General features: G+C 34.8%; 46 protein-coding genes, 3 pseudogenes and 1 riboswitch (1 of these 50 only partly in view). Of the genes and pseudogenes, 39 read left to right on the forward strand and 10 right to left on the reverse strand.

Annotation, left to right across the window (positions count from 1 at the left end; all coding sequences use genetic code 11):
• On the reverse strand, positions 1-1292 hold the 5' portion of the coding sequence (locus CN288_RS14820) for an Nramp family divalent metal transporter (protein WP_026592011.1). It extends 7 nt beyond the left edge of the window; only the first 1292 of its 1299 coding nucleotides appear in the window; the start codon lies at positions 1290-1292; its stop codon lies off the left edge, out of view.
• A 536-nt stretch (positions 1293-1828) separates the two neighbouring features.
• Between CN288_RS14820 and trhO the strand changes: the two genes are divergently transcribed.
• Positions 1829-2803 carry an oxygen-dependent tRNA uridine(34) hydroxylase TrhO gene (gene trhO, locus CN288_RS14825; RefSeq protein WP_026592010.1) on the forward strand — a complete coding sequence of 325 codons (975 nt, stop codon included), beginning with the start codon at positions 1829-1831 and terminating at the stop codon, positions 2801-2803.
• A 62-nt stretch (positions 2804-2865) separates the two neighbouring features.
• Here the strand turns inward: trhO and CN288_RS14830 are convergent, their stop codons facing one another.
• Together CN288_RS14830 and CN288_RS14835 are read right to left on the reverse strand one after the other, a co-directional pair.
• Positions 2866-3321 carry a YfbM family protein gene (locus CN288_RS14830; RefSeq protein WP_255259985.1) on the reverse strand — a complete coding sequence of 152 codons (456 nt, stop codon included), beginning with the start codon at positions 3319-3321 and terminating at the stop codon, positions 2866-2868.
• A 324-nt stretch (positions 3322-3645) separates the two neighbouring features.
• Positions 3646-4191: a GNAT family N-acetyltransferase gene (locus CN288_RS14835; protein WP_026592008.1), complete on the reverse strand. Its 546-nt coding sequence runs from the start codon at positions 4189-4191 to the stop codon at positions 3646-3648.
• A gap of 165 nt (positions 4192-4356) precedes the next feature.
• On the opposite strand from CN288_RS14835, the gene panE reads away from it, so the two are divergent.
• On the forward strand, positions 4357-5271 hold the full coding sequence (gene panE / locus CN288_RS14840; RefSeq protein WP_026592007.1) for a 2-dehydropantoate 2-reductase: 915 nt from the start codon (positions 4357-4359) through the stop codon (positions 5269-5271).
• A gap of 25 nt (positions 5272-5296) precedes the next feature.
• Here panE and CN288_RS14845 read toward each other — a convergent pair whose 3' ends face one another.
• Together CN288_RS14845 and CN288_RS14850 are read right to left on the reverse strand one after the other, a co-directional pair.
• The gene (locus tag CN288_RS14845; protein ID WP_026592006.1) at positions 5297-5842 is read right to left on the reverse strand and encodes a cupin domain-containing protein; all 546 of its coding nucleotides are present in this window, start codon (positions 5840-5842) and stop codon (positions 5297-5299) included.
• A 442-nt stretch (positions 5843-6284) separates the two neighbouring features.
• Positions 6285-8717: a PAS domain S-box protein gene (locus CN288_RS14850; protein WP_098302550.1), complete on the reverse strand. Its 2433-nt coding sequence runs from the start codon at positions 8715-8717 to the stop codon at positions 6285-6287.
• Positions 8718-9086: 369 nt separating this feature from the next.
• Positions 9087-9233: riboswitch (cyclic di-AMP (ydaO/yuaA leader) on the forward strand.
• Positions 9234-9373: 140 nt separating this feature from the next.
• On the opposite strand from CN288_RS14850, the gene CN288_RS14855 reads away from it, so the two are divergent.
• From CN288_RS14855 to CN288_RS14905, 12 genes are all read left to right on the forward strand, one after another.
• A complete protein-coding gene (locus CN288_RS14855) occupies positions 9374-11200 on the forward strand; it encodes an APC family permease (protein ID WP_026592005.1) in 1827 nt (608 codons plus the stop codon).
• A gap of 56 nt (positions 11201-11256) precedes the next feature.
• Positions 11257-11463, forward strand: a complete 207-nt coding sequence (locus CN288_RS28810) for a hypothetical protein (RefSeq protein WP_176527679.1) — start codon at positions 11257-11259, stop codon at positions 11461-11463.
• Between the two features lie 209 nt (positions 11464-11672).
• Positions 11673-12611, forward strand: a complete 939-nt coding sequence (locus CN288_RS14860) for a sugar-binding transcriptional regulator (RefSeq protein ID WP_026592004.1) — start codon at positions 11673-11675, stop codon at positions 12609-12611.
• A 208-nt stretch (positions 12612-12819) separates the two neighbouring features.
• Entirely contained in the window at positions 12820-13491 is a 672-nt protein-coding gene (gene deoC / locus CN288_RS14865; protein WP_026592002.1) for a deoxyribose-phosphate aldolase, read from the forward strand.
• 111 nt (positions 13492-13602) lie between these two features.
• Positions 13603-14784 carry a NupC/NupG family nucleoside CNT transporter gene (locus tag CN288_RS14870; protein ID WP_026592001.1) on the forward strand — a complete coding sequence of 394 codons (1182 nt, stop codon included), beginning with the start codon at positions 13603-13605 and terminating at the stop codon, positions 14782-14784.
• Positions 14785-14820: 36 nt separating this feature from the next.
• Positions 14821-16122 (forward strand): pyrimidine-nucleoside phosphorylase, encoded by a 1302-nt coding sequence (locus CN288_RS14875; protein ID WP_026592000.1) that lies wholly within the window; start codon positions 14821-14823, stop codon positions 16120-16122.
• 40 nt (positions 16123-16162) lie between these two features.
• Positions 16163-16558, forward strand: coding sequence for a cytidine deaminase (locus tag CN288_RS14880; protein WP_026591999.1), 396 nt, complete (start codon positions 16163-16165; stop codon positions 16556-16558).
• A gap of 306 nt (positions 16559-16864) precedes the next feature.
• Positions 16865-19216, forward strand: a complete 2352-nt coding sequence (locus CN288_RS14885; protein WP_098302551.1) for a xanthine dehydrogenase family protein molybdopterin-binding subunit — start codon at positions 16865-16867, stop codon at positions 19214-19216.
• Positions 19203-20039: an FAD binding domain-containing protein gene (locus CN288_RS14890; protein ID WP_098302552.1), complete on the forward strand. Its 837-nt coding sequence runs from the start codon at positions 19203-19205 to the stop codon at positions 20037-20039. Before CN288_RS14885 ends, CN288_RS14890 begins: the two co-directional genes overlap by 14 nt.
• On the forward strand, positions 20039-20506 hold the full coding sequence (locus CN288_RS14895; RefSeq protein ID WP_098302553.1) for a (2Fe-2S)-binding protein: 468 nt from the start codon (positions 20039-20041) through the stop codon (positions 20504-20506). The genes CN288_RS14890 and CN288_RS14895 overlap by 1 nt, the downstream gene beginning before the upstream one ends.
• Positions 20506-21456, forward strand: a complete 951-nt coding sequence (locus CN288_RS14900) for an XdhC family protein (protein ID WP_098302554.1) — start codon at positions 20506-20508, stop codon at positions 21454-21456. The genes CN288_RS14895 and CN288_RS14900 overlap by 1 nt, the downstream gene beginning before the upstream one ends.
• Position 21457: 1 nt before the next feature.
• Positions 21458-22060, forward strand: a complete 603-nt coding sequence (locus CN288_RS14905) for a nucleotidyltransferase family protein (RefSeq protein ID WP_081811026.1) — start codon at positions 21458-21460, stop codon at positions 22058-22060.
• A 141-nt stretch (positions 22061-22201) separates the two neighbouring features.
• Here the strand turns inward: CN288_RS14905 and CN288_RS14910 are convergent, their stop codons facing one another.
• Entirely contained in the window at positions 22202-22432 is a 231-nt protein-coding gene (locus CN288_RS14910; protein WP_026591993.1) for a DUF896 domain-containing protein, read from the reverse strand.
• A gap of 525 nt (positions 22433-22957) precedes the next feature.
• On the opposite strand from CN288_RS14910, the gene CN288_RS14915 reads away from it, so the two are divergent.
• From CN288_RS14915 to topB, 7 genes are all read left to right on the forward strand, one after another.
• Positions 22958-23854, forward strand: a complete 897-nt coding sequence (locus CN288_RS14915) for a LysR family transcriptional regulator (protein WP_026591992.1) — start codon at positions 22958-22960, stop codon at positions 23852-23854.
• 59 nt (positions 23855-23913) lie between these two features.
• Complete coding sequence (locus CN288_RS14920; RefSeq protein ID WP_026591991.1) at positions 23914-24747, forward strand: YitT family protein; 834 nt, start codon at positions 23914-23916, stop codon at positions 24745-24747.
• 208 nt (positions 24748-24955) lie between these two features.
• Positions 24956-25267 (forward strand): metal-sensing transcriptional repressor, encoded by a 312-nt coding sequence (locus CN288_RS14925; protein ID WP_026591990.1) that lies wholly within the window; start codon positions 24956-24958, stop codon positions 25265-25267.
• A 12-nt stretch (positions 25268-25279) separates the two neighbouring features.
• A complete protein-coding gene (locus tag CN288_RS14930; RefSeq protein WP_026591989.1) occupies positions 25280-27676 on the forward strand; it encodes a heavy metal translocating P-type ATPase in 2397 nt (798 codons plus the stop codon).
• A 20-nt stretch (positions 27677-27696) separates the two neighbouring features.
• Positions 27697-27900, forward strand: coding sequence for a copper chaperone CopZ (gene copZ, locus CN288_RS14935; RefSeq protein ID WP_026591988.1), 204 nt, complete (start codon positions 27697-27699; stop codon positions 27898-27900).
• 270 nt (positions 27901-28170) lie between these two features.
• Positions 28171-29454 (forward strand): aminopeptidase P family protein, encoded by a 1284-nt coding sequence (locus CN288_RS14940; protein WP_098302555.1) that lies wholly within the window; start codon positions 28171-28173, stop codon positions 29452-29454.
• Between the two features lie 250 nt (positions 29455-29704).
• Positions 29705-31849: a DNA topoisomerase III gene (gene topB, locus CN288_RS14945; RefSeq protein ID WP_098302556.1), complete on the forward strand. Its 2145-nt coding sequence runs from the start codon at positions 29705-29707 to the stop codon at positions 31847-31849.
• A 393-nt stretch (positions 31850-32242) separates the two neighbouring features.
• On the opposite strand, the gene CN288_RS14955 is transcribed toward topB, so the two are convergent.
• A complete protein-coding gene (locus tag CN288_RS14955) occupies positions 32243-33436 on the reverse strand; it encodes a nucleoside transporter C-terminal domain-containing protein (protein ID WP_098302557.1) in 1194 nt (397 codons plus the stop codon).
• A 488-nt stretch (positions 33437-33924) separates the two neighbouring features.
• Between CN288_RS14955 and brnQ the strand changes: the two genes are divergently transcribed.
• Both brnQ and CN288_RS14965 read left to right on the forward strand, forming a co-directional pair.
• Positions 33925-35277, forward strand: coding sequence for a branched-chain amino acid transport system II carrier protein (gene brnQ / locus CN288_RS14960; RefSeq protein WP_026591983.1), 1353 nt, complete (start codon positions 33925-33927; stop codon positions 35275-35277).
• A gap of 47 nt (positions 35278-35324) precedes the next feature.
• Positions 35325-35646 (forward strand): annotated as a pseudogene (locus CN288_RS14965) (copper resistance protein); the annotation flags it as partial.
• Positions 35647-35743: 97 nt separating this feature from the next.
• On the opposite strand, the gene CN288_RS14970 reads toward CN288_RS14965, so the two are convergent.
• A complete protein-coding gene (locus tag CN288_RS14970; RefSeq protein WP_026591981.1) occupies positions 35744-36655 on the reverse strand; it encodes a DMT family transporter in 912 nt (303 codons plus the stop codon).
• Between the two features lie 97 nt (positions 36656-36752).
• Here CN288_RS14970 and CN288_RS14975 point away from each other — a divergent pair, with 97 nt between their 5' ends.
• The 3 genes and pseudogenes from CN288_RS14975 to CN288_RS14985 all read left to right on the forward strand — a co-directional run bounded on the left by CN288_RS14975 (position 36753) and on the right by CN288_RS14985 (position 38955).
• Complete coding sequence (locus CN288_RS14975) at positions 36753-37622, forward strand: LysR family transcriptional regulator (RefSeq protein WP_098302558.1); 870 nt, start codon at positions 36753-36755, stop codon at positions 37620-37622.
• 135 nt (positions 37623-37757) lie between these two features.
• A pseudogene (locus CN288_RS14980) lies at positions 37758-38189 on the forward strand (Rrf2 family transcriptional regulator).
• Between the two features lie 115 nt (positions 38190-38304).
• Positions 38305-38955, forward strand: coding sequence for a DsbA family oxidoreductase (locus CN288_RS14985; protein ID WP_026591979.1), 651 nt, complete (start codon positions 38305-38307; stop codon positions 38953-38955).
• Positions 38956-39183: 228 nt separating this feature from the next.
• On the opposite strand, the gene CN288_RS14990 is transcribed toward CN288_RS14985, so the two are convergent.
• Entirely contained in the window at positions 39184-40398 is a 1215-nt protein-coding gene (locus CN288_RS14990) for a MerR family transcriptional regulator (protein WP_098302559.1), read from the reverse strand.
• A 239-nt stretch (positions 40399-40637) separates the two neighbouring features.
• On the opposite strand from CN288_RS14990, the gene CN288_RS14995 reads away from it, so the two are divergent.
• The 12 genes and pseudogenes from CN288_RS14995 (at position 40638) to CN288_RS15045 (ending at position 55074) form a co-directional block, all read left to right on the forward strand.
• Positions 40638-42257 (forward strand): amidohydrolase, encoded by a 1620-nt coding sequence (locus CN288_RS14995; protein ID WP_098302560.1) that lies wholly within the window; start codon positions 40638-40640, stop codon positions 42255-42257.
• A gap of 98 nt (positions 42258-42355) precedes the next feature.
• Positions 42356-42632 (forward strand): annotated as a pseudogene (locus tag CN288_RS15000) (aldehyde dehydrogenase family protein); the annotation flags it as partial.
• Positions 42633-42654: 22 nt separating this feature from the next.
• Entirely contained in the window at positions 42655-44076 is a 1422-nt protein-coding gene (locus CN288_RS15005; RefSeq protein WP_098302561.1) for an MATE family efflux transporter, read from the forward strand.
• A 468-nt stretch (positions 44077-44544) separates the two neighbouring features.
• Positions 44545-46767, forward strand: a complete 2223-nt coding sequence (locus CN288_RS15010; RefSeq protein WP_098302562.1) for a helix-turn-helix domain-containing protein — start codon at positions 44545-44547, stop codon at positions 46765-46767.
• A gap of 91 nt (positions 46768-46858) precedes the next feature.
• Positions 46859-47716, forward strand: coding sequence for a 3-hydroxyacyl-CoA dehydrogenase family protein (locus CN288_RS15015; protein ID WP_098302563.1), 858 nt, complete (start codon positions 46859-46861; stop codon positions 47714-47716).
• A 19-nt stretch (positions 47717-47735) separates the two neighbouring features.
• Entirely contained in the window at positions 47736-48515 is a 780-nt protein-coding gene (locus tag CN288_RS15020; RefSeq protein WP_026591973.1) for an enoyl-CoA hydratase-related protein, read from the forward strand.
• 6 nt (positions 48516-48521) lie between these two features.
• Positions 48522-49703 (forward strand): acetyl-CoA C-acetyltransferase, encoded by a 1182-nt coding sequence (locus CN288_RS15025; protein ID WP_098302564.1) that lies wholly within the window; start codon positions 48522-48524, stop codon positions 49701-49703.
• A 16-nt stretch (positions 49704-49719) separates the two neighbouring features.
• Positions 49720-51294 carry an AMP-binding protein gene (locus CN288_RS15030; protein WP_098302565.1) on the forward strand — a complete coding sequence of 525 codons (1575 nt, stop codon included), beginning with the start codon at positions 49720-49722 and terminating at the stop codon, positions 51292-51294.
• 259 nt (positions 51295-51553) lie between these two features.
• Positions 51554-51682, forward strand: coding sequence for a hypothetical protein (locus CN288_RS29620; RefSeq protein WP_255259986.1), 129 nt, complete (start codon positions 51554-51556; stop codon positions 51680-51682).
• A 107-nt stretch (positions 51683-51789) separates the two neighbouring features.
• Positions 51790-53148 (forward strand): MFS transporter, encoded by a 1359-nt coding sequence (locus CN288_RS15035; RefSeq protein ID WP_026591970.1) that lies wholly within the window; start codon positions 51790-51792, stop codon positions 53146-53148.
• A gap of 491 nt (positions 53149-53639) precedes the next feature.
• On the forward strand, positions 53640-53768 hold the full coding sequence (locus CN288_RS29625; protein WP_026591969.1) for a hypothetical protein: 129 nt from the start codon (positions 53640-53642) through the stop codon (positions 53766-53768).
• Between the two features lie 271 nt (positions 53769-54039).
• On the forward strand, positions 54040-55074 hold the full coding sequence (locus CN288_RS15045; protein ID WP_026591968.1) for an AI-2E family transporter: 1035 nt from the start codon (positions 54040-54042) through the stop codon (positions 55072-55074).
• A 72-nt stretch (positions 55075-55146) separates the two neighbouring features.
• On the opposite strand, the gene CN288_RS15050 is transcribed toward CN288_RS15045, so the two are convergent.
• The gene (locus tag CN288_RS15050) at positions 55147-56091 is read right to left on the reverse strand and encodes an L-lactate dehydrogenase (RefSeq protein WP_026591967.1); all 945 of its coding nucleotides are present in this window, start codon (positions 56089-56091) and stop codon (positions 55147-55149) included.
• A 442-nt stretch (positions 56092-56533) separates the two neighbouring features.
• On the opposite strand from CN288_RS15050, the gene CN288_RS15055 reads away from it, so the two are divergent.
• Positions 56534-57460 carry a CobW family GTP-binding protein gene (locus CN288_RS15055; RefSeq protein ID WP_035414962.1) on the forward strand — a complete coding sequence of 309 codons (927 nt, stop codon included), beginning with the start codon at positions 56534-56536 and terminating at the stop codon, positions 57458-57460.
• The last annotated feature ends 211 nt before the right edge of the window (positions 57461-57671 follow it).

Below are 57671 nucleotides of genomic sequence, written 5' to 3' on the forward strand. Positions count from 1 at the left end.
CCAGTAAATGTCTGATACAGCAAGAAAATATTTAAAGCGATAACTAACGCAGCAATTAGCCAAGCAATTGCGTTTGTAATGCGATGGTTCACTAGCACACCCATAATCTTTTTGTTACTTGTAAACATAATAAGAGGTACTAATGCAAATGCGATTCCGAATGATAATACAACTTGACTCATGACAAGGGCATGAGTTGGATTCACTCCTAACGCAATAATAACAAGAGGTGGAATCATTGTAATAAATCGTCTTAAATATAAAGGAATATGCATGCGGATAAATCCTTGCATAATAATATCACCAGACATTGTACCAACAGAAGAACTAGATAAACCAGCAGCTAACAATCCAATCCCAAAAAGGCTAGCTGATACAGGGCCAACTAAATTGCTAAACTCATTAAAAGCGACATCTAAATCTTTAACATGTAATCCGTTTTTGAAGAACAAGGCAGCTGCTACAATTAGCATACTTGCATTAATCGCTCCAGCAATCACCATTGCAATAATGATATCAATGAATTCAAAGCGGAAAATCTTTTTGCGCTGTTCATCTGTTGTTCCGACTACGCGGCGTTGTGTTAAAGCAGAATGTAGATAAATCGCATGTGGCATTACTGTTGCGCCTAAAATTCCAGCTGCAAGTAAAATGCTATCTACACCTTGAAATTTAGGAATAAACAGTCCTGAAAGAAGAGGGCTTAGCTCTGGTTTCGCATAAAACACTTGTACACCAAATGCAATAACAACGATAAAGACCATTCCTGTAATAACAGCTTCTAATGGACGGAAGCCCCTGCGTTGAAACTCCAGTATAATGAATGATCCAACTGCAGTAATTAAAGCAGCGGGTAACATTGGAATACCAAACAGTAAATATAATCCTAACGCAGCACCGATAAATTCAGCTAAATCAGTAGCTATAATAACGAGTTCTCCTTGTATCCATAAACCAATTGAAACGGGTTTTGGAAAATGTTCACGAGCAACTTCAGGCAGGTTCTTTCCGGTAGCAATTCCGAGCTTTGCTGATAGAGACTGAATTAATACGGCCATTAAATTGGAAGCTAGAATCACCCAAAGTAATAAATAACCATATTGTGAACCTGCCGCAATATTTGTAGCGAAGTTTCCTGGATCAATATAAGCTACGGATGCGATGAATGCAGGGCCAAGAAAAGGCAATAATTTTTTTAATCCTTTTGTTTCGCCACTTAAAGCTAGGTGGGCAGATTGAATTGTTGTACTTTGAGGAGGGACATGTTCATCTTTTGTTATATCTTTATTCATAGTAGTTTTCCCCTTTAGTTTCTTAACTTGATGCAATTATTGTATTTATTCTTTTGTTCTATTTCAATACATTTAGATATTTTAGATGATGTTTTTATTTGAACATAACTGTTTCCTTAATGCAAATTATATGACTGTATACAATAAAATGTGTGATCGGAATAACTATGTAACAAAAATAAATAAAATAGCTCACATACAGTTATAACTTTAGGGATTGTAGGAGAATAAAGAGAGTTGACTTACAATATGGAGTGGAAAAAAGTGCTTTCAATTGTAAAATAGGATTCACAGCATATTAATTGCTGGAAACTAATTTGTATGTTATATAATATATTGGGATTACATTACAACCGTATTGGATTGTTATGTGATCTCGTTTTTCATTTGCGTTAACTTCAGGGAAAACATTGTAAATAGGAGAAAGTTATTTGAACAATAGGTAACAAATCTTTTCTTATTCTTATATGTTCCGATATGATCGTTAACTTATACATGATTTTAAAATATCGAATTAGATAGGTGGTAAAAATAAAATGTTAAATACAAAACCATACAGAGTACTGCTGTATTACATGTACACTACAATTGAGAACCCTGAAGAGTTTGCTGCTCAGCATTTAGAATTTTGTAATTCACTTGAGTTAAAAGGGAGAATTCTTGTAGCAGAAGAAGGGATTAACGGAACGGCCTCAGGTACTGTCGGGCAAACAGAGAAATATATGGAAGCAATGAAGAACGATCCACGATTTGCTGGAATCGTTTTTAAAGTGGATGAAGCGGATGAGCATGCGTTTAAAAAAATGCATGTGCGTCCTCGTCCAGAGCTTGTTACACTTCGTTTAGAAGATGATATCAATCCGAAAGAAACAACAGGAAAGTATTTAGAACCAAAAGAGTTTTATGAAGCAATGCGAGAAGAAAATACAGTTATCATTGATGCGAGAAATGATTATGAATTTGATCTAGGCCATTTTAGAGGCGCAATTAAACCTGATATTAAATCATTCCGCGAGCTACCAGATTGGATTGATGAAAATAAAGAAATGCTCGAAGGCAAAAAGATTTTAACGTATTGTACAGGTGGTATTCGTTGTGAAAAATTTTCAGGCTGGTTAGTTAGAGAAGGTTTTGAAGATGTAAGTCAGCTTCACGGCGGGATTGTAACGTACGGAAAAGACCCTGAAGTGCAAGGTGAACTATGGGATGGACAATGTTATGTATTCGATGAGCGTATTGGTGTACCAGTGAACCAAAAAGAACATGTTATTGTTGGAAAAGATCACTTTACAAAAGAACCATGTGAGCGTTATGTAAATTGTGCAAATCCAGAATGTAACAAACAAATCTTATGCTCAGAAGAAAATGAACAGAAATATTTACGTGCATGCTCACACGAGTGCCGTGTGCACCCACGTAACCGTTATGTGAAAGAACATGAATTAACAGAAGAGCAAGTAGCTACTGCATTAGAAAAAATTGAAGCAGAAAATCAAGTGAAATTAGGATAATAATTGACTTTAATAAAAAATGGATCCCATCGTAAAAGAGAGGATCCATTTTTTATTTGTATTTAGATAATGAAAAAGATTACACATTGTTTGTTTGAAACAGCTTGTTTATATAAAGCCTTAATTTCTAAAAAATAACTATAAGTATATTCGAATATCTCATCAGAATCATCATCTTCAACGAGTGGATAAAGTTGTTCATCCATTAATTCTTGAAAGTTGTACATGTTGTTGAAATCAGATTCGCTTAAATCTTTTATTGCAGAATAGGTCTCTTCGACTTCACTAGTTGTAAGATAAAAAGTACCGAGCAAATCGTTATCTATGATAGAATCATTAAGAGGTACGACATGTCCAAGTGGTGGCTCCCCTCCGCCAATCTCACCACATAAAGTAAAATGAAGTAACTGCCATGACTTATCGATATCTAAATCGGACTCTTTAAAATAAAGATCCAACTCTTTATTTTTGATTTTACTTAATTCCTCATCTGTAACTAATAGATACTGTCCAATCATCCCCATAATAGCCAGCTCCTCTATTGATTTTTAATTTAGTATATCATATTTTATGTAGGTGTTTTTTGGGGATAGAAGAGGAATTTAAGTCATTTATAAGATGTGAGAAAATATAGATTATTTCTGGTGAAGCAAAACAAGGGAAATGTTTAAAGAAAAGAGTAGGCCATAAAAATTTGTGGTCTACTCTTTTTATAAGGATCCATTTATTTATTAAAACTAAATGTTATAAGGATGTTTCCGTGTGTTTTCTTCCTGAAATTTTGATTTTTATGGCGGAAGTAAAGCTTTCGTATTATTGATATTTGCTAAAAAGAAGAGCAGCTATTTACTCTTGTTATAAGCAGATTTTGTTAAACCATAAACAACAGTATCTTCATACATTCCCCAGTATAAACAACTTTGTTTAAATGTTCCCTCATGCTTCAATCCTAATTTTTGCATGACTTTAGATGAGGCAGGATTTTTAGTGAAAGCATCAGCATAAATACGGTTTAGTTGCAATTCTTCAAATGCATATGTAACGATGACTTGGCCGGCTTCTGTGCAGTATCCTTTCCCCCAATATGATTTACCTATCCAGTATCCTAGCTCACCTTTATTATGTTTTTTATTAATAAAAAGGTATATGCAACCGATGAGCATATTTTGCTCATTAACCATTGCAAAGTGAAAACTGTCACCCTTATCCATAGCTGTATGAGTAGAGGTAATCCACTCTTCTGCCACGTCATCTGGATAAGGGTGAGGAATAATTGTAGTAGTCTTAGCAACCTCTTTATCTCCTGCTAATTCTTGAACTCTCGGAGCATCGTCTAATTCAAATGGGCGTATTGTTAATCTTTTAGATAAGAACATTGGATATTGCATTTTTTCTCATCCTTTCTAACCACACAATTCTTTACTATAATACATAATTTTAAAATAAAACTTTATTAAGAAGTTGAATCTTCTGTTAAATAAATAAGTCAGATGTATAATATAGTTATGCTACAAGGAAGTGAAATTTTCATAATTGGAAAAGGGGAGTTCTATATGCGTATTTTAGTATTAGGAGCTGGAGGAATTGGAGGATATTTTGGAGGCCGTTTAGTAGAAAAAGGGGAAGATGTTACGTTTCTCGTTCGTAGTGGACGAAAACAACAGCTTGAGAAAAATGGTCTTGTTATTCGTAGCATAAATGGAAATTTCTCCTTTATACCACAATTAATCACAAAAACTGAATCCGTAGATCCATTCGATTTAATTTTATTCTCAACAAAAACCTATCATTTAGAAGAAGCAATAAACGATTTGAAGCCATTTGTTGGTAAAAATACAATTATTATACCACTACTAAATGGTATAGCTCACTTATCTACATTGCAACAGGTATTTGGTGAGGATAAAGTTATTGGAGGTTTGTGTTTTATCGAAACAACATTAAACGGTGAGGGAGATGTTGTTCAAACTAGCTCTGCTAACCGACTTGTATTTGGGGAAATAAAACATTTACATACAGAGCGAATACAGGGGATTGCCAACACATTAAAGGGTACAAAAGCAAGTTTTGTTTTAAGTAATCATATCGTGCAAGATATGTGGCATAAATATTTATTTATTACTGTTATGTCAGGCGTGACTACGCTAATGCGCGCACCAATAGGTCCGATCCGTGAAAGTGATGGGGGACGGGACTTGATTCGGAATTTATTTAAAGAAGCAGCACAGATTATGAAAGCATCTGGGGCCCCCATTCAGGATAATATTGTTGACGAACATATGAAGACGATTGAGAAGATTTCATATGATATGAAATCTTCTATGCAGCGGGATATGGAAAAAGGTTCATCTATCGAGGGGGAGTACTTACAAGGATATTTGTTGAAATTAGCAAAACAATTTCATGTAGATGCTCCATTGTTAAAAATTATTTATCAAAATTTAAAAGTTTACGAAAAGATGTTGTAAGGGAACATTCAATATTTTATTTAATTTAAAACGAAGGTGGTGTCACTGAAAATAATACAATTGCCATTTCGTTGAAATTATTTTCCCATTTATGTTTTAAATTTGCTGGTATCTTTACACTATCACCAGCGTCTAATACATATTGTTCTTCATTTAGATATAACAAAATTTTTCCTTCTAAAATGACTGCAACTTCCTCACCTCTATGTTCCAGAGGATTTTCTGACGAAGAGGTATTGGGAGGAACATTCATAATCGCTGTTGCCAAATTACCAGTGCAATCAGGTGACAATAACTCATAAGATAAATTATCAACAATCATTTTCTTACGTTTATTGGATCTTACGATTAAATCATCTGTGTTTGTTTCTTCAATGAAAAAACTAAATGTTGGAACATCAAGGGATTTAGCTAAGACCTTTATGGTTTGTATTGAAGGATTTGCTAATCCACGTTCGATTTGGCTTAACATTGAAGGGGTAATTGCAGCTAATTTTGCTAACTCCTTACTGCTCAAGCCTTTAGCTTTTCTATACTTTTGTACTTTTTTTCCAATATCTATATTTTCCATGACTATACTCCTTAATATTTCGTTAAAATATATTTAAAATAATGAAATTTTTATTTAATGTTATCAATGTTTTTATGTCAAACTACCTTAAATTATAATTTAACATTCACATCGCTACAAGAAAATAAGGAGAATCAGATAAATGAAGGAGATTGAAAAGCTTCGCTCCATATGCAACCAAAGTATTTCCTGAAAGGCACCATCGAGGCTCCTTTAATGGAGTTTCTTCCGTGAAATAGTCTTTAGAGCAGGAATATCAACGAAATATATCAGGATCTATTAAAGTAAGGGAAGGAGTTGTGTATATTAAATCTATCCATAATATTTAAAAGCAAAAAAGTTTCTTTATTCTAAACTATAGAAAAGAAACTTTTTGCTTTTGAGATATGTTTATTTTAAATTTCATGGTGAAAGGGTGTACCTAAGAAGATGAATAAGAGCTTTAATTTTCGAGAGTAGATATAGGAAGATTAATATTAACTGTCGTTCCTTTGCCTACTTCACTTTCAATAAGTATCTTTCCTTGGTGCTTTTCGATAATTTTATAACAGATCATTAATCCTAAACCGATACCATTTTCTTTGATACTATAAAATGGTTCTCCTAGATAAGGTATACGATCTTTTTCAATTCCACACCCGTAATCAGTAAATCGAATGTTTACCTGGTTTTTATCTGGTACATCTTCGATTTGAATCAAGATTTCCCCTCCCATTGGAGTTGCTTCAATCGCATTTTTTAAGATATTTATAAAAGCTTGCTTTAATTGATTCCCTTCACAAAGGATGAATGAAGTATTAGATGTAAACTCAGTTGTAATTTGTATGTTGTTCATCATTGCTTGAGGCTGAAGTATCATTACAACTTGTTTCATTAATACATTAAGATCATTTGTTTTAATTTCTAACGCCTGAGGTTTTGCTAGCGCCATAAATTCATTGGTAATACTGTCTATTCGCTCAATCTCTGATAACACGATATCTATATAATGCTTATTGTTCTTATTTTCTGTTGATTTTAGTAAATGCATGAATCCTTTCATTGCTGTTAAAGGATTATTAATTTCATGGGCAATAGCAGTGGCTAATTGACCCACTACAGCAAGTTTCTCCGATTTTCGTAATAACTCCTCAGTTTTTAACCGCTCAGTGATATCTCGAGAGATACTCAAGAAAACGTTTTTGCCATTCAAGTTAAAAACACGGACACCAAACTCAGTTGTTATTGTTTTTCCTGTTGGAAAAACAAATTCATCTTGCAAAGTGAAAGAAGTTTGCCCATCTCTAATTTTCTCTATCACTCTATTGACCATTGGAGAATCTGGCGGAACGGTACTAGGAAATGGCATCGAGAGAAGTTCTTCTCTACTATATCCAAATCTTTTGCACCCAACAGGATTTACCTCAATAAATCGAACTGGAAATTGATCCTCATTTAGCTCTACTACGTATACCGCATCCGTTGCTTGTTCGATAAGTGCACGGTATTTCATCTCACTGCCTTTTAATTGTTGATGTAGATGCTGTAGTTTTCTTTCTGCTTGTTTTCTTTCAGAAATGTCCCTACAAATTCCTGATAAAGCAATTACATTGCCCTGTAAATCTAAAATGGGTGAAACTGTCAAGCTTACATCAATGAGAGTTTTGTCCTTGCGTTGTCGCACTGTTTCTAATTTAGTAATAACAGGATCTTTTGCGGTAATGTTTTTAATAGTTTCTAAAGTTTGATCCATTAAAAAATCTGGTACGCAAGGTAATTTTTTTCCCAAGATTTCTTTTTCTGACCATCCAAATATCTTTTCGTAAGCTTTATTGGCTTGTATCATGTGTCCGTCTAAATCAAATATGGTGATAGCATCTACGTTATGATTAATAAATGATTCCAACCGTTCTTTCGTTACCTTTAGTTCATTTTCTGCATTTTTTCTTTTCGTTATATCAACAGTAGAACCAACCACTTCAATCACTGTTCCCTTTCTTTTAACTGGCCTAAGAGAGAATAGAATAATAGTTTCATCATTTGGCCAAGGTAATTCGAAAGTGACTTCATTACCATCCCATGCCTGTTGATAATATTTTAGTAGTCGAGGTACTAAATGGAATGGAACAATGGAAGAATCTATGGTAGGTAAACTTTTCCCTACCACTTGTTCAGAGTGAAAACCATGTTGATAAAATAACTGTCCATCACATAAAGTATGAATAAAATTCCCATCCACTTTTTTAAATTTAAAAATACCTCCTTGCAGTTCATGTACGGTATCCCTTAATTCTTGCTTTGATTCTTGTAATGTTTCATTCGCTTTAGTTAAATTTTGTGTTAAATAATATAATTTTTGATAGGACTCCATAAGAAAAATACTGATCAATAGTCCAGAAGATATAAATAATGTACCTTGAATGTCAAAAAGTATAAGTGGTATAGAAGGAAAAAAGTATCCAAATACCAAATGGATCATAGCTATGTAAACAGCTAGATAGAGAAAGACTCTCTTAAAGGGATGAAGCTTCTTGAGATATGTTTCAAAAATAGTATATATAGTAGCTATTCCTAAAGAAACAATCAAAGATGGTCCCCAATTACCACCAAGATAGAAAATACGCATAATTATAATAAATGTTATTGTAATCCAACCAGCCGTACGACCAAAATAAATGTACGAAATTATAAGAGGAGCCATTCGGAGATCATAAAACAATCCCATGTGCTTAAAATTAAAGACCATCAAAATAGTAGCTATGATACCGGCAACTATTCCTCCATATAGCTGATTTAATTTAGAATGAATATTCAAAATCAACACTCGAATAAATATAGCTGAGCTAACTAAGAAAGCAAAAATAGATAGATTAATGAAGAATCCTTTGAAGATCATGTAATATTCCTCCTCTCATTGAACGTATTCGACAAAAAGCAAGGAAATCCTACAAATAAAACGGGTTTTCAGATTGAATGTTTTGAATATTGTTATTTGAAAAGGTGAAGTCAATTTATTAATAGATAGCACATATAAATCATTTGGTAATGGTGCAAAAACTCTTGTTAGTTATCTCTTAAACTTGAACATATTGTGTAGACTTTATGTTTTTATGAAATGATTTTGCATCAGGACCATTATGTTTATTGATGAAGTAAAATCCTACAAAATCATTACAACTGTTCTATTTCTAAAAATTTAAGCCCTTATTTAAAAATTTGTATTTACTTTTTCTAAATAAGGGAGTATTATAATCGACAGTTTCAAATTTCTAAATCGCTGAAACCGCATGGTACGGGGGACCCGTTTTTATGGATTAGTGCATAATCCAAGGGGTGAATCCTTGAAAAAGGTAGGGCTACTCACAGGCCCGAATCCGACAGCTAACCTCGTAAGCGTTATATGAGAAGGAAGGTGGAGCTTGTGCGACAAAAAAATTGATGTCTACAAGTTTATTCGTCATGGACTTGTAGGCATTTTTTATTTTCTTAAAAGTCCGTTTTTTACTGAACTAACAGAGAGAAATGCATAAAATTATTGGAGAGTGAAGATCAGTGGTTTCTTCCATAAAAAGATTTTTAATTGGTCGACCGTTAAAATCAACTGAATTAGGAGAGCAAAAGCTTAATAAAACGAAAGCATTAGCGATTCTTTCTTCTGATGCTTTGTCATCAGTGGCATATGGTCCAGAGCAAATATTAATTGCTCTATCTGCAGTTGGTGCGTTAGCATTTTGGTATTCTATTCCAATCGCAATAGGAGTCTTAGTTTTGTTAACAGCTCTAATTTTGTCTTATAGACAAATTATTTTTGCGTATCCTCATGGGGGAGGAGCGTATGTAGTATCAAAAGAAAATTTAGGGGTGAATCCAGGGTTAATAGCTGGAGGTTCCTTATTAGTAGACTATATTTTAACGGTGGCAGTAAGTGTATCTGCAGGTACAGATGCGATTACATCTGCTTTTCCTAGTCTACATGCTCATAATGTGGTTATTGCAATCATATTTGTCATATTTATTACAATCTTGAACTTAAGAGGCGTAACGGAGTCAGCTTCTGTTTTAGCTTATCCCGTTTATTTATTTGTTTTAGCGCTATTTATATTAATCGGTGTAGGTATATACAACATTGTAACAGGTGAAGTCTCACCTAATTTGCATACACCAATCGGTACACCAGTAGCAGGGATTAGTTTGTTTTTACTTTTAAAAGCATTTGCATCAGGTAGTTCTGCTTTGACAGGTGTTGAAGCTATTTCCAATGCTATTCCGAACTTTAAAGATCCAGCTCCTAAAAATGCTGCGAAAACGTTACTTGCGATGGGCCTATTACTTGCAGTGTTATTCTCAGGAATTGTATTTTTAGCTTACTATTATGGTATTACTCCAAGTAAAGAGGTAACAGTTGTTTCACAAATTGCCGAAGAAACATTTGGACGGAACTTCATGTATTTCTTTATTCAAGGAACAACAGCGTTGATATTAATCCTTGCTGCTAATACTGGTTATTCTGCTTTTCCTTTACTAGCAGTTAATCTTGCAAAAGATAAGTTTATACCTAGAATGTTTACAGTTAGGGGAGACCGATTAGGATATTCAAATGGAATTATCATACTTGGAATTGCTTCAATTCTCTTAATTAGTGCTTTCCAAGGGCAAACAGAACATCTTATTCCACTTTATGCAGTAGGTGTGTTTATTCCATTTACGTTGTCTCAGTCAGGGATGGTGGTAAAATGGATTCGAGAAAAGCCTGAAGGATGGATCTTAAAATTAACGATTAATTTAACTGGTGCTATTATTAGTTTTATAGTTATGAGTATGTTCTTTTTAACTAAGTTTGCACAAGTTTGGACAGTTTTAATTTTCTTACCTGTCATTATTATTGTTTTTCATCGAATTAGAAAGCATTATGAAGCGGTAGGAGATCAATTAAGTCTTAAAACCTGTGAACCAATTGTGCCGATTGAAGGGAATGTAATCATTGTTCCTGTTGCTGGTATGACTCATGTAGTAGAGAACTCATTAAATTATGCTAAATCCCTTTCACCAGATCAGGTCATAGCTGTTTACGTTTCTTTTGAAAGAGAAGATGAGAAGAAGTTTGAAGAAAAATGGAAGAAATGGCAGCCTGAAGTTAGACTGGTGACACTACACTCTCATTACAGAAGTATTATTCAGCCGCTAACCAAATTTATTGACACAGTTCAATATAAAGCTAGCGAATCAAATTATCGGGTTACTGTAGTAATACCGCAATTTATTCCTAAAAAAGGTTGGCACAATATTCTTCATAACCAGTCGAGCTTATTGATTCGTGCATTCTTGCTTTATAAGAGAAATGTAGTTATTACGACTGTACCGTATCATTTGAAAAAATAAAGATTGGAAAATAAGTAATTTCTTAGGTAGCTTTACTGAGGTAGAGCTACCTTTTCTTGTTTGCCATCATTTTAAAGTCGATTACGAAAGTAGAGGGAATTATGGATCTTCGAGTTTTTATCATTTTAACTGAGAAGACCTCTTCTCTAAACGAAGTGAAGGTGAGGGTAGTTTATAAAGAGGATCTGAATACAGCAAGAGATAGCTGGCAGGATGTCAAGAATTATACAGAAAAATTACATGAGGATGCAAAAGTAAAATAAATAGAGAGTAAAGAAAACGTATATGTTGTAGTAAGGAGAAAAAAGAGAGACTTATTCGTGGGAATTTTCACGCTATAAATCGGTCATTTTGAAGTGATTTATCTTTGGGAAGTTGGCAGATGGTCGAATTTTCTAGAATAAAGCGGTATAATGCTTGTAAGTACGATGTATATGAGTATAGAAAATGTAAGGAAGGACATATCGTTAGTATGGATAAAGAAAAACAACAACTAAGCGTTGAAGTTGCAAGATTATACTACCAATCTGATTATAGCCAACAAGAAATTGCAAATAAATTGAATATCTCCAGACCAACCATTTCAAGACTGTTAAAATATGCGAAAGAAAAAGGGTTTGTTCAAATTCATATAGCGGATCCATTTGCTGATTTAGATAATGTAGGTAACCTACTTAAAGAAAAATATAATTTATTAGAAGTGCACATCGTATTTTCCCCTGTACCAGAGTACACGGCGATTACGGAGTATATAAGTAAGTATGCTGCTGAATACATGGAGAAGACTGTTACAAATGGTGATATCGTCGGTGTGAGCTGGGGAACCACTATGTATGAAATCGCAAGGAAAATTGTGCCGCAACATGTAAAAGGGGTAGAGGTTGTTCAATTAAAAGGAGGTATTAGTCACTCAAGTGTTAATACGTATGCAAATGAAACGATTGCTTTATTTGCAGATGCCTTTCAAACAACACCTCGAAATTTGCCGCTTCCAGTTATATTTGATAACGCAGTTACAAAGGAATTAGTGGAACAGGATCGACATATTCACCATATTATTGAAATGGGAAAACAAGCGGATATTGCGATTTTTACAGTCGGAACTGTTAGAGATGAAGCTTTATTGTTTCGGTTAGGCTATTTAGATAAACAAGAAATGAGCCTATTGAAAGAACAAGCTGTTGGAGACATTTGTTCACGTTTCTTTGATGGAGATGGTAAAATTTGTAGCGAGGAAATTAATCAACGCACAATTGGAATTGATTTAGAAGAATTACGTCTAAAGAAACGTTCTGTTCTTGTTGCTGGAGGTTCTAGAAAAGTAAAGGCAATTGATGGTGCGTTAAGCGGAGGGTATGCGAATGTGTTGATTATCGATCAGCATACCGCGAAAGAGCTTTTAAATTATTAAAAAGGTTAAAATGGAAGTTTCACTTTATGAATGAATAAATTTTGTGCTTTATGAGGGAGCTGTTAATATCGCAGCTCTCTTTTTGTGTCAATTTCAAAAACTTATTGCACTATCTCGAAAAAAATTGAACAAAATTTCAAAAGTGTGTTTACATTTGTTCAAGGTGGAGTTAGAATGAAGTTGTTAAAAGATATGAGGAGTGAAGAAAATGAACATTGCAAAGTTAATTGATCATACAGTTTTGAAACCGGATACTAAAAAAGAAGACGTTATGAAAGTTTTAGAAGAAGCAAAAAAATACAATTTCGCTTCTGTTTGTATTAATCCAACATGGGTGAAATTAGCAGCTGAAGAATTAGCAGGACACGACGTGGATGTTTGCACAGTAATTGGTTTTCCTTTAGGTGCAAATACAACTGAAACAAAAGTATTTGAAACAAAAGATGTAATTGCAAAAGGTGCGACTGAAGTTGATATGGTAATCAACGTTGGCGCTTTAAAAGATGGCGATAATGAATTCGTTGAAAAAGATATTTACGAAGTTGTACAAGCTGCAAAAGGAAAAGCACTTGTAAAAGTTATTATTGAAACTTGTTTATTAACAGATGAAGAAAAAGTACGTGCCTGCGAATTGTCAGTAAAAGCTGGTGCTGATTTTGTAAAAACTTCAACTGGATTCTCAACTGGTGGAGCGACTGCTGAAGATATCGCATTAATGCGTAAAACAGTTGGAGCAAATGTTGGTGTGAAAGCATCTGGTGGTGTTCGTACAAGAGAAGATGCTGAGAAAATGATTGAAGCTGGGGCTTCTAGAATCGGTGCAAGTGCAAGTGTTGCAATTGTATTAAATGACACAGAAGGCGCTTCAGATAACTACTAATTTATAAAGATTTAGAAGTAATAGATACACATATTGCAAGGAGCAGGGTGTATCTATTGCTTTAACAATTGAAAAATATGTAACCGGATACGGAAAAGGAGGGAGAATGTTATGAAATATGTAATCGGTATCATAGGCTTGATCATTGTGTTAGGCATCGCCTGGCTTGCTAGTAATAATAGAAGAAAAGTGAAATATCGCCCTATTATCACAATGATTGTGCTTCAGTTTATTTTAGGTTTCTTACTATTAAATACGAGCATCGGGAACATATTGATTGCTGGGATTGCAGATGGTTTTGGACAATTGTTAAAGTATGCTGGTGATGGTGTTAATTTCGTGTTTGGTGGGTTAGTAAATCAAAAAGAATTTTCATTCTTTTTAGGAGTATTAATGCCAATTGTTTTTATATCAGCTTTAATTGGTATCCTGCAGCACTTTAAGATATTGCCGATCATTGTAAAAGGGATTGGTTTAGCTTTAAGCAAAATAAATGGAATGGGGAAACTTGAATCGTATAATGCTGTAGCTTCAGCGATTCTAGGACAATCAGAAGTATTTATTTCGGTTAAGAAACAATTAGGTTTATTATCGGAAAGAAGATTATATACATTATGCGCATCTGCAATGTCAACAGTTTCTATGTCGATTGTCGGATCATACATGGTTTTATTGAAACCACAGTATGTTGTAACCGCTTTAGTACTTAACTTGTTTGGTGGATTTATTATTGCTTCTATCATTAACCCTTACGAGGTTACTGAAGAAGAAGATATGTTAGAAGTACAAGAGGAAGAGAAAAAGACCTTTTTTGAAGTATTAGGGGAGTATATAATTGATGGATTTAAAGTTGCTATTACAGTGGCAGCTATGCTAATTGGTTTCGTTGCTTTAATCGCTTTCATCAATGCTATTTTTAAAGGAGCGATAGGTATTTCATTCCAAGAAATTCTTGGCTATGTATTTGCACCGTTTGCATTTATTATGGGAGTTCCTTGGCATGAAGCTGTTAACGCAGGTAATATTATGGCGACAAAACTTGTATCAAATGAATTTGTGGCAATGACAGATTTAGCACAAGGTAACTTTAATTTCTCTGGAAGAACAACAGCTATTATATCCGTGTTCCTTGTTTCATTTGCGAACTTCTCTTCAATTGGAATTATTGCAGGGGCTGTTAAGAGCTTAAATGAAAAACAAGGGAATGTAGTAGCAAAATTTGGTTTGAAATTACTTTTCGGTGCAACGTTAGTAAGTTTCTTATCAGCAACGATAGTTGGTTTAATATACTAAAAGTTTCATAGAAAATAAAAAGGATTGGTGATTAAAATGAGAATGGTAGATATTATTGCGAAAAAACGTGATGGTAAAGAATTAACAACAGAGGAGATCGGGTTCTTTATTAAAGGATATACAGATGGATCAATACCTGATTATCAAGTGAGTGCATTGGCAATGGCTATCTTTTTCAAAGACATGTCTGACCGTGAACGTGCTGATTTAACGATGGCTATGGTGAATTCTGGAGAAACAATTGATTTATCGGAAATTGAAGGGGTTAAAGTAGATAAACATTCAACTGGTGGTGTTGGTGATACAACAACATTAGTTTTAGGACCATTAGTAGCTGCTTTAGATGTACCGGTTGCAAAAATGTCTGGTCGAGGTTTAGGACATACAGGTGGTACGATTGATAAATTAGAAGCAGTAGAGGGCTTCCATGTTGAAATTACGAAGGAGCAGTTCATTGATTTAGTGAACCGTGATAAGGTTGCAGTTATTGGGCAAACAGGAAATTTAACACCTGCCGATAAAAAAATATACGCATTACGTGATGTTACTGGAACAGTGAATTCAATTCCGTTAATCGCAAGTTCAATTATGAGTAAAAAGATTGCAGCTGGTGCTGATGCGATTGTTCTTGATGTTAAGACAGGTGCTGGTGCATTCATGAAAACAGAAGAGGATGCGAAAGAATTAGCACATGCGATGGTACGAATCGGAAATAATGTTGGACGTCAAACAATGGCTGTTATTTCAGATATGTCACAACCTCTTGGTTTTGCAATTGGTAATGCTCTTGAAGTAAAAGAAGCAATTGACACATTAAAAGGGGAAGGTCCAGAAGATTTAACGGAATTAGTCCTTGTATTAGGTAGTCAAATGGTGGTACTTGGTAAAAAGGCTGATACATTAGAAGAAGCACGTGAAATGTTGAAAGAAGTTATGAAGAATGGAAAAGCGATTGAGAAATTCAAAGAGTTTTTAAGTAACCAAGGCGGAGATAGCTCGATTGTAGATTACCCAGAAAAATTACCACAAGCGAAATATGTAATTGATGTGCCAGCTAAAACTTCAGGTGTTGTCTCTAACATTGTGGCAGATGAAATCGGTATTGCTGCCATGCTTTTAGGAGCAGGCCGCGCAACTAAAGAGGACGAAATTGATTTAGCAGTTGGTTTAATGCTACGTAAAAAAGTGGGCGAAGTTGTAAAAGAAGGGGAATCACTTGTTACAATTTATGCAAATCGTGAAAATGTGGACGATGTAAAAGCTAAAATTTATGAAAACATTTCTGTATCAGAAAAGGCTGAAACTCCAAAATTAATTCATACAATTATTACTGATTAATGATTAGTAACATGGAATTTACTTTGAGGAGGAAATAGTTATGGATAAAAAAAGATACATTGCAGAAGCATCAAAAATGTTGTCAAAAGCATATATTCCGTATTCTAAATTCCCTGTGGGAGCAGCGTTAGTTACGAAAGAAGGTAAAATTTATACTGGTTGCAACATTGAAAACGCTTCTTATGGTTTATGTAACTGTGCGGAAAGAACCGCTATATTCAAAGCAGTATCAGAAGGAGAACGCGATTTTAGCTATTTAGTAATCACAGGTGAAACAGATGGACCTATTTCACCATGCGGAGCTTGTAGACAAGTCATTGCAGAGTTTTGTGATCCTAAAATGCCAGTTTTATTAACAAATCAAAAAGGTGATGAAAAAGAAGTAACGGTGGAACAATTGCTTCCAGGTGCTTTTTCGATAGAGGATTTAATCTAATTTCAAATGAATAAGAGAAAGAAGTTGTCCTAAAATTCATATGTTGGGAGAGCTTCTTTTTTTGTGTGAAGAATAGGTTTTTAATTAAGCGTTGAGATTCTGTTTAGGAAAGACATTTTTCTATTTAAATGAGAATTTGCTGGGGTTGGATCGACCGTTTTGCAGGAGTACTCTTTCTGTCTGCTTCTTAGCTATTTCAACCTCGTAAACTGTCCACAAGGTTAGGCGAATCTATAAAGAGTTTCGTACTAAACGAAGGGAGCTACGAATAGGCTGGTAGAAGAGTAGAAAGAAGGGAGGTCTAAAATGAAACCGTATCACATCATTGGAAAAAGTATTAAACGAAAAGAAGGTGCCGACAAAGTAACGGGAAGAGCAAAATATGTAGATGACGAGATTGAGATAGGTACTTTATATGCAAAACTCTTAACAAGTGTATATGCACATGCTGTTATTGAGAGTATTGATATAAGGAGAGCAAAGGAAATCCCGGGTGTTCATGCTGTGATAACAGGAGCAGATTATCCTATTCTTGTCGGTTCTAGTATTGTAGATCGTCCCCTGTTAGCCTATGAAAAAGTTCGGTATTTTGGTGAGCCTATAGCACTTGTTGTAGCGGATAGCGAGGCGATTGCTAAACATGCCTCAGCGCAAATACGTGTTACATATAAGAAACTTCCTGTGGTTCATGCCCCGCTACAAGCCTATTTAGAAAGAGATATACTCGTACATGAAAACGTAGAACAATATGAATTAGAAGAAGAAGTATATCCAGAAGCACATACAAACATTGCAAATCGGACGAAAATTCGTAAGGGAGATATTCGAGAAGGGTTTGCAAATAGCGAAGTTGTTGTAGAGGAAACGTTTTCTTTTCGGCAATCTGATCATACTGCAATGGAGACGCGATGTGCGAAAGCAGAAATTAAGCCAAATGGAGAGGTTATTATTCATTCTACTTCGCAAGCACCTTTTGAAATTAAAAGATTACTTAGTAAAGCGTTTCAAATTGATGAGAAAAAAATAATTGTACATGTGCCTTTAGTTGGAGGGGCGTATGGTGGGAAAACAACGGTACAACTTGAGTATTTAGTATATCTTGCTTCTAAAGCAGTGGATGGGAGGCGTGTTACTCTTCGGAATAGTAGAGAAGAAGATTTTGTAACGTCGCCTGTTCACATTGGTTTACAAGCAAAAGTAAAGCTTGGATGTACAAAGAATGGGAAATTACAAGCAGCAGAGATTTTATATTTATTTGATGGCGGTGCGTATGCTGATCGGGCAGTGACTATGAGTAAAGCGGCCGGATTAGATTGTACAGGTCCATACTCAATTCAGCATGTATCTTGTGATTCGCTTTGTATGTACACGAATCATACATATGCGACATCGTTTCGTGGGTTTAGTCATGCTGAGTATACATTTGTAATTGAAAGAATGATAGATATATTGGCAAATAAAATAGATATGTGTCCGCTCGAGTTTCGTATGAAAAATGCAATTAAGCAAGGAGATACAACACCAACACAAGTAACGGTCACTAAAAGTAATACAGGGGATATTCAGGCGTGTATACAAAAGTTAAAGTCGCTTATTAATTGGGAAGAAGGGAATCGAATTATTTTATCAAATGGAAGGATACGAGCAAAAGGAATTAGTTGCTTTTGGAAAAATTCGACGACACCTAATAATGCTGGAGCGGGTGCGACTATAACTTTTAATGGTGATGGAAGTGTAAATGTTAATTGTGGTGCAGTTGAAATTGGGCAAGGAACGAAAACAACTTTAACACAAATGGTTGCAGAAAAAATGAATATGAAAGTTAAAGATGTATCTATTATGATGGAAGTCAACACACAAATAGCGCCAAAACATTGGAAAACAGCTGCTAGTCGAACGACACATCTCGTTGGAAATGCAGTTGTAAAAGCGACTGAAGATGCAATGAAGCAGTTACTAGATACAGCAGCTAATATACTTGGAATACCAGTGCATGAGTTAGCAATTAAGAATAAAGTTGTATATGTAAAAACAAACCCAGATATGTATGTATCATTTTCAAAGATTGTTTTTGGATATGTTGATTCGAGTGGAAATGTGTATGGTTCGCCGATAATTGGCAGAGGTGCTTATGTATTTGAAGGGATTACGAAGATTGATTATGAGACAGGAAAAGGACAAGGTGGACCTGAATGGGGAGTGGGCGCACAGGCAATCGAGGTAGAATTTGATCCACAAGTATATACATATAAATTAATAAAAGCAGTAACGGTTGCAGATGCAGGAAGGATTTTAAATAGAAAGGGAGCAGAAACACAAATTATAGGGGCTATGAGTATGGGATTAAGTTTTGCGACGAGAGAAACATTTCACTATGACTTGTATGGGAGAGTTCTTAATAATCAGTTTCGTTCTTATAAAGTGATGCATTATGGGCAACACCCAAAATACATTGCTGAATTTGTGGAAGTACCGCATGATCAAGCTGCATTTGGATCAAGAGGGCTTGGTGAGCATGGAATTATCGGTATGCCCGCTGCTTTAGCGAATGCGTTATCTATTGCAGCTAGTATTTCACTTCGTCAATTACCTATTAATCCTGAATTGATTTGGAAAGTAAAACAAACAAAGGAGAATGGTGTATATGATACCATTTGACTTTGAATATTATCGTCCAAATTCTATTGAAGAAGCAATCCGATTATTTCATCAGCTGGATAAAGAGGGAAAAAGGCCCATTTATTATGGAGGAGGCACTGAAATTATTACAATGGGGCGTCTGCAACAAATTGTCACGAAAGCGGTCATTGATTTAAAAGATATTCCCGAATGTAACATTTGTGAATGGAATGGCCAAAAGCTTATTCTAGGAGCTACATTAACATTAACAAAAGTTCAAGAGGAAAAAGTATTCCCTCTTCTTGGAGAAACTGCCGGAAGAGCTGCAGACCACACAGCAAGAAATAAAATTACGCTTGGTGGCAACATTGCAGGGAAAATTATATATAGAGAAGCGGTACTCCCATTTTTACTAGCGGATAGTACATTTGTTGTTGCAGGAAAAGAAGGTGTGAAATATATAAGGGCACAGGAGGCCTTTATTGAGAAGTTACAATTGCAAAAAGGAGAGTTTCTTGTACAAATTATTACTGATCAAAAATATATAGAATCTCCTTATTACAGTGTAAAAAAAAGACAATTAGAGAAAATTGATTACCCACTTGTAACGGTTGCTGCGTTAAAAAGTGATGAAAATATTCGAATCGCATTTAGTGGATTGTGCGCATTTCCATTTCGGTCGCTCGCGGTAGAATCGGTGCTAAATGATGGAAGTATACCAGTTAAGAAGAGAATTGAGCGCGTCCTTTTTCATATTCCTGCACCTATATTAGATGATATACGAGGTTCGCGTGCTTATCGTATATTTATTTTGCAACATGTGCTTTATGATGTGCTGATGAAGCTTGAAGGGGTGAAGTAATGGGAAAGGGACAATTTATTCTTCATGTGAATGAGGAAGATAGAGAAGTGATTGTCAGAATGGCAGATACGTTATTATATACATTACGACATAACCTCGGTCTAACTGGAGCTAAACCGGGATGTGAAAACGGTGATTGTGGTGCTTGTACAGTTCTTGTTGAGGGGCTACCAATTAAGTCTTGTATTATGTTAGCCGTAGAAGCTATTGGTAAGCGGATTACAACGATTGAAGGCTTACGGGAAACACCTATTCAGCAAGCTTTTGAAGACAAATGGGCTTTTCAGTGTGGATATTGTACGCCTGGATTTATTATAAATTGTCATGCGCTCGTTACAAAAAAAATGGACATGGATGATTCAGTTATTGAAGAATGGTTAAGTTCTAATATTTGCCGGTGCACAAGTTATCAAGAAATTGAAGAAGCTGTGAAATCTGTCTTACAAAAGAAACGGGAGAATCAATAATGACTTCTATTTATACTGTACTAGAAGCCCTACTATCATGTGAACAACGGTGTGCTGTAGCAACTATTATTCATGTGGAAGGTTCTGCATATTGTAAAGAGGGAACTATCATGCTTTTTTGTGAAGATGGAACAAAAGTCGGAATATTAAGTGCAGGTTGTTTAGAAGAAGAGGTTTCTATTTATGCAGCCGAAGTAATGGAGAATCAAACATGGTCTATTCATCAATTTAATACGAGGGCAGAAGATGATTTATCTTTGGGAATGGGATGTAATGGCATCATTCATATATTAGTTGAGTATATAGATGAAGAGTACAAAGTTTTTTTGCAAACACTATATGAATACCTTAAGAAGGGTATTTCAGTTCGAATGATAAAAAATATTTCTTTAATACAAACTTTATTTATTAGTGAGAATGGTGACACGTTTGGGAATGAGGAAGTTTTGTTTCCAATTCATTCCTTACATGGTTTACACGGTAAATGGTTTTATCAACACTTTACACCAAAGCCAAGGCTTTGTATTTTTGGAGCAGGCGAGGATGCAAAACCGCTTGTTCGGTTTGCAAAAGAAGTAAACTTTTTTGTAACAGTCTGTGATTGGAGAGAATCGCTATGTAATGCTGCACGTTTTCCGAGTGCAGATGTTTGTATAAGTGGATTTCCAAAAGAGGTTGTACCACAACTTCTATTAAGCAAAGAAGATTTTGTTGTGATTATGACTCACCATTTTCAGCGTGATCAACAATTGATCGAACTTTTATTGGAACAATGTGTTCGCTATATCGGTATTCTAGGTCCACGTCATCGCACTGCTCGTCTGTTAGAAGGAAAGGCGATACCTAAAAACGTTCATTCTCCGGTAGGGCTTGCGATTGGTGGAAAAGGACCAACTGAAATTGCGATTAGTATTATAGCTGAAATTGTTCAAGAATTAAGGGGGAAGTAAAATTAAGATTGCTGGTATATATTTAGCTGCTGGAAACAGTCGGAGGATGGGACCCGGAATACACAAGTTACACCTTCCATTACAAGGGGAACCACTTGGGAGCCTAGCGTTACAAGCAGCAATTTCTTCAAGGCTCTCACATATTATTGTTGTTACGAATGAGCCTGCTTGGATGTTAAAAAGAATGCACCGTGAAAATGTGCACATTCTTTCTTGTCCAAATGCTTGTAGAGGACAGTCGTACTCTCTTCAATGCGGTATTGAGAAGGCGAAACGAATGAATGTTGATGGAGTGATGGTCCTTCTGGCTGATCAACCATTTGTGACAGCTGAATTTATTAATAAGATAATAGGTTGCTATGAGCAAAATAAAAACATTCATTTTGTAGCAGCGAGTTATAGGGGAATAAGGCAACCGCCTGTTTTATTTACAAAGAAAGTATTTCCACTTTTTCAAACGTTGAAAGGGGATGAAGGAGCACGCGCGATTTTTATGAAGCCTACGATAAATGGAATTTCATTGTTGTCGGAAAGTGAGAGAATGTTTTTTGATGTAGATACATGGGGGAATTATCAACAGGTGAGACAAGAATATGAGGAATGATATGGTGTTTAAATCACAATGTAGTACGTATGAAACTATGTCTATACTATAAAAAGAGCCAAAATTTCTCAATTTAGAAATTGGGCTCTTTTTATGTTGATACGATTTTGTAAAATTGGTCGTTTGCATCGATCTTAGATCTCATTTTTTAACGTTCATACGATTTTGTGCATGCTGTAAAGCAAGTGGAGTAACATTTTCTCCGTTAGGATCTACAATCGTTGTATTTAATAAAATGGAATCTAAACTCCCGCGAAATTCCTTCATGTAGCTTTGTCTTAACATTTGCTGTTCTTGTTTTTCAATTTCTTGAAGTCCTGAAATTCTTTCTTTTTTTGCCAATTCATTAATACGAAATAATATATGTTTCATTTTCTTCACCTCTGTTATTTAACTATAAATTAGTAACTTACTAATTTATAGTTATTTTAATATTTCTTTTTGATTATGTCAATAGTTGTAAATGAAAAAGACATTCTTTTCTCCAAGAAGAGTGTCTAACTGTGCTACATTAGATTCATCCATCATTTTTATAAATGATTTCTATTAAAATAATTCATTTTATTTATTTGTATTCTAAATATATAATAGCGATTAGGTGAGTGCAAAGAAGCGGCTTTTTCATGAGTATAGGAATTAATGCTTTTTTAGAGCATTGATTAAGTTGAAAATATAATGAGGTTGTTACTAAAACCAACTAATTTCATGAGAATTATTATTTTTATTGGTGTTTTGGTGAATACTGGACTACATTTCCGCTTTAGAAGAAAACTATGTAATTTACATATTATCTTTTTTATTATTATGGAAATATGAATATAACAAGAAAAATATCAGGGATTTATAGTTTAGCTTTATATAACACAAAAGAATGATCGTACAACAGGAGGAGTAAGTATGGAGCTGCGCCATTTGAAAACTTTTATTATTGTAGCGGAAAGCGGTGGCTTTACACGGGCTGGTGAACAACTGGGATATACGCAATCGACAATCACCAATCATATTAGATCATTAGAAGAAGAGATAGGAAATCCATTATTTGATCGTCTTGGCAAAAAGGTAATTTTAACTGAGGTAGGAGAGCATATGCTTTCTTATGCACATAAAATATTAGAATTATCGAATGAAGCATTGGAATCATCTCAAATGAACGGTAAATCGTCAGGAACAATACGTATTGGAGCAAATGAATCTTTAATGATTTATCGATTACCTGCTGTTTTATATGAATTTAAAAGGAAGTATCCACAAGTTCATATCATTTTACAACCATCAGAGAGTCAAGAGTTGCATAATGAATTAAAATCAGGGAAATTTGATTTCGCATTATTTACACATCCGGAACAACTTGGGGCAGACATCGTTACTCATTCTCTTGTTCAAGAGAAGATTGTACTTATTGCTCCGCCGAGACATCCCTTAACGAAAAAAATGAACGTTGATCCTGCTGATTTAGAAGGGGAAATGTTGTTACTTACAGAGCCAGGGAGTTATCGAGATTTGTTAGAAAGACGAATTAAAGAAGATGGTATTAATTGTTCTCATATTCATTTTTGGAGTATTGAAGCGATTAAGCAAACTGTTATGTGTGGGCTAGGGATATCTTATTTACCGTTTATAACGGTAAAAGAAGAAATCGAGCAGGGTAAGCTAAGTGTATTACCATGGAAGTATAGTGAAGATTTCGTTACTACTGAATTGGCATATCATAAAAGTAAATGGTTAACTCCTGCAATGAAGAAATTAATTGAAATGATAGAAAAGCATGCAGAGAAATGGAAAAAATTCTCTTGATTCTCTGAGATGAAATTAGGCTGAAAAACATATGTATTGGATAGGTAGGGGGAAAAGTAATGAACGAAAGAGTAAAAGAAATAGCGCTTGTCGTAATTGGATCATTATTGTTTGCGATTGGAATTAACTTTTTTGCTATTCCAAATCGATTATCTGAAGGTGGAATTATCGGACTGACAGTTATTACATATTATCTGTTCGATTGGTCACCAGGTACTGTAAACCTTATAATAAATGCAGTATTACTTGCAATTGGGTATAAATTTTTTGATAAGAAAACAATGGTATATACAATACTTGGTATTGTATCTTCATCTTTCTTTTTATATATCACAGAAGATATTGCGACTCCAGTAAATCATGATACATTATTAGCGGCTCTCTTCGCTGGTGTTTTTGTTGGAATCGGTTTAGGGTTTATGTTCCGTGCAGGTGGTACATCAGGTGGATCTGCAATCATAGCACAACTAGCAAACCAATATTTAGGCTGGAGCGTTGCGAAAGGTGTATTAATTATTGATATCGTAGTTATTGCGGGTTCAGTATTTATTATCGGACAGGAAAAGGCTATGTATACGCTGGTAGCGGTATTTATAGGTGCAAAGGTTATTGATTTTATTGTAGAAGGATTGAATACAAAGACTGCTGTAACAATTATTTCAAACTATCCAGACATGATCAAAGAATCAATTATGAAGAATATGACACGAGGTGTCACAGTATTAGATGGAAAGGGCGGTTACACAGGAAATAACAAAGAAGTATTATATATTGTCATTAATAAACAAGAACTTATGCAATTAAAGAAAGTCGTGAGCCAAAAAGATGAAAATGCGTTCGTTGTTATTCATGATGTACGTGATGTATTAGGTGGTGGCTTTAAAGCGAGTTAAAAATATACAAAAAGCGTTACAATAATTGTGTTTGTTATAGGATAGAAATACTTAAGAGCCTACTGATAACAGTAGGCTTCTTTTTGTAGGTTGAAGGGGTATATGTTTGAAAAAATTCAAAAATAGGATTATATCCAGTTGCATTTTATACCCCTTACCCGTATAATGTATTTGAAGAACGATGATTACTATAACTGAGGTGGTATGGATGGGGCATTGTGAAGGTAATGAAACAAATTCAAAAATGGTTCCTCGAACAGAAGAGGAAATTCAAAATGTTATAAAACGTTTAAAGCGTATTGAAGGTCAAGTACGTGGTGTTCAAAAAATGGTTGAAGATAATCGTTATTGCGTTGATATTTTAATCCAAATTTCAGCGATTAATGCAGCTTTAAATAAGGTGGGTTTTTCATTATTAGAACGTCATACAAAACATTGTGTAGCAAAGGCAATTCATGAAGGGAATGGAGATGAATCTATTCAAGAATTAATGAGTGTCATTAAACAGTTTTCAAAATAGGAGGGGTATACAATGGATAAACAAAAACATGTTACGCTTGGAGTTACAGGAATGACATGTGCAGCTTGTGCAACCCGGATTGAAAAAGTACTAAATAAAATGGAGGGGGTAGAAGCTAACGTAAATTTAGCTATGGAAAAAGCAAGTATTAAATATGATTCATCAAAACAAGAAATCTCAAATATAAAAAATAAAATTGAAAAACTAGGCTATAACGTAGCAGAGGAAAAAGTTACTTTAGATATTGAAGGAATGACATGTGCAGCTTGTGCAACCCGAATTGAAAAAGTGCTAAACAAAATGGAAGGAGTTTCGAATGCAACTGTTAATTTAGCTACAAACAGTGCGGTTGTAGAATATAATGAAGGTTTAATTTCTACAGAAAATATTTTAGAAAAAATAAAGAAGACAGGGTATAAGGGGCAAATACGTAGTGAAGATGTAGATCATTCAGAGAGAAAAGAGGAGGTAATTAAGGAGAAGAAGCGTCAACTTATTATTTCTATTATTTTGTCTTTACCTTTACTCTATACAATGCTTGGGCATATGCCATTTGATACAGGTCTACCAATGCCGCATATTTTAATGAATCCATGGTTTCAACTTCTACTAGCAACACCGGTTCAATTTTATATTGGTGGCCATTTCTATGTAGGTGCTTATCGTGCTCTTAGAAACAAAAGTGCGAATATGGATGTACTAGTTGCCTTAGGAACATCAGCAGCTTACTTTTATAGCTTATATGAAGCATTGAAAACATTGAGTAATTCTGCATATGTTCCTGACCTTTATTTTGAAACAAGTGCAGTTTTAATTACATTAATTCTAGTTGGGAAATATTTTGAAACATTAGCCAAAGGGCGTACAACAGAAGCAATTTCTAAATTATTGAGTTTACAGGCTAAAGATGCACTTGTTGTACGTGATGGTCAAGAAATACGAATACCACTTGAAGAAGTAGTTATTGGAGATACGATTATTGTAAAACCAGGTGAAAAAATACCCGTAGATGGTATTGTAATCTCGGGGATATCTTCTGTTGATGAGTCTATGATTACTGGAGAATCTATTCCAGTTGATAAAAAAGAGGGAGACGCTGTTATCGGCGCGACTATTAATGCAAATGGTGTTCTGACTATTAGGGCTGACAAGGTTGGGAAAGATACAGCTTTAGCAGGCATTATTAAAATTGTTGAAGAAGCTCAAGGCTCTAAAGCACCTATTCAGAGATTAGCAGACATCATTTCAGGTATTTTTGTTCCAATTGTTGTAGTTATTGCTTTAATTGCTTTTATTGTATGGTATTTCTTTATCACACCAGGGGATTTACCAAAAGCATTGGAAGTTGGAATTGCGATCCTTGTCATCGCTTGTCCGTGTGCGTTAGGTCTGGCTACACCAACTTCTATTATGGTTGGCACAGGAAAGGGAGCAGAGAAAGGAATTCTATTTAAAGGAGGTGAATTCTTAGAAGGAACGCATAAAATCAATGCGGTATTACTTGATAAAACGGGAACAGTAACAAAAGGGAAACCAGAAGTTACTGATGTACTAGAATTTAAAAAAGGCATGCTGGATTATGCTATTTCAGCTGAAAGTGCTTCTGAACATCCATTAGCACATGCTATTGTTGAATATGGAAAGAAAAATGAAATTAGATTGAAAGATTTAAAACAGTTTTCAGCAATTCCAGGTCATGGTATTGAGGCAAATATTGAAGACAAAAAGGTTCTTGTTGGAACACGTAAATTAATGAATGAACAATTAGTGGAAATATCAAAGCATGAAGAAGTCATGAAAGAATTAGAGTATCAAGGTAAAACAGCAATGCTTGTCGCAATTGATGGGAAACTTGCTGGAATTATCGCTGTAGCTGATACAGTAAAAGAAAGCTCAAAGTATGCGATTCAAACATTAAAAGAAATAGGAATTGAAGTATACATGGTGACGGGGGATAATAAACGTACAGCTGAAGCGATTGCGAAGCTAGTTGATGTTGATCATGTATACGCAGAGGTATTACCAGAAGATAAAGCTAAAATTGTAGATGATTTACAAAAGCAAGGAAAAAGAGTGGCAATGGTGGGAGACGGTATTAATGATGCACCAGCTCTTGCGAAAGCTGATATCGGTATGGCCATTGGAACTGGTGCAGATGTAGCGATTGAAGCAGCAGATGTTACTCTAGTTGGTGGGGATTTATCTCATATATCAAAAGCAATTGAGTTAAGTCGTAAGACAATGAAAAATATTCGTCAAAATTTATTTTGGGCTTTATTTTATAATGCAATTGGAATTCCTGTAGCTGCGGCTGGATTGTTAGAACCTTGGGTAGCAGGGGCAGCGATGGCATTTAGCTCAGTATCTGTTGTGACTAATGCGCTTCGCTTGAAACGCGTTAAAATATAAATTAAATGGAGGAATTTATTATGACAATCACATTAAACGTACAAGGAATGACATGTAATCACTGTAAAATGTCAGTAACAAATGCACTTACGGAGTTAGAAGGAGTACAAAATGTTGAAGTGGATTTACAAGAGGGAACTGTAAATGTAGAGTATAATGATACAAAAGTAGATGTAGAAAAAATGAAAGAAGTTATTGAAGATCAAGGATATGATGTGGAGTAAAAGGTAATTTCAATCGTTTTTTACAAAAAGGTCACTTTATGAAAAAGTGGCCTTTTAATTTGTGATTGGTATTGTATTATTATTTCATTTAAGAAGTGCAATATATTTTTAAGTATTAGGCTATGAAAAACAGTCTTGTGTCATCATTTATCTCGACCTGTTCGAGTCTATCGATAGGTATTGAATTGACGGAAAATTATAACGATAATACAATTAAATAAACTGGATAGGCAGTTTTAAGGAGATTCATAGAACTTAAGGGGGATTGTTATGAAGCAATCATTTTTTATTGAAAATCGAAAAAGGTTAGCAGAAACATTGCCGGATGAATCTGTTACGATTCTATTTGCCGGACAGGCGCCTCATAAGTCGGCTGATTACCTTTATACATTTGTGCCAAACAGAAACTTCTATTATATGACCGGTATTGATGGGGCGAACGTTATTTTTGTGTTGAAAAAAGTAGGCGAAACAGTAGAAGAAATGCTTTTTATTGAGAAGGCAGATCCAGTTCTTGAAAAATGGGTAGGCAAAACAATTTCAAAAGAAGAAGCAGAAGCTATTTCAGGTATAAAAACGATTGTGTACTTAGACAGTTTTGAATCATCAATTGCGCGAACGTTTTTTACAGAACATGTGAAACACGTATATTTAGATTTAGAATGTCGTGAGTGGGCAGGGACAGAGACACGGACATTAGCATTCGCTAAACATGTAAGGGAACGTTATCCACACCTTTCAATCGGGAACGTTTATCCGAATATATCTGAATTGCGCGTATTTAAAACTGAGGAAGAGATTGAAAAGATAAAAGAAGCAATTATGGTTACAAAAGAAGGTATTTACAATGTACTTAAGCATGCGAAAGAGGACCAGATGGAATATGAATTAGAAGCTCATTTTGATTTTACACTAAAATCAGCTGGTATTAAGAATCATGCATTCAATACGATTTTAGCAGGTGGGAAAAATGCAACAGTGCTGCATTATGAGGACAATGATTCCAAAATTAATAAAGGCGATCTTGTACTGCTTGACCTTGGAGCTCAGAAAGATTACTACAATGCTGATATCAGTTATACGTTCCCTGCAAGTGGAACATTTTCAGATCGCCAAAAACAGATTTATAATATTGTGTTAAAAGCACTGAGGGAAACAATTGAGATCGTGAGGCCGGGATTAAAATTTGCTGCACTAAATGAACATACAAAAAAGGTGCTCGCCGAAGAGTGCAAGAAAATTGGTTTAATCCAAGAAGACTCCGAACTCTCCAACTATTATTATCATGGGGTGAGCCATTTCCTTGGTTTAGATACTCATGATGTAGGTTCGTACAAAGACCGAGTGCTCGAAGCTGGTATGGTCATTACAGTGGAACCCGGCTTGTATATTGAGGAAGAAACGATTGGAGTTCGTATTGAAGATGATATTTTAGTTACTGAAAATGGATATGAAAACTTGTCAAAAGATATAATAAGAACTGTTGAAGAGATTGAGGATTTCATGAGAGTACACAATCCAAATGTGAAGGATAGACAGATTGTTGCAAAATAAGAAGAACGAAGGCGCCTAATTTGTGGCGCCTTTTTCATGTTGTTTTAGAATTTTTAGTAATATGTTATATAATGAGTTCCTATTGTGAAGGTACTAAAATTAAGCGTATAATATTAGAAGTCTATAGTAGAGTATACAAAGTTGTAGGTTATACTTATATGTGAAAATTTGTGAAGGTTTTAAAGAGTTTATATGAAAATTGAAGAGATATTATTGAAGCAATACTGGAATTTAGATAGGGAGTTATAAAATGAAATTAATTATTGCCGAGAAACCAGATCAAGGTTTGGCCCTTGTTTCCCAATTTAAATATCGCCGAAAAGATGGTTATTTAGAAGTGGAAGCAAATGAGTTATTTCCAAATGGAGCTTACTGTACATGGGCAATTGGTCATTTGACGCAGTTATGTAATCCGGAACATTATCACGCTGAGTGGAAAAAATGGTCACTTGATACATTACCAATGATTCCGGAACGCTTTCAATTTGAAGTTACAAAATCAAAGTATAAGCAATTTAATGTTGTAAAACAGTTGTTACATAATCCGCAAGTGACAGAAATTATTCATGCAGGCGATGCAGGGCGCGAGGGGGAATTAATTGTACGAAATATTATCAATCTTTGTAACGTGCAAAAACCGATGAAGCGTTTATGGATTTCCTCCTTAACGAAGCAAGCGATTTACCAGGGATTTAAAAATTTACTTGATGAAGCAGATACAATCAATACGTACTATGAAGCATACACACGATCATGTGCCGACTGGGTGGTTGGGATGAATGCATCGCGTGTCTTTAGTATTTTGTTAAAGAAAAAAGGAATGAATGATGTGTTTTCGGCTGGTCGTGTACAGACGCCGACATTAGCTTTAATTGTGAAACGTGAAAAAGAAATAGAGAACTTTAAATCAGAGCCGTTTTGGGAAGTGTTTGCAACTTTTAATATAGAGGGAAAGAAATATGAAGGAAAATGGGAGCAAGATAATGAGTCCCGTTTAAAAGATCCTGATATGGCGAATAAAATCGCAGCATTTTGCCAAAATAAACCGGCCGAAGTAAAGGAAATGAAAACAGAGCGGAAAGAGTTTCAGCCCCCATTTCTATTTAACTTATCATCACTGCAAGCAACAGCGAATAAAGCATTTAAATTTTCGCCGAAAAAGACGCTTGATATAACGCAAGCTTTATACCAAAAAGGAATTGTGTCTTATCCACGTTCTGATTCTAACTATGTAACGCAAGGTGAAGCAGCGACGTTTCCTGATATCTTACAAAAGTTAAGCCAGTTTGATGAATATAAAGAGTTACTACCAGCGCCGATTGAATCCATTATGAATAATAAGCGATATGTGAATGAGAAGAAGGTTACAGATCACTATGCAATTATTCCAACAGAACAAGTGACAAATCCAAGTAAACTATCTGGCGATGAAAAGAAAATTTACGATATGATTATAAGGCGTCTCATTGCGGCTCATTATGAGGTTGCGATCTTTGACTATACAACGATTACAACACTTGTTGATGGCCGTGCTGAATTTATTTCAAAAGGGAAACAGCAAATTCAAGAAGGCTGGCGCAAAGTTATTTTCCAAGATGATAAGGATGATGAAACCATTCTTCCAATCGTAGCAGAAGGTGAGCAAGGAAAAGTTGTAAAGGTGAAGGTGAAAGAAGGAAAAACGCAGCCGCCAAAGCGTTACACAGAAGGACAACTCATTACATTAATGAAGACGGCTGGAAAGTACTTAGATAATGAAGAGCTTGAGAAAGTATTAAAGAAGACGGAAGGTTTAGGTACAGAAGCAACTCGTGCTGGCATCATCACAATGCTGAAAGATCGTAAGTATATTGATGTTAAGAAAAACCAAGTATACGCAATGGATAAAGGGAAAGTATTAATTACCGCAATTGGGGATAAAATTTTAGCTTCTCCAGAAATGACGGCAAAGTGGGAACAGCGTCTAGCTGAAATTGGAGAAGGTACAGCTTCACCAGCAACCTTTATGGAACAAACGAAAAAATTATCGGCGAAAATTATTGAAGATGCGATTGAAATGTCTGAGAAATGGGATTTTACTGGATTGAATGTAGAGTCAATTGAACGAAAAGGATCGAAATTTACAATAGGTAAAAAAGTAGGAAGATGTAAAAAATGCGATGGGGATGTAATTGATAAATCGACTTTTTACGGTTGTTCAAATTATAATACAACTCAATGTGATTTCACTATCTCCAAAAAAATATTAGGAAAAACAATTTCACAAAAAAATATGACGAAGCTATTAAAAGGTGAACAGACAGATTTAATTAAAGGGTTTAAGAAAAACGATAAAGCATTCGATGCGAAGCTAGAGTGGAAAGATAATAAAATTAACTTTGTGTTTGAAAAGTGAAAAAAGGTGTTACGATAATATCGTAACACCTTTTTTTCTAAGTATTTGTGTGTAAAGGGTCTAGTAGATATTCCCTCGTTTCTTGCATAGTTTACATAATTTTCATCCCGCTATTCGCGGGTAGTAAGACCCTTACCTCAAAACTGAGCGAAAGCATTGTCCAGTTCCAGTGGCTTCGCTTCTTCCTGCGAGGTAAAAAACACCTCTACGTCAGAAGCTCCATCCTCCTCACATTCTGGACGAGCCACTTCCACTTTTCTTTAAGAAGTTAGGTGGGAATCAACAGCCTGTAAAAGTCCGATTGGTGAGGGCTAATAATCAGTGGGGATGAAGATCCACATTAATTAAAATTTCATTTTATATGTAAAGGTGTCATGTATCTTCTGTATTCATTTACCATACAAAAAGCCCCACAAGCATAGCGCTTAATAAGGAAACAGCCATTCCACTAACAAGAAGCTTCCAAACATTCTTACCGATAATTACTGATTTTTCTGCACCAAATAATGAATTGTAAGTCCCATAAATCATACCAACTGTACTAAAGTTAGCAAAAGAGGCTAGAAATGTTGTTGCAACTGCAATAGTATGCGGATGTAAAGAGTGTAAGCGTGATTTTAAATCCATCATCGCAACAAATTCATTAGTTGTAATTTTTATCCCCATTAATTCAGCGACATACATAGCATCAGTTCCTGATAAACCGAGTAAAAATGCGAAGGGACTAAAGATAATAGAGAAGATTTTTTGAATTGTTAAACCTGTTACAAAAAAACTTAAAATACCATTCAAACATGCTGTTAATGCTACATATCCAATAACCATGGCTAGAATAACAATAACCATATTCATCCCCACTAACATACTGTTTGAAATGGTAGAGAAAAAATCTTTTTTTTCTTCTTTTGATGGTGAATAAACAATATCTTCTTCTTTAGTGATTGCTATAGGATTTAAAACATTTGCTAAAATTAATGCATTTATACAGTTTAAAGGAATTGCACTGAAAATATATGTTGCTGGCACCATTGATAGATAGGCACCAAGAATAGATCCGCTGACGCTACTCATACTCATAATTCCAAAAGTCAACAAACGATTTTCTTTTAAAACAGATAATTGGTCACGAACTACAGCAAGAGCTTCCGTGTTTCCTAAAAACATCATTTGAATGGAAAAAAAACTTTCTAACTTTGGTAAACGAGAAATTTTTGAAATGATTGCACCTACTTTATCAATAATCCAAGTTAAGATTCCAAAGTAAGAAAGAATATCGAAAAAAGTGATAACAAAAATGATAGGAAGTAATGCGCTAAAGAAGAAGTCAACTGTTTGATTTTCCATAGCTGATGGAAACGCAAATCGAATACCTTCATTCGCACATGAAATGAGCCAAGTGAAAAATGATGCAATTTTATTAATTATGATACTTCCCAATTTGGTGCCTAACATAAACCATGTAATAAAAAGTTCAAGGATTATCAGAATAATGATTGGTTTCCACTTTATGTTTCTTTTATTAGGTGAACATAAGAAAACTATTAATAATACAATGAAAATCCCTATAATATTTAATATCAAATTCATGTCAACAACTCCTTGAGGTTTATTATTTGTATATAAAAAAGCTCTTATTCTCCACACTTAGGCTAATGGAGGAGAAATTATGAAAAACAAGAGGGAAATGTAAAAAATATGAAGGGGATCTATTTTAGGAAAAGTCATTATTTTTTAGGTGTTTTTAATTCGTGGAAAATATTATTAAATTAGAAATAATTATGAAAGAAGCTGAAAGTGTGAATGAAATTTTATCACATGAAGAAAGATGAGATAGATATGCACTTACAAGTAAAGTAGTTTAGTATAACTTTGTAATGCGAATGAAATTTGTAGTATTTCTCCAATTTTTTATACTGAAAGCGAATTTAATTAAAAAATTCAAAAAATAGTATTGAAATATATTATTCTTAAGACTATAATAAGTGATAATAAAATATATACTAGTTAAATATTCAGAATCTTCAATTAGTTAAAAATGGAAATGAAATAATTGATTTTGTAATGGAGGTTGTATCATGTCGAATAAAGTACCTTTTTCGTTCATAGTAGTTATCGGATTAATGTTATTTGCTCTTTTTTTTGGAGCAGGAAATTTAATTTTCCCTGTAATGTTAGGTCAATCAGCTGGAACAAATATTTGGTCAGCGAATGCGGGATTTTTAGTAACTGGGGTTGGACTACCATTACTTGGTGTATTAGCATTTGGAATTTCAGGAAAAGAGGATTTACAATCACTGGCAAGTCGTGTTCACCCTGTTTTTGGAATTGTATTTACAACAGTTCTATATTTAGCAATTGGTCCATTATTTGCAATACCGAGAACGGGTAATGTTTCCTTTGAAATTGGTCTTAAGCCTTTTGTACCAGAAAGTTTAAGTTCTATGGCTTTAGTTATTTTTACAATAATATTTTTTAGTATTACTTGTTTTTTTTCGCTCAATCCTGCGAAAATTGTCGATATTGTTGGAAAAATCTTGACGCCAATTAAGTTAACGTTCATTGGAATTTTAGTAATTGTTGCTTTCATTCATCCGATAGGGGATATGCAAGCACCTGTTGAAGCATATACATCTAATGCATTCTTCAAAGGGTTTCAAGAAGGATATTTAACAATGGATACACTTGCATCTTTCGTATTTGGTATTATTATCATTAACGCTATTAAAGAAAAAGGGGCAAAAACGAAAAAGCAAATTATGGTTGTTTGTGCAAAAGCAACGATGATTGCAGCGACAGTATTAGCAATTCTTTATACGGCGCTTTCTTATATGGGAGCTTCAAGCGTAGCAAAACTGGGGCACTTAGAAAATGGTGGGGCAGTTTTAGCGAAAGTGTCAAACTACTACTTTGGTTCATATGGTGGAATTCTATTAGGATTAATGATTACAGTAGCTTGTTTAACGACTAGTGTAGGACTTGTTTCAGCATGTTCTTCATTTTTCCATAAACTATTTCCAAAGGTATCTTACAAAAAAATTGTTGTTATTTTATCTGTTTTTAGTGCAATTGTTGCAAATGTAGGATTAACACAACTGATTGCAGTTTCTGTTCCGGTATTAACAGCGATTTATCCATTAGCGATTGTACTAATCTTTTTAACATTCTTCCATTCATTATTTAAAGGGAGAACGGAAGTGTATCAAGTAAGCTTACTAGTAACGTTTATTATAAGTTTATTTGATGGATTAAATGCAGCTGGAGTGAATATCCAAGTAGTGAATCATGTATTTACTAAATTTCTTCCAATGCAAGAAGTAGGCCTAGGATGGATATTCCCAGCTATTATTGGTGGATTTATTGGATACGGTATTAGTCATTTAAGAGTGAAAAATGAAATTCATTCTAGCGTAGCAAAAGCTAATAAGTAGTGATATGCATGAAAAAAGTTGTAGAATTCGTTTAGGAAGAGTAATGAAAGGTATTACGCATTGGCGTAATACCTTTTTGGTTTGGATTACTTATTATGAAAGCAATGAATAGTCATGTATATGGTCTAAAGTATAAAAGAGATTGCTGTAACTATGGAATTTAAACATTTATTTGCAGCTTCGCTATGGATTGGAGGATTTTCTGCAAGTATACCTCTTTTATCTAAAGATCATAAGAATGGGAAATGGACGTTATATTCGGATGCCATTAAAAGATTTTCACCATGGGCAATATGTGCGGTTATTATTATTGTCGTAACCGGTTTATTTAATAGTAGATTCTTTATTCCGACAATCGATTCTTTCTATTATAGTATCGCTCGGTACATGTATATTTGTATTACGTCTTAAAAAGTAATAAAGAAAGAGCTTACCATCTTATAGGTCTTTTCTTCTTTATATTTGATTAACATCTTTTAGGCTCAGCCGCTTCTTTTGTTAGGAGTGATTTTGGTTTTATATTTACAAAGCAAATGCTTATGACAATAAACAATAGTCCGATAAATAAGCTAATTGTAATCGCTTCGTGTAGGAAAATAGAACTTACAATAATTGCGATGAGCGGAATAAGAAATGTGTAGGCTCCAACTTTACTCGCTTCGCCAGCTCCGACAAGTGTAAAGTAAGAAAGCCACCCCAGTGCAATTACAAAGATTGAAATGAATAGTAGTACGATTGCAAATGGTACGCTCCAAGCGATACTAGACCAACTTTCAAATTCTGAACCGAGCCCAATTAAGCAGAAGCCACCGATAATGAGTTGAAGGGTTACCATCCAAATAGCGTTTACACGGTTCCCGGTTCTTTTTATAAAAACGGTCCCTAGCGCCCAGCCTATTGCACATCCTAAAGCAAGAAAAATACCGATGATAGAAATATGTCCAGTTAAGCCACTAGAACTAATAACAGCAACGCCTGTAAATCCAAGAATAAGACCAAAGATTTTTAAGCCATACATTACTTCTTCAAGCCAAATCCAAGAGAAAATTCCAAGTAAGACAGGCTGGAGAAATACAATAGCGGAAAAAAGTCCTGCAGGCATATATTGAAGTCCTACAGTTTGTAGACCGTAAAATAAAATAATATTGAGTAAAGCTGAAATAAAGTACAAATGCCAAGTTTCTTTTAAATGTAATTGTTTGTACTTAGGCAATGCGAAAATAAGTAGAATGAATCCTCCAATTACTGTTCTAAGTCCTGCAAATAATACGGGTGGTGTATAATGCAGGGCGAATTTAGATAAGGGCCAATTAATCCCCCACATAAGAACGAGAAATGAAAGGAGCATGACCGTTTTTGTTCGTGAAAGCTGTGTCATGATAATACCCCCTTGTTGTATTTCATTTCATTATGATATGATATTGAACACGATAAATAAAATGAATCTTTTTTATAAGGAGTATAAGTAATTTGTTATGACCATCACACAACTTCAAGTTTTTGTAAAGGTAGTTGAACTAGGAAGTTTCACGAAGGCAGCTCGAGTTTTGAATATGACACAACCAGCTGTGAGCCATGCTATTTCTAGTGTTGAATCAGAACTCGGTGTAACGCTTATTATACGTGATAAAAGAAAAGGTCTAATTCTGACTGATGTAGGAACTCGGATTCTTGTTCATTTTCGTGAAATTTTAAGTGGCGTTGAAAAAATAGAACAAGAGGTTGCGATGGAGAAAGGGCATGAAGTTGGGACAATTCGAATCGGAAGCTTTCCAAGTGCATCAGCATATTTCTTGCCTAAAATGATTAATATCTTTCGCGAAAAATATCCGAATTTAGAGCTGGTTCTCTATGAAGGAACTCTTAAAGAAGTGGAAGAGTGGCTATTATCACGTGTAATTGATGTAGGAATTGTTATTTTGCCCAATAAAGAAATGGAGATTGTACCGTTAACAAAAGGAGAAATGGTTGTTGTCTTGCGGGATGATCATCCTCTTTGTGAGAAAGAAGCTATTACAATAAATGATTTAGAAGATGAACCAATTATTTTATTTAAGGGAGGATACGAACCACCAATTATTGATATGTTTAAACAAGCAGGTGTACCACTTCGAGTTGAGTATGCGGTGTCTACCGTTACAACATCTTTAAATATGATTCAAGAGGGGTTAGGTTTAGCGATATTAGCTGAATTATCATTAATGAATTTACCTCCAAATGTCAAAACGAAAGCATTAGCACCTCAAGTATGGAGGGAAATTGCTTTGGCTGTTCCTTCATTAAGGGAATCCTCACTAGCTGTTCAACTATTTATTGAAGAGTTCCAGGGGCTATTCGCAGAATGATAAAGAGCGTCTCATATATGATAATGAGACGCCTGTTTGTTTTTCACTATAATAACGCCCCAAAAAAAGTCTATAAAAAGGATTGACGTACCTCTTTGTTGTAACTATAATGATTACATTCGGGTGGTGATCATAATGAAAATTAGTAGCCGCTTTTCTATAGCTGTTCATATTTTATCTATTTTGGAAAACAATTCATCCCCCATTTGTACTTCTGAATGTATGGCTGAGAGTATAAATACAAATCCGGTTGTAATTCGAAGAATAATACCTGACTTAAAACGGGCTGAGTTTGTTTATGTAAATCGAGGGCCAGGTGGGGCTGGACTATTAAAGGATTTAACTGAGGTTACATTATTAGATGTGTACCATGCAGTAAATGTAGTTGCGGAAGATAAGTTATTTCATATTCATGAACAACCAAATCCAGATTGTCCAATTGGAGCAAATATTCAAGCTGTTTTAGAGGTTATTTTAGTTTAGGCACAATCTGCAATGGAAGAGGTCTTGAAAAGTATTACTATGGGGCAGTTATTTCAATCTTTACAAGAAAAAATAAATGCTTGAAATAAGAATTGAGGAATGCAGAGCTCTATAAAAAGGAGAATGCATATTTTTTTCTTCTAAATGTAACCAACTCCGTTACATTTAGAAATAATAAAAGAAGGTAAGGTGTAATCATATGTCTGTAAAAATGAAAGTATACTCTGATTTTATTTGTCCATTTTGTTTTTTGGCAAAAGGTCCATTGGATGAGGTAGCTAAGGAGAAAGATGTAGAAATCGAATGGATGCCATTTGAATTACGTCCAAGCCCGTATTCAAAAATCGATCCATGGCAAGAACCAGATAAATTAAGTTCTTGGGATTCTTTTATTCTTCCTACTGCGAAAAAATTAGGAATTGAAATGCGTTTACCTCGTGTTTCTCCGCACCCATATACACATTTAGCTTTTGAAGGATGTCAATTTGCGAAGGAGCATGGATTTGGAAACGAGTATCATCACCGAGTATTTACTGCGTTTTTCCAAGAAGAACAAAACATTGAAGATATTGATGTATTAACAAAGCTAGCGGTAGAAGTAGGGCTTCCTGAAGCGGAATTTAAAGATGCTTTAGTAACTCGTAAATATAAAGAGAAACATCAAAAAGCAATCCAACATGCATATGATGAGGCGAATATTATGGCTGTTCCAACAGTAATGATTGGAGACGAAGTCATTCAAGGGCTTGCTAGTAAAGAAATGTTAGAAAGAGTAATTGATAAAGAAATACAAAAGGAAAAAACAAATTCATTTGATGGCATGCAATGTACGACTGATGGATATTGCTAAGTCTGATATTTAATTAAAGAGTCAAATCGGTTTGTTTAAATAAACTATAAAACTTATATACCTAGAGGCTTTAATATGTCAGTAACTACAACAAATTTTGGGGCCTTGAAACGTGAAAAGACTGCAAAGATTTCTAAAAAATCGCTTTGCAGTCTTTTAATCTCTTGTTTCGTTTAAATAAAAATCAATCGTATTTCATTCTGAATCAACGGTACGATATAGATACACCTAGATAGCACGATTTGCAATATAACCCAGTAAATTAACTTTTTCGCCTTGTTCGTGATAATCAAGAAAAATACCAGGGTTATCTGTCGAGCCAATGATTGTCCTTTGCTGAATCTTTAATCCCTCTTTCCCTAAGTTAGACTCAAGATAATTTGGGTATAAGACATGTGGGTGTGAATTAGGGTATAGGGTGCGAAAATTAAGTAAAGAGGTTGCACCTTCATGATAATACAGGTAATTTCCAATGACCTTAGATCTGTCGTTCATATAAGTCTGTAACAAGGTAATTGGGAAGACGTTTTTATGCGAACAAACATCGTTAGTAGTAATACTGTCTATCACGACATCTATTGATCCAGGTTTTAGAGGGAGAAGATAGTCAGTATTTTGGATATACACAATACGAAGTTTTGAGTTGACTTTTTCAATTAAACACTTCAATTTTTTAATCATAGTCAAAGAGAAACCACAAAAAATATAAAAGGTATCCGAGTCAAGTGATGATATGTACTTTGGTAAGGAGACAGATATATCAATATTTGTTTCAATTACGACTTTATTTGATAAATCTTGTTCCTTCAATACCTTAATCATCCATTGGTCCCCTTTTTCTCTTAAGCTGACAAAGCTTGGGGTAAATTCCTTCATTGTTTCTTCATTGAGGATACAGTAGGGAGATTCCTCTAGGTTTGAAGTCACTACTATCCCATCTTGTATTGAGGAAAAGTAACCACATGAACAGGTTAATTTTGCTTCAGAAATATTACTGTCCCGTATAGATGCATCACTAATGTTTAATTGGACTTTGCAATACGGACAATAAAAAAATGGAATGAAGGATATTGGTACACCGGTATAGCTGCATGAAATAGCGGGTTGCTCGAAGGATTGCAACTTATCATCTATGAGTTTAATAAATCGGTTCAGTTCCTTTTTTTCTTCTACAAACGTATTTTTCTTCTCCGATAAGAGATTTTGATAATAACTAATGTCGATATTAATGGTCAAACGTTTGTATGAAAGAAATTTTTGAATTTCTTTCAAAGAGAACTGTAGATGTTTTAGTTCTAATATTAACTCCATGTCATCGAGACAGGATTGATTCAATTGGAACTGAGCCCCTTTTTTTTCTGGAACTAATAACCCTAGTTCAATATAGTAACGAATTGTATCCACAGAAACATTATAAAGTTTAGCAAAAGACCCGATTTTCAACTATATCCCCCCGATCTACAAAAAAGTGGTTATGAACTCCATGTTTTCAAGAAATAATGTGAAAATACTTGTATTGACATGAAGTTCAACCCGACAGTTATTATAAATATACATATAATTAACAGAATAATCAAAAAATACAGAGTGTTATTTGATTTATTCGCAAACTACTATGAAAAATAATGTTGTAGTAATTAATAAGTACAACTTTTCGAAAATTTCGTCAAGGGGGAATTCAGGTGAACGCTGATTTTATATTCATAAATGGTGAGGTTATAACGGTAAATCATGAAAATGATGTTGAGCAAGCTATTGCTATTAAGGGGAATCTAATTATCGCCGTAGGTACAAACGAGGATGTAAAACCTTATATTACTGAGAATACAAAAGTTATTGATTTGCAGGGGAAAAGTCTTCTTCCAGGATTTATCGATTCACATCTACATATGCTGCATGGAACGAATAAATTAGGGGTTGATTGTAAGGAGTTGCATATTAAGTCTATAAAAGATCTTATAGAAGCTCTCAAGGCAAAAAAAATAGAAACACCAAAAGGGCAATGGATTCGTGCTTTTGGATTTAACGAAATGGCAATTTTGGAGGGAAGATATCCTACAGTCGATGAATTGGATGATGTTTCTCAGGAGCATCCCATTTATATTTCGAGAACATGCAACCATATATGCGTGGTAAATAGCAAAGCTCTTGAAATAGCGGGTATTGATGAAGATACACCAAATTTGGATCATACTCAAATTGAACGAGACGACACTGGTAAATTAACTGGGCGATTAATTGAGAGTGCCAATATGAAGATGTTTGAGGTCGCCAAATATACGGAGGAAGAATTACTCAAGGCTTTTAAACTAGCATCTGATGACTTTCTCTCTTATGGAATTACAAGTGTTCACGATGCGGGTGGGCACGGTCCTGATCATTTCAGAAACATTTTTAAGGCAGTGCAAGCTGGCGATGTTCGCGTTCGTGTATATGCAATGATATGTGCACTACATAATTCGGAAGAGTTCGTTGATAAAATGATCGATGCAGGAATTGTCACAGGTATAGGAGACGATAAGTTTAGAGTTGGACCTGCCAAAATATTTACCGATGGAAGCAGTAGTGGTCCAACTATCGCAACTAGAAAACCATATACGAGTAACTCTACTGATTATGGTATTCTTTATTATACTCAGGAAGAGATTGATAGGATTTTAACAAGAGCACATCAAAAAGGATTTCAAATTACGGCACATGCCCAAGGAGATAAAGCGATTGAAATGGTTCTGAATTGTATTGAAAGTGCACAGCAAAAGTATCCTAGAGCAAACAGTCGACATCGAATTGAACATGCTGGTATTGCCGAGCCCGACTTACAAGAACGTATGAAAAAGCTTGGTGTGATTCCGATACCAAATCCGCCATTTTTCTATGAATTTGGTGAAGGTTATATGAAGAATTATGGTGAGCGTGTAAACCATATGTATCCTCTCCGTGATTATTTGAATCATGATATTATCGCTGCCGCCGGTTCTGATTGTCCCGTAACCTCCTGCGATCCTTTATTAGGAATACATGTTGCGGTAAATAGAAAAAGTAAAAATGGTATTGATGTAGGTGGAAATCAAAGGATTAGCGTTTTGGAAGCGATTCGTCTGTACACATGGAATGGTGCCTATGCAAGCTTTGAAGAAGATCGTAAAGGAAGTCTTGACGCTGGGAAGTTTGCGGATTTGATAGTATTAGATAAAAGTATTTTGAATACAAAAGAGCAGAATATTAAAGATTTAGTAGTAAATATGACAATGGTCGATGGAGAAATTGTATTCCAGAGGGAAGGAGTCCTTTCAAAAGGATAGGAGTAGGGAATATAGTTCATCGGAGGAGCTATTATTCCAAATCGGGATGATAGTGCATACGATGAGGTTTATGACGCATAGATGGTAGTTTTGAAAGCGGTTTCCTTGTTGAACCCACAATCTTTATCAATACTAGGCCAGAGATGAGAAATGTGCAGGAAGAAATCTTTGGCCCAGTTTTAGTTGTTCAAAAGTTTAGAGATGAAGAAGAAGCGATTACTTTGGCGAATCATACAGTATTTGGGTTGGTTGGTTATAAACAAAGTGGAATTGGTAGAGGGTAGGGGAACATACGGACTCGATGAATTTTCAGAAATAAAGCAAATTAATCTAAGCTATAAGGCACAACGGGTTGGATGGTTTTCTAATCAATAAGTATAGTTTAGGGAGGTAATGTATGGATCATACAAACTTGGAGATTCCAAAAATAGAAAATATTAAACCGAAAGCACTTGTGGAGAGAGAATTAGGAACAAAAAAAATAACGCATTTGTTTTACCGTTATATTTTGCTTGCTATATTAGGGAACATATTTTTGGCAGTTACTTCATTTGTAGATGGGAATATTTTGGGGAATATAGGGGCAACAGAACTAGCGGGTGTGGGGATTGGTTTTACTATTATGGTTCTCTCTCGTGCGATAGGTACGCTAGTTGGAGTTGGAGCGGGAGCGGTGGCTGCTCTTAGATTAGGAGCTGGAAAAATCGATGAAGCAAGAAATGTTGTTGGTCAATCGATTTGGTTTGGGATCATCCTGTCAACAATGATTGGTGTCGCTGGTTATATTTATAATGAGCCTCTTATGCGTTTTTTTGGTGCGGATGATCAGGCATTACCGTATGCAATTCAGTTTGGAAATTACATGTGGCTTTCGTTTCCTTTTACAGTATTAGCAGTTATTCTTAGTATTCTTGCTATTCTTGACGAACGCCCGGGACTTAGCGTGTGGAGTTGGTTTGTTGGAGCCATTTTAGCAGCTGCTGTGGAACTACTATTATTTCATAAATTTCAATATGGAATAATAGCTTCCGCTTGGGCTAATATTATTTCTCAATCGACCCCATGTCTTCTTATTTTTTATTTTCTATTTAGCAAAACTTTGCTCAAACCTAAGCTGAAGGACTTGAAAATGAAGTTAAGAGATATTTGGGAAGTAAATGCAACCGGATTTGCCGCATTTTCAATTTCACTTACTATGTTTATCTCCGTCATTATTATTAATAATTTGTTAGCTTCATTAGGGGGAGAATTACATATATCCGCCTTTGCCATACAAAATGGATATATAACTAACTTTCTTATTTTAATCGCAATGGGGGTAGTAACTGGTATTCAACCGATTATTAGCTATAATTATGGTGCTAGGCTGTATGAGCGGGTAAGGGAAGTTACTCGGTTAGGAATTATATTTACATTCATAACTAGTGCTTTCTTGACAGTATTATTGTTTTTCTTTGTCGATCCGATAGTTGGTTTCTTTACAGGAGGAGATGCAGCTTTACAAGATATTAGTATATGGTCGACAAGAGTGTTTAACTTGTCTTTTCCATTTGTCGCAATTGTAGTGCTCATATCGGGCTATTTTGAGGCAATAGAGCAAAATGCTAAGGCGACGTTTATAGGAATAGGGCGATCTTTTCTTTTTTCGTTACCGTTATTTTATCTTCTCCCTAAGATGTATGGAGTTGAAGGTGTATGGTATTCTATTCCAGTTGCAGATATACTTGCATTTTTGATAGCTCTTCTCTTTATGTATAAAGAGTTTCAAAGATTAAAGCATATGAACAAAAACGAGAGATATAGAGGTCAAAAAAGATAATCTAATTGAATTTGTATGTAAGATTAAAATTGTGCATTTCATGTAGTAATCGTATCATATGAAAATAAATCAGATGATAGATGAGAGAGGAATTAGTAATAAGTAGTAGTGAATGAAGAAAATATTTTATTGATGCAAGAGTTACTGAAGGGGGGAGAATTGTGGCGTTTATCGTTAAAAAAATTTCATCACAAGAATATGAGAAATTAGAAGTTGCTACATGGCATGTTTCACTCTAGGTTATGATGAATTATAAACAACTTATATATTTAATTTCATTTTGGACAGATTTCATCAACGAGGTGAAGCTGTCTTTTTTCATCGTAAATATGTCAATACCATTAAAGATAAGAAGAGTAGGATCGGTACTTTTCCTTATAGAGTTTAAAAGAAGTGAAGCTGTAAAGATAGTCCACTGCAAATAGTGGAATAAATAAGAAAATAATGAACATGAGAGGGGGCATATTTATGAAATTAACTGAGCGGGAAAAACTCACAAAAAAAATTGAGAATCATCTTCGTATTACAGCACGTCAACTTGTAAAGTTTGATACGGAAGAGGAGACGTTACAATATTTAATTGAATCATTTCGTTCTAAGTTAGCTTGTGATTTAGTTGGTATTATTTTAAAAGAAGGTGAGAACTTAATTCCTAAAGTATGGAGCGGCGGTTCAGATACGTTTGGAGACTCATTCCCAATAAAAATAGATGAATGCTCGCCAAAACTTCTCATTCAGGGTTTAACAATTGAGAAGTCTAATTGGGAAACGAAATGCGAATTGGTTAAATTATTGCAAGCAGAAAAAATACAAACATGGTTTACTGTCCCTTTAAAAGACGAGGAAAATAGTTTTGGATTCTGTATTATCGGTTTTATGAATGCAGTTCCGTTATTTATGGAAATGGACAAGCCATTTGTAGACTTTGGAAAAGATATAGCAGTAGCAATAGCTCTGGCAAAAAGAAAAGAAGCTCAAAAAAAGACCATGTTAGATGTAGAATGGATTAGTAAAAATCTCTTTTCAGATTCATCTATAGAAGAAGTGGTCGAAAAAATAGTAGAGCGTGCAGGGAAAGAGACTAACGCGATGGGTGCATGCATCTATTTGTATCATGAAAAAGAAAATTATTTTTCTTTTCAACCGCCTTCATACGGAGAAATAAATCAATCTAAAAAAATTATTACTGAAAATAATTATATGCTAAAAGAATATTTTCCGTTTTTGGAAGTTACCGGTGGATCTCAATTAACGGTTCCGTTAGTTGTAAATCTTAAAACAATTGGTGTGTTACATGTCGAAACGAAAAGTAAAGGTGTATTCACAAATGAGGATTTAGAAGTCCTTGAATTATTATCTAGTCATGTTGCTGCTATGCTTGAAAACGTTCGTTTATATATGAATGAAAAAGAGCATAAACAGCGGTTACATTCACTATTGGATTTTCAACAGGCACTTGTCAAAGAAACTGTAGATCAAGATGATTTCAATGGCATTACGACAACTTTAAGTAAAACTTTATCAAAATCAGTGGTTGTATTAGATCGATTTTTACGTCCGATTTCGTATCACCTATCTTCTGGAAAGCAAATGGGTATTGAAGAAATAGTTGAATGTGCAATATATCAAATTATTCAAGAGAAAAATAGAGACGCAGAGTTTTCTCTTAAAAATATAAATGAAACGAAGATCGTTTTTTGGCGGATTAGGGGTGGAGGTGATCTATTAGGTTATCTTGTTATTGAACTGTCGAACGATGAAGTTGATGAGTTTCAGCGGATTAGTATTGATTCCGCCTTAAACGTATTTTCAATTCAATTTATAAAGCAAAAACTGGTCTTAGATACAAAAGAACAGGTCAAGGATAGTTTCATCCACAAACTATTAGTTGAAAAAATAGAGGATCGAGAAACCATTTTTCAACATGCTAATGTATTTAACTGGGATTTATTTGATCAGCATCGCATCTCAGCACTTTCTATTACGTTTAATGAAACGGACATAAAACATAGTGATATTCTAAAACAACAAGCGCAAAAATCATTACTGTGGGAACAATTAAAAATGCAGATTTCTATCGTGGACAAAGATATTCTTCTTGCAAATAAAGGAGACGAATATATAATGTTTGTTCCAATAGAAAAAGAAAAAAATAATCCCAAAAATTATTGGTCCAATCTTTATGGAAATATTAAGAGATGGATGGAGGTGGAGAAAATGCCCGTTCAAGTTTTCCTAGGTGTAGGTGGGAAAACAAAAGAGTTACAAGATTACTATATTTGTTATCGTCAGGAGATACAAGCTCTTCATGTTGTATCTAATTGTTTTGATAGAGGAGGGGTTGCATTGTTTGATGAACTAGGCGTTTATACCGTATTGCATTATTTAAAAGATTCTTCAGTAGCAACTCTATTTATAAAAAAGCATCTTGGACCGTTATTATATGATTCAGAAGGGAAAAACGCAGATTTGTTTCAAACATTGCGAGTATATCTTCATCATAATGGGAGTCTTAAAGATACGTCTGAGGAGCTTTATATTCATAGGAGTACACTTCAATATCGAATCGAGAAAATAAAAAATTTACTAGAAGTGGATCTTGATTATTCTGAATACAGATTGAATTTAATGATGGCTTTTAAGTTATATGATTTATATTATAAGAATTCCTCCAAAAAGCTGAAAATGTAAATCTTCTTTCCTACTTTGTGTAGGAATTATTTTAAATTATTCTATTTTATAATGAAAATACAGAAAAATTAAAAAATAAGGAGGTAAGTTGATGAGTATATTAACAGTTGGCATAGTCGGTGCTGGCACAATGGGAAGTGGGATTGCCAATTTGGCAGCTATGTCAGGGCTTAACGTCATATTACGAGATGTTGAAGAGAAATATCTTCAACACGCTATAGCTAAAATAGAAAAGTTTATAGACAGAAGTATTTCTAAAGGGAAAATGACAGTAGAGCAAAAGGAAGAAGTAATGGAACGAATTACAGTAACAACAGATCTCGAAGATATGAAAGAAGTTGATATTGTTATTGAGGCTATCATTGAAGATTTAGAACTGAAAAAGGAAGTTTTCTCAAAGTTAGATGAAATTGTTCCTGAAAACGTAATTCTTGCCACTAATACTTCATCGATGTCCATCACAGCAATTGCTGAAGCGACAAAGAGACCAGAACGTGTTGCTGGTATGCATTTTTTTAATCCGGCACAAATTATGAAACTAGTGGAAGTGGTTCGTGGTTATAAAACAAGTAATGAAACAGTAGAAGAAATTAAAACATTTTCGAAGAAACTGAACAAGGAAACTGTAGAAGTAAAAAAAGATACACCAGGATTTATTGTAAATCGAATTATGATTCCGCAATTTATTGAAGCGATTAAACTTTTAGAAGAGGGAGTTGCATCTCCAGAAGATATTGATAAAGCGGTTACATTAGGCTTGAATTATCCAATGGGTCCATTTGCTTTACAAGATTACGCAGGTGTAGATATCGGTCTCCACGTAATGGATTATTTTTATGAGGAATTCAAAGATAATCGCTTTGCACCCCCTGTACTACTTAAATCGCTTGTAAGAGCTGGAAGATTAGGGAGAAAGACTGGGGCTGGTTTCTACGACTACGACAAATGAATAATTGGGGGGAGTAAAAATGAATTGTGAGTTTTTACAATATGAAATTGAAAATAAAGTAGCGATTGTATATATAAATCGCCCGCCATTCAATCCATTAAACACACACGTATTTAATGAATTGAACTCTTTGATGCATGATCTTGAAGTCAATACCGAAGTACATGCAATCGTACTTACAGGTAGCGGTGAAAAAGCATTTGTGGCAGGTGCGGATATTCATCAAATGTTAGACTTGGATTTAGTTGGAATGATGGAAATGAATACAATTTCAAGAGCGGCTTTTTCTAGTATTGAAAACTTATCAAAACCCGTTATCGCTGCTATTAATGGATTAGCACTTGGTGGAGGGCTTGAATTGGCTTTAACGTGTGATTTACGTATAAGCTCGGACAAAGCTAAATTTGCATTCCCTGAAGTAAACCTTGGCATTATCCCTGGAGGTGGGGGTACGCAGCGTTTACAAAGGTTAGTAGGTCAAGGAGTTGCAAAAGAGTTGTTGTATTTCGGAGAGATGTTTGATGCACAAAGAGCATTAGCAATTCAATTGGTCAACAAAGTTGTACCAGCAGAAGAATTACTATCAACTGCTAGAGAATGGGCTGAAAAGCTGGCACAGAAACCAATTGTTGGTATGCGTATGCTAAAGACCGCTGTTAATACAGGTAGCAACGTTGATCTTGAATCTGCACTAACAATTGAGAGCGCATGTTTTGGAACTGCATTTGTCACAGAAGATCGAAAAGAAGGGATGACAGCCTTTACAGAAAAAAGAAAACCAATCTTTGTAGGGAGATGATTCTTCATGAGTAAGACAGATGTGGTTTTAGTAGAAGGTGCTCGTACACCTTTGGCAGAATTTTGCGGATCGTTTCGAGATGTTTCTGCCATTGATTTGGGAGCGATAGCTTCAAAGGAAGCGATAAAAAAGGCGAATGTCAATCCTGAGGAAATCGACCAAGTAGTGTTCGGAAATGTCCAACAATCCAGCCGTGATGCGCACTATTTGGCTCGACATGTAGGGTTAAAAGCGGGACTCTCTATTCATGTTCCAGCCTTAACTGTCAATCGCTTGTGCGGAAGCGGTCTAGAATCTATTTTAACCGCCGCGCGATATATTCTTACAGGAGAAGCGAACATGGTCTTAGCCGGAGGGGCTGAGAACATGAGTCAAGTTCCTCATGTCATTAGAGGGATGCGATGGGGGAGTCCGTTAGGCTCACCTACTATGGAAGATTGGGTGTGGGACGGTCTTTATGATACTTATGGAGATTGTACTATGGCTGTGACCGCAGAAAATTTAGCGAAAAAATATAAACTTTCTCGTGAAGAAATTGATGAATATGCTTTTTTAAGTCATCAAAAGGCTCTAGCCGCCATGGAGAAGGGATATTTTAAGGAAGAAATCATTCCAGTTACTGTGAAGGATAAAAAGGGATCTAAGATTATTGATACGGATGAACATCCGAGAAACACGAGCATAGAACAACTGAGCAAATTGAAGGCTAGGTTTATTGAAGGAGGGGTTATTACACCGGGGAATGCTAGTGGAATGAATGATGCCGGAGCAGCAGTTGTTTTAGCTTCTGAAGAATATGCAATCAAAAAAGGGTTGAAGCCTCTTGCACGATTGGTTTCTTGGGATGTAGTCGGAGTGGAACCAGAGCTCATGGGGATCGGTCCAGCACCAGCCATCCGAGGCGCCCTGCGGAAGGCCAGTCTAAAATTGGAAGATTTGGACTTGATTGAAATCAATGAAGCCTTTTCTGCGCAATATTTGGCCTGTCAAAAGGAATTAGGATTTAATCCAGAAATTGGAAATGTGAATGGCGGGGCCGTTGCCTTAGGTCATCCTTTGGCAGTTTCGGGAACAAGAATTTCTTTATCTTTAATCTACGAACTTGATCGCAGGGGAAAGAAATATGGAGCATCATCTGTCTGTATCGGTGGAGGTCAAGGGATTGCTGCTATTTGGGAGCGACTGTAAGAAGGGAGGGTGAAAAATGAGCCACAATTTATCATTACCAGAGGTACTTAACCATTCGTCTCAAAAATTCCTAGAGAAAGAGGCGTTATATGATGGATATAGTCGTGTTACGTATGGAGAGTTGAAAAATCATGTTGAATATATAGCGTCAGCATTGTCCCAGCAGGGAATTGCAAAAGGCGACAGAGTGATTGTCTGCTTACCAAATTGGAATGAATTTGTAACGATATATTTTGCTATAGCACGATTAGGGGCTATTCTCATTCCATGTAATACACGTTATCGTACTACAGAGTTAGAATATATAGTAGAGAATTCTCAAGCAAAAGCAGTTTTTCTTATGGAGGATTTTCATCATATTGACCTCTTCAAACCATATTTGAATGGAACAAAAAAGTCTCACGCACTGGAATGCATTTTCACAGTGCGTTTTAAGCAAGATGGATATTATTCTTTTAATGAATTAATTGAGTTAGGACAAAAAACTCCAGCCCCGAAAGTTGTAATTGACCCAAAGGAAGATGTTTTCGCCATTTTATATACATCAGGTACAACCGGTAGACCAAAAGGAACGATGCTCACACATGAAAATGTGGTCTTTACAGCTAAACTATCAGCAGAATGGCTGCGGTGTAGTAGCTGTGATGTATTTTTAATAGCTGTTCCTGTTTTCCATATATTTGGAATGGTACCTGGCATTTTATCAGCTATTTCGTCAGCAGCCAAAATTGTATTTATGGAGAAATACAATGCAGAAAAAGCGTTAAAAATTATAGAACTAGAAAAAATCACAATTCATCATGGTGTTCCTACCATGTTTATTCTCGAGTTAAATCATCCTACCTTTACAAAAGTAGATTTAACATCATTACGTACAGGGATTATTGCATCCGCACCCTGTCCGGAAGAAATAGTCACCAAGATTCGAAGGGTCATGGGATGCGACATTGTCGTATCATATGGGTTAACCGAAACGTCTGCTGGTTTAACCTTTACTAGTTTTGATGATGATGATTCGATTCGTTCAGAAACGGTCGGGAAGGCAGCGCCTGGTGCAGAAATAAAGATTGTAGATGCAAAGCGAGAGGAAGTAGCATCTGGAGAAGTCGGCGAATTAGTATGCAGAGGCTTTGGGGTTATGAAAGGTTATTACCAAATGCCTGATCAAACAAGAGAAGCTGTTGATAAAGATGGATGGTTTTACACGGGTGATTTAGCGACAAAAGACGAAAGGGGTTACATACGGATAGTCGGGCGAAAAAAGGAGATGATCATTCGTGGAGGATATAATATTTATCCTAGAGAAATCGAGGAAGTTTTTTATAAGCACCCTAGTGTGCTCGAAGTAGCTATTATTGGATTACCTGATTCTGTTTTAGGAGAAATTTCTTGCGCCGTGATTAAACTAAAGCCTAATTATGTTGAAGATGAAGGTTCCATGAAGGATTACGTGAAAGATAAAATCGCAAATTATAAAATCCCTGATAGAATCGTCTTTATGGAAGAGTTGCCGATGACAGCAAGTGGAAAAATTAAGAAACTAGTATTACAGGATGTTATTAAAGAGAAGTTATATTCCTCTCTTCAGTAAATCTTGAATATTTTTCTAATTATTAATGAAATGTTTTAATCTGATAGGCTATTTCGTTTATATAAATCTAAGACTTAAATTCTGAATATTCTGAGTTTTATAAAGGTTAGAATTTATATGAATCAAGTAAAGCCGGCTTAGATTATATCAAACTTTAAAATCATGCCCGCCGGCTATTTTATGTAGAACTAGGATATTCAAGCTGAAAAACGGTATTGGATCGTTCATGATAACTTCGAAATGTTAAGGAGAGATATATATGAACAGTTATGATGATCAACATTATAAGAGACAAGTATTAGTTATTGGGGCTGGTCCAGTTGGTTTGACAGCGGCTTTGGCCCTTCGAAGCTTAGGGTTAGTTGATGATCAATTCTATGTACTGTAATCGGTACATTCTTTTTTAGATGACTAATGTCAGTGTGTTCAATTTTCATCGTTTTTTAACACCTGTAATTTTCGAAAAATATTAAATTGATTTCGGAGGTGTACGTATTGAACGCAATCAACACAACTCAAATTATTGACCGTAGTCGTTTTAGTTCGTTCCATATTTCTTTAGTTTTTTGGTGCTTTCTAATCATTCTTATTGATGGATATGATGCAGTAATATATGGTTCGGTCGTTCCAATTTTAATAGAAGAATGGGCAATGACACCCGTTACAGCAGGTACAATCGGCAGTTATACTGCTGCAGGGACAGCCCTTGGTGCTATATTGTTTGGGTTTTTAGCTGATAAAGTAGGAAGGAAAAAAGTAATTTTATTTTGTACTGCGCTCTTTAGTCTTTTTACGGCTTTAGCAGGGTTTGCCGAAGGACCTTTAGCTTTTACGGTATTACGTATTATAGCTGGATTAGGACTTGGAGGTGTTATGCCTAATGTTATCTCATTAACAACAGAATATGCTCCTAAACGAATAAGGACCGCTATAGTTTCATTTGTCTTTTGTGGTTATTCAGTTGGAGGCATTATAGCAGCGCTATTAAGTAAATCGATGCTGCCTACAATGGGATGGAAGCCGATATTTTGGGTTGCAAGCTTGCCTTTACTGTTACTTCCATTGATAGCTAAAGCAATACCTGAATCAGTAGGCTTTCTTTTGGATAAAAGTAAAGATAAAGAAATAAGTAATATACTTAGTAAATTAGATTCGGAGTACAAAATGAGTGAAAATGTTAAATTTGAAAGACCGCAAGTGAAGGAAAAAGGATCACCTATTGTTAAATTATTTGAAAAAAAGAGGGCTCTTAGTACCATCATGTTCTGGATTTCTTGCTTTAGTTGTTTTGTATTGATCTATACGATGAGTACATGGCTGCCAAAGTTAATGATTCAAGCCGGGTATGATTTAAGTTCAAGTTTAACATTTACGGCAATGATGAATGTCGGTGCAATAATAGGAACCATAATTTTTGGACGGTTAACTGATAAATGGGGATTCAAAAAGGTTATGATACCGCTTTATATTTGCGGAGCACTAGCTCTTTCAGCTATTGGCCTTACAAAGAGCTCATTGGTTGCATATATATTGATCGGTGTTATCGGTGCTGCATCAGTTGGTGTTCAAAATATAGGAAATGCTTTTGTTTCTCAATATTATCCGCCTTCAATGCGCTCAACTGGTATCGGAGCTACTATGGCATTCGGGAGAATTGGAGGTATTGTAGCACCTACATTTGTAGGAGTATTATTAACGATGAATTTACCGGCGAATATGAATTTTATAGTTATTGGAATAGCTGCAATAGTGGGAGCGATAGCTATACTATTTGTTCAAGAACGATACTCCGACTATAAAACTGAAGGCAAGAATGTAGATGTGTCGCAAAAAGATTTAGGAGAAAAAATGTAAAGATGATGGAAGAGTAATAAACATATGAGTTCGCGCAAATCATTTATAAAAATATAGGCTATGTAGGATGATATAGTAAACAATTTCGTTCTCCTCAAAAGCGACACTAAATTTAATAAATACACCAGTGATTATCTACTTTACATTATGTTGTCCCAATAGTGTTACCTCTATTGGGACATTTTATTTTTGTGAAAATGCAATAACGCGAGCAAATGATATGAAGTATTATCAAAAAGGGGCCTATGTGCAGGCTGTATTTTTCTCGTATTAATAGGCTGCTCGTAAAAGCTCAATCGGTTTAACTAATAATCAGTGGGGAATGAAGACCCCTCCACTGATTAGAATCTCACTTTACCACGCCTTAACAGAGTGAAATAACCTTTTTTACTTAATTTGTTATGACATGAGTATGAACTTTTTATTTAGGGAAGAAATATAACAAATAATAAGTACTCGACTCAGTGAGTTAAACAAAAGGATGTGTCGTGATGAATAAAGAGAAGAAATATACAGTTGTAGGTACTGATATTGATGAAGTGAAACGTTTAAATAAAAATTCCGGACTAACGTATAATCAAGTAAAAGAATTATTAGCAAAGCGAATGAACCGGAGATAAAAAGATTAAATAGAGCCATAAACAATTACGTTTATGGTTTGTTTATGTGTTTTAGAATATCGCCAATGACTAAAAGGATATGCTGATATAAATGTACACCTATAAATAAAAAAATCAGACAATTAAGAAGAAAAAAGTGGATTCTTTCAAACTAGTAAGAAAGAATGGCTTTAGGAGTTCATAAAATATTATAAGATAGTAATGAATAAACGGTCAATATTTTCATAAATATATTGAATTTCTATCTATTGAAGGGGGCGATTAATTTTTAATGATTCAAATGAAAAATTTCTTTCAAAGCAGAGGGTTTCAGAGGCTCCTTGTATTAGTCATTTTAGCCCTTATATTATACGGGCTAAAAAGCATGATTAATTTAATATTGATTACCTTTATCCTTACGTTTCTAATGGATCATTTTCAAAGATTTATTTCTGAAAAGCTTAATCGGTATGTGAAGATAAATAGGAAAGTGATTATCGCTTTTTTATACATTGTTTTAGTAGCGTTTATTATTACTATTGTATATAAATATTTACCTGTATTGACAATACAGATTTCACAATTGATTCACCAGTTTAAGTTGTTTTTTAAAAATCCTCCTGATAATGAAATGATAAGATATGTGTTTACTGCAATTAATCAAATGGAAGTATCGAAGTATATTGAACAAGGTGTGGATGTGATTTATCAATCGTTAGCGAATATCGGAAAGGTAAGTTTACAAATTTTACTTTCTCTTATTTTAAGTTTATTTTTCTTGTTAGAAAAGGAGCGTATTATTGTTTTTACCTCTAAATTTAAAGGGAGTAGGCTGAGTATTTTCTACGAGGAAATTGCATACTTCGGTCAGAAATTTGCTCGTTCATTTGGAAAGGTTATTGAAGCGCAGTTTTTAATAGCTATTGTAAATTGTATTTTATCTGTTATTGCACTTTGGTTTTTAGGATTTCCACAGCTTCTTGTATTAGCAGTTATGATTTTTTTGCTGGGGCTCATTCCTGTTGCAGGTGTTATTATTTCACTATTTCCACTTTGTATCATTGCGTATAATATTGGGGGAATTGCATATGTCGTATACATATTAATTTTTATTACAGTTATTCATGCAATTGAAAGCTACATCTTAAATCCGAAGTTTATGTCTGCGAAAACAAATTTACCTATTTTTTATACATTTATGATTCTTATCTTTTCGGAGCATTTTTTAGGAATATGGGGGCTTATTATTGGGATTCCAATCTTTATCTTTTTACTTGATGTGCTTGAAGTATATGATGGAGAGAAAGCTCATCCACATACAGAATGAATTTTTAAGCTATGCAAAAAGCAATTCAAAATAATTGGATTGCTTTTTGCAAGGTCATAATCAACGTGCATTTTACAGTATAGGAGCCATAGTTTCTTTTAATACTTGAACAGAGTGATCGAACTTTAACTCTTCGTCTTCACTCAAATCAACTTCTAAAATTTCACGAACACCTTGACGATTTAAGACCGCAGGAACACCGATATAAACATCTTTTTGTCCATATTGCCCTTCAAGATATGCAGATACAGTTAATACGCTATTTTCATCATTTAAAATTGCTTTTGTTACGCGTAAAAGTGACATACCGATTCCATAATATGTAGCACCTTTTCGTTCAATGATGTGATAGGCTGCATCGCGAACGTTTATAAAGATTTCATCTAAATCTTTTTGGCTAACTTCATTATCTTTTTCAAGAATCGTTTGTAGTTTTTGGATTCCAATTGATACGTGACTCCAAACAGGAAGCTCTGTATCGCCATGCTCACCAATAATATAAGCATGAATATTGTGAGATCCAATATTAAAATATTCTCCTAGCATATAGCGGAAACGAGCAGAATCTAGAGTTGTACCCGAGCCAATTACTCGTTCTTTCGGTAAGCCAGATTCCTTCCAAGTTACGTAAGTTAAAATATCTACAGGGTTTGTAGCGATTAAGAAAATACCATCAAATCCGCTATCCATAATACTACGAACAATTTGTTTGAAAATTTTAGTGTTTTTTTCAACTAAATCTAAACGTGTTTCACCTGGTTTTTGTGGTAAACCAGCAGTAATTACAACAAGATCTGCATCTTTACAATCTTCATAGCTTCCTTTCCAAACTCTTGTTGGTGCTGGAGCAAAGGGAACTGCATGACTTAAGTCCATTGCTTCTCCTTCTGCTTTTGCTTCGTTTACATCAACGAGAACAAATTCTTCTGCAGCCCCTTGGTTAATCATACAGTAAGCGTAGCTACATCCTACTGCCCCAGTTCCGACTAATACAACACGGTTAATCCCTTTTTTCATATGACAATTCCTCGCAATTTCAATAATTTTTTATATGTAAAAAAATAGGTATTACTATTATAGATTCAAATCTAGTTTATTACATTTCATGAAATATATACAATTATTTCAAAATCTGTTCATATCGGTATTAATTATAAGGAGTGAAACATAAGTATCTTTTAGCTGGGGTCAAAATCCATACTTTTACGGAGGATTTATAGCTCTTGAACTAAGACTAGACATCGACTTATAAATCGCAGTGGCTTGCGTACATTTTATAGGAGAACATACGACGTTAACACACGGTTAAATACCAAGAGCAAGTGGGTTACTTATGAAGTGAATCAACATAATGAGCTTGTTTTGTTTACAAATAGCAGCTGTTTTAATAAAATAATGAATATAAATCGTAATAATTACGCTTTGAAAAATAGAAACGCAGAAATGGATGGTCGGTAATATGAGTAAAGTAGAAATTCATATATTGGGTGGCTTTTTAGGTAGCGGAAAATCAACACTGTTACAAAATTTATTATTAGCAGAAAAAAAGAAAAATCGAAAAGTCGCTGTTTTAATGAATGAAATAGGAGAATACTCGGTAGATACAGATATTATAGGGAAGGAGAATGTTTTAAGAGAACTTCTAAAAGGATGTATTTGTTGTACATTAAAAGATGAGCTTGAGATTCAGTTACATTCTTTATACCAACAAGAAAGGCCGGATGTAATCTATATAGAAACAACAGGAGTTGCTCACCCAATTGAAGTGTTAGATGCATGCCTTTCACCTATTTTAGCTCCTTATCTTGACGTGAGATCCATTGTTGTTGTATTGGATGCACTGAGATGGTTAAAGCGTGATACACTAAGTAAAAATATTCAACAACTTTTACATGAACAAATCAAATACGGAAGTCATATCCTCATTAATAAATTAGATTTATTAAAAGATGAGGAGAAGAAAAAAGTTTTAGAAGAAGTAGCAGCAATAAATAAACATGCGAAATTGTATGAAACGCAGTATTGTAATATATCTTTAGAGGATATAGAGGGTGTGGAACTTACAGAAGATAAAGAACATGAAACATTACATATGAAGCAGCATTTACATATACAAACGATGACATATCAATTTACGAAATTAATTAATCAAGATCAATTATATGAATGGCTTTCCAATTTACCGCAGGAGATTTATCGTGTAAAAGGATTTGTGAAATTTCATGGAGAGAAATATCCGCACTTATTACAATACTCATTTGGTGTACCGATTTTATTGGAACAGGACTTTGGGTTTCCTACAAACTTGGTGATTATTGGTGAGAGTTTAGATAAGAAACAATTGGCAGAAGAATTAGGTGGATTAGAGAGTAACTCGATTTCATAATTTTTGTTGATATAGAAAAGCAGCGTAGAATTATAGATTCTACGCTGCTTTTGTATGTATAAAAATGATAGTGATTGGAAAGTTAATATTATTTAAAGAAAGCATAACCTTCATATGCTATAACAACTCTACCATTTGGAAGTTAGTTTTTTGTAGGGCTAAAATATTAGAAGAAGAGAACAGTTATTTTAATTTATTTGTTCCAGGAATG

This window comes from Bacillus sp. AFS023182 (assembly GCF_002560575.1).
Taxonomy (GTDB): Bacteria; Bacillota; Bacilli; order Bacillales; family Bacillaceae_G; genus Bacillus_A; species Bacillus_A arachidis.

Coding starts and splice junctions, on each gene's coding strand:
- trhO (WP_026592010.1), top strand. CDS start 1,829: ATGTTAAATACAAAACCATACAGAGTACTGCTGTATTACATGTACACT.
- CN288_RS14830 (WP_255259985.1), bottom strand. CDS start 3,321: ATGATTGGACAGTATCTATTAGTTACAGATGAGGAATTAAGTAAAATC.
- CN288_RS14835 (WP_026592008.1), bottom strand. CDS start 4,191: ATGCAATATCCAATGTTCTTATCTAAAAGATTAACAATACGCCCATTT.
- panE (WP_026592007.1), top strand. CDS start 4,357: ATGCGTATTTTAGTATTAGGAGCTGGAGGAATTGGAGGATATTTTGGA.
- CN288_RS14845 (WP_026592006.1), bottom strand. CDS start 5,842: ATGGAAAATATAGATATTGGAAAAAAAGTACAAAAGTATAGAAAAGCT.
- CN288_RS14850 (WP_098302550.1), bottom strand. CDS start 8,717: ATGATCTTCAAAGGATTCTTCATTAATCTATCTATTTTTGCTTTCTTA.
- CN288_RS14860 (WP_026592004.1), top strand. CDS start 11,673: ATGGATAAAGAAAAACAACAACTAAGCGTTGAAGTTGCAAGATTATAC.
- deoC (WP_026592002.1), top strand. CDS start 12,820: ATGAACATTGCAAAGTTAATTGATCATACAGTTTTGAAACCGGATACT.
- CN288_RS14870 (WP_026592001.1), top strand. CDS start 13,603: ATGAAATATGTAATCGGTATCATAGGCTTGATCATTGTGTTAGGCATC.
- CN288_RS14875 (WP_026592000.1), top strand. CDS start 14,821: ATGAGAATGGTAGATATTATTGCGAAAAAACGTGATGGTAAAGAATTA.
- CN288_RS14880 (WP_026591999.1), top strand. CDS start 16,163: ATGGATAAAAAAAGATACATTGCAGAAGCATCAAAAATGTTGTCAAAA.
- CN288_RS14885 (WP_098302551.1), top strand. CDS start 16,865: ATGAAACCGTATCACATCATTGGAAAAAGTATTAAACGAAAAGAAGGT.
- CN288_RS14890 (WP_098302552.1), top strand. CDS start 19,203: ATGATACCATTTGACTTTGAATATTATCGTCCAAATTCTATTGAAGAA.
- CN288_RS14895 (WP_098302553.1), top strand. CDS start 20,039: ATGGGAAAGGGACAATTTATTCTTCATGTGAATGAGGAAGATAGAGAA.
- CN288_RS14900 (WP_098302554.1), top strand. CDS start 20,506: ATGACTTCTATTTATACTGTACTAGAAGCCCTACTATCATGTGAACAA.
- CN288_RS14910 (WP_026591993.1), bottom strand. CDS start 22,432: ATGAAACATATATTATTTCGTATTAATGAATTGGCAAAAAAAGAAAGA.
- CN288_RS14915 (WP_026591992.1), top strand. CDS start 22,958: ATGGAGCTGCGCCATTTGAAAACTTTTATTATTGTAGCGGAAAGCGGT.
- CN288_RS14920 (WP_026591991.1), top strand. CDS start 23,914: ATGAACGAAAGAGTAAAAGAAATAGCGCTTGTCGTAATTGGATCATTA.
- CN288_RS14925 (WP_026591990.1), top strand. CDS start 24,956: ATGGGGCATTGTGAAGGTAATGAAACAAATTCAAAAATGGTTCCTCGA.
- CN288_RS14930 (WP_026591989.1), top strand. CDS start 25,280: ATGGATAAACAAAAACATGTTACGCTTGGAGTTACAGGAATGACATGT.
- copZ (WP_026591988.1), top strand. CDS start 27,697: ATGACAATCACATTAAACGTACAAGGAATGACATGTAATCACTGTAAA.
- CN288_RS14940 (WP_098302555.1), top strand. CDS start 28,171: ATGAAGCAATCATTTTTTATTGAAAATCGAAAAAGGTTAGCAGAAACA.
- topB (WP_098302556.1), top strand. CDS start 29,705: ATGAAATTAATTATTGCCGAGAAACCAGATCAAGGTTTGGCCCTTGTT.
- CN288_RS14955 (WP_098302557.1), bottom strand. CDS start 33,436: ATGAATTTGATATTAAATATTATAGGGATTTTCATTGTATTATTAATA.
- brnQ (WP_026591983.1), top strand. CDS start 33,925: ATGTCGAATAAAGTACCTTTTTCGTTCATAGTAGTTATCGGATTAATG.
- CN288_RS14970 (WP_026591981.1), bottom strand. CDS start 36,655: ATGACACAGCTTTCACGAACAAAAACGGTCATGCTCCTTTCATTTCTC.
- CN288_RS14975 (WP_098302558.1), top strand. CDS start 36,753: ATGACCATCACACAACTTCAAGTTTTTGTAAAGGTAGTTGAACTAGGA.
- CN288_RS14985 (WP_026591979.1), top strand. CDS start 38,305: ATGTCTGTAAAAATGAAAGTATACTCTGATTTTATTTGTCCATTTTGT.
- CN288_RS15005 (WP_098302561.1), top strand. CDS start 42,655: ATGGATCATACAAACTTGGAGATTCCAAAAATAGAAAATATTAAACCG.
- CN288_RS15010 (WP_098302562.1), top strand. CDS start 44,545: ATGAAATTAACTGAGCGGGAAAAACTCACAAAAAAAATTGAGAATCAT.
- CN288_RS15015 (WP_098302563.1), top strand. CDS start 46,859: ATGAGTATATTAACAGTTGGCATAGTCGGTGCTGGCACAATGGGAAGT.
- CN288_RS15020 (WP_026591973.1), top strand. CDS start 47,736: ATGAATTGTGAGTTTTTACAATATGAAATTGAAAATAAAGTAGCGATT.
- CN288_RS15025 (WP_098302564.1), top strand. CDS start 48,522: ATGAGTAAGACAGATGTGGTTTTAGTAGAAGGTGCTCGTACACCTTTG.
- CN288_RS15030 (WP_098302565.1), top strand. CDS start 49,720: ATGAGCCACAATTTATCATTACCAGAGGTACTTAACCATTCGTCTCAA.
- CN288_RS29620 (WP_255259986.1), top strand. CDS start 51,554: ATGAACAGTTATGATGATCAACATTATAAGAGACAAGTATTAGTTATT.
- CN288_RS29625 (WP_026591969.1), top strand. CDS start 53,640: ATGAATAAAGAGAAGAAATATACAGTTGTAGGTACTGATATTGATGAA.
- CN288_RS15045 (WP_026591968.1), top strand. CDS start 54,040: ATGATTCAAATGAAAAATTTCTTTCAAAGCAGAGGGTTTCAGAGGCTC.
- CN288_RS15050 (WP_026591967.1), bottom strand. CDS start 56,091: ATGAAAAAAGGGATTAACCGTGTTGTATTAGTCGGAACTGGGGCAGTA.
- CN288_RS15055 (WP_035414962.1), top strand. CDS start 56,534: ATGAGTAAAGTAGAAATTCATATATTGGGTGGCTTTTTAGGTAGCGGA.